The 50,841-nt window shown below is 70.5% G+C and carries 48 protein-coding genes and 2 pseudogenes (1 of these 50 running past the window's edge); 28 read left to right on the top strand and 22 right to left on the bottom strand.

Annotation, left to right across the window (positions count from 1 at the left end; genetic code table 11):
• The 6 genes and pseudogenes from ACFYZA_RS34095 to ACFYZA_RS34070 all read left to right on the top strand — a co-directional run.
• Positions 1-368: pseudogene (locus ACFYZA_RS34095) on the top strand (RNA helicase); the annotation flags it as partial.
• Positions 369-687: 319 nt separating this feature from the next.
• On the top strand, positions 688-777 hold the full coding sequence (gene kdpF / locus ACFYZA_RS34090; protein WP_063801986.1) for a K(+)-transporting ATPase subunit F: 90 nt from the start codon (positions 688-690) through the stop codon (positions 775-777).
• 8 nt (positions 778-785) lie between these two features.
• Entirely contained in the window at positions 786-2,450 is a 1,665-nt protein-coding gene (kdpA, locus tag ACFYZA_RS34085) for a potassium-transporting ATPase subunit KdpA (RefSeq protein ID WP_388494464.1), read from the top strand.
• Positions 2,447-4,615: a potassium-transporting ATPase subunit KdpB gene (gene kdpB / locus ACFYZA_RS34080; protein ID WP_388494463.1), complete on the top strand. Its 2,169-nt coding sequence runs from the start codon at positions 2,447-2,449 to the stop codon at positions 4,613-4,615. Before kdpA ends, kdpB begins: the two co-directional genes overlap by 4 nt.
• A gap of 23 nt (positions 4,616-4,638) precedes the next feature.
• The gene (locus ACFYZA_RS34075) at positions 4,639-5,313 is read left to right on the top strand and encodes a potassium-transporting ATPase subunit C (RefSeq protein WP_388494462.1); all 675 of its coding nucleotides are present in this window, start codon (positions 4,639-4,641) and stop codon (positions 5,311-5,313) included.
• 34 nt (positions 5,314-5,347) lie between these two features.
• Positions 5,348-6,031: a response regulator gene (locus ACFYZA_RS34070; RefSeq protein WP_388494461.1), complete on the top strand. Its 684-nt coding sequence runs from the start codon at positions 5,348-5,350 to the stop codon at positions 6,029-6,031.
• Between the two features lie 7 nt (positions 6,032-6,038).
• Here the strand turns inward: ACFYZA_RS34070 and ACFYZA_RS34065 are convergent, their stop codons facing one another.
• From ACFYZA_RS34065 to ACFYZA_RS34035, 7 genes are all read right to left on the bottom strand, one after another.
• Entirely contained in the window at positions 6,039-6,929 is an 891-nt protein-coding gene (locus ACFYZA_RS34065) for a LysR family transcriptional regulator (protein ID WP_382590498.1), read from the bottom strand.
• A 37-nt stretch (positions 6,930-6,966) separates the two neighbouring features.
• Positions 6,967-8,184, bottom strand: coding sequence for an MFS transporter (locus tag ACFYZA_RS34060; protein WP_388494460.1), 1,218 nt, complete (start codon positions 8,182-8,184; stop codon positions 6,967-6,969).
• Positions 8,181-9,272, bottom strand: a complete 1,092-nt coding sequence (locus ACFYZA_RS34055; protein ID WP_388494459.1) for a Gfo/Idh/MocA family oxidoreductase — start codon at positions 9,270-9,272, stop codon at positions 8,181-8,183. Before ACFYZA_RS34055 ends, ACFYZA_RS34060 begins: the two co-directional genes overlap by 4 nt.
• The gene (locus tag ACFYZA_RS34050; RefSeq protein ID WP_382590489.1) at positions 9,269-9,814 is read right to left on the bottom strand and encodes a GNAT family N-acetyltransferase; all 546 of its coding nucleotides are present in this window, start codon (positions 9,812-9,814) and stop codon (positions 9,269-9,271) included. The genes ACFYZA_RS34055 and ACFYZA_RS34050 overlap by 4 nt, the downstream gene beginning before the upstream one ends.
• Positions 9,814-11,031: a 5-aminolevulinate synthase gene (hemA, locus tag ACFYZA_RS34045; RefSeq protein ID WP_388494458.1), complete on the bottom strand. Its 1,218-nt coding sequence runs from the start codon at positions 11,029-11,031 to the stop codon at positions 9,814-9,816. Before hemA ends, ACFYZA_RS34050 begins: the two co-directional genes overlap by 1 nt.
• Before the next feature lie 360 nt (positions 11,032-11,391).
• Positions 11,392-12,279, bottom strand: a complete 888-nt coding sequence (locus ACFYZA_RS34040) for a uracil-DNA glycosylase (protein WP_388494457.1) — start codon at positions 12,277-12,279, stop codon at positions 11,392-11,394.
• A 74-nt stretch (positions 12,280-12,353) separates the two neighbouring features.
• The gene (locus ACFYZA_RS34035; RefSeq protein WP_388494456.1) at positions 12,354-13,532 is read right to left on the bottom strand and encodes a magnesium and cobalt transport protein CorA; all 1,179 of its coding nucleotides are present in this window, start codon (positions 13,530-13,532) and stop codon (positions 12,354-12,356) included.
• A gap of 301 nt (positions 13,533-13,833) precedes the next feature.
• Between ACFYZA_RS34035 and ACFYZA_RS34030 the strand changes: the two genes are divergently transcribed.
• A complete protein-coding gene (locus ACFYZA_RS34030; protein ID WP_388494455.1) occupies positions 13,834-14,985 on the top strand; it encodes a winged helix DNA-binding domain-containing protein in 1,152 nt (383 codons plus the stop codon).
• A 62-nt stretch (positions 14,986-15,047) separates the two neighbouring features.
• Here the strand turns inward: ACFYZA_RS34030 and ACFYZA_RS34025 are convergent, their stop codons facing one another.
• Together ACFYZA_RS34025 and ACFYZA_RS34020 are read right to left on the bottom strand one after the other, a co-directional pair.
• On the bottom strand, positions 15,048-15,416 hold the full coding sequence (locus ACFYZA_RS34025; protein ID WP_382590474.1) for an SAV_915 family protein: 369 nt from the start codon (positions 15,414-15,416) through the stop codon (positions 15,048-15,050).
• 333 nt (positions 15,417-15,749) lie between these two features.
• Positions 15,750-16,409 (bottom strand): LysE family translocator, encoded by a 660-nt coding sequence (locus ACFYZA_RS34020; protein WP_388494454.1) that lies wholly within the window; start codon positions 16,407-16,409, stop codon positions 15,750-15,752.
• 419 nt (positions 16,410-16,828) lie between these two features.
• On the opposite strand from ACFYZA_RS34020, the pseudogene ACFYZA_RS34015 reads away from it, so the two are divergent.
• Both ACFYZA_RS34015 and dmpI read left to right on the top strand, forming a co-directional pair.
• Positions 16,829-17,677: pseudogene (locus tag ACFYZA_RS34015) on the top strand (LysR substrate-binding domain-containing protein); the annotation flags it as partial.
• Between the two features lie 311 nt (positions 17,678-17,988).
• Positions 17,989-18,171 carry a 4-oxalocrotonate tautomerase DmpI gene (gene dmpI, locus ACFYZA_RS34010; protein ID WP_382590468.1) on the top strand — a complete coding sequence of 61 codons (183 nt, stop codon included), beginning with the start codon at positions 17,989-17,991 and terminating at the stop codon, positions 18,169-18,171.
• 143 nt (positions 18,172-18,314) lie between these two features.
• On the opposite strand, the gene ACFYZA_RS34005 is transcribed toward dmpI, so the two are convergent.
• Positions 18,315-19,064, bottom strand: coding sequence for a dienelactone hydrolase family protein (locus tag ACFYZA_RS34005; RefSeq protein ID WP_388494453.1), 750 nt, complete (start codon positions 19,062-19,064; stop codon positions 18,315-18,317).
• 260 nt (positions 19,065-19,324) lie between these two features.
• Between ACFYZA_RS34005 and ACFYZA_RS34000 the strand changes: the two genes are divergently transcribed.
• The 3 genes from ACFYZA_RS34000 to ACFYZA_RS33990 all read left to right on the top strand — a co-directional run bounded on the left by ACFYZA_RS34000 (position 19,325) and on the right by ACFYZA_RS33990 (position 23,943).
• A complete protein-coding gene (locus ACFYZA_RS34000) occupies positions 19,325-20,866 on the top strand; it encodes an AMP-binding protein (protein WP_388494452.1) in 1,542 nt (513 codons plus the stop codon).
• Positions 20,867-20,981: 115 nt separating this feature from the next.
• A complete protein-coding gene (locus tag ACFYZA_RS33995; RefSeq protein WP_382590458.1) occupies positions 20,982-22,274 on the top strand; it encodes an MFS transporter in 1,293 nt (430 codons plus the stop codon).
• 61 nt (positions 22,275-22,335) lie between these two features.
• Positions 22,336-23,943: an AMP-binding protein gene (locus tag ACFYZA_RS33990; RefSeq protein ID WP_388494470.1), complete on the top strand. Its 1,608-nt coding sequence runs from the start codon at positions 22,336-22,338 to the stop codon at positions 23,941-23,943.
• A 14-nt stretch (positions 23,944-23,957) separates the two neighbouring features.
• On the opposite strand, the gene ACFYZA_RS33985 is transcribed toward ACFYZA_RS33990, so the two are convergent.
• Entirely contained in the window at positions 23,958-24,653 is a 696-nt protein-coding gene (locus tag ACFYZA_RS33985) for a hypothetical protein (RefSeq protein ID WP_382590455.1), read from the bottom strand.
• A gap of 317 nt (positions 24,654-24,970) precedes the next feature.
• Here ACFYZA_RS33985 and gcl point away from each other — a divergent pair, with 317 nt between their 5' ends.
• Positions 24,971-26,752 (top strand): glyoxylate carboligase, encoded by a 1,782-nt coding sequence (gcl, locus tag ACFYZA_RS33980; RefSeq protein WP_382590711.1) that lies wholly within the window; start codon positions 24,971-24,973, stop codon positions 26,750-26,752.
• Positions 26,753-26,878: 126 nt separating this feature from the next.
• Here gcl and ACFYZA_RS33975 read toward each other — a convergent pair whose 3' ends face one another.
• On the bottom strand, positions 26,879-27,718 hold the full coding sequence (locus tag ACFYZA_RS33975; protein ID WP_388494451.1) for an ArsR/SmtB family transcription factor: 840 nt from the start codon (positions 27,716-27,718) through the stop codon (positions 26,879-26,881).
• A gap of 183 nt (positions 27,719-27,901) precedes the next feature.
• Here ACFYZA_RS33975 and ACFYZA_RS33970 point away from each other — a divergent pair, with 183 nt between their 5' ends.
• The gene (locus ACFYZA_RS33970) at positions 27,902-28,123 is read left to right on the top strand and encodes a hypothetical protein (RefSeq protein WP_100579962.1); all 222 of its coding nucleotides are present in this window, start codon (positions 27,902-27,904) and stop codon (positions 28,121-28,123) included.
• A 179-nt stretch (positions 28,124-28,302) separates the two neighbouring features.
• Here the strand turns inward: ACFYZA_RS33970 and ACFYZA_RS33965 are convergent, their stop codons facing one another.
• The 3 genes from ACFYZA_RS33965 to ACFYZA_RS33955 all read right to left on the bottom strand — a co-directional run bounded on the left by ACFYZA_RS33965 (position 28,303) and on the right by ACFYZA_RS33955 (position 29,690).
• Entirely contained in the window at positions 28,303-28,974 is a 672-nt protein-coding gene (locus ACFYZA_RS33965; protein ID WP_388494450.1) for an HAD family hydrolase, read from the bottom strand.
• Positions 28,975-29,019: 45 nt separating this feature from the next.
• Complete coding sequence (locus ACFYZA_RS33960) at positions 29,020-29,223, bottom strand: hypothetical protein (RefSeq protein WP_388494449.1); 204 nt, start codon at positions 29,221-29,223, stop codon at positions 29,020-29,022.
• 89 nt (positions 29,224-29,312) lie between these two features.
• A complete protein-coding gene (locus ACFYZA_RS33955; RefSeq protein WP_382590442.1) occupies positions 29,313-29,690 on the bottom strand; it encodes a MerR family transcriptional regulator in 378 nt (125 codons plus the stop codon).
• A 115-nt stretch (positions 29,691-29,805) separates the two neighbouring features.
• On the opposite strand from ACFYZA_RS33955, the gene ACFYZA_RS33950 reads away from it, so the two are divergent.
• On the top strand, positions 29,806-30,879 hold the full coding sequence (locus ACFYZA_RS33950) for an alkene reductase (RefSeq protein WP_388494448.1): 1,074 nt from the start codon (positions 29,806-29,808) through the stop codon (positions 30,877-30,879).
• Positions 30,880-31,284: 405 nt separating this feature from the next.
• Here ACFYZA_RS33950 and ACFYZA_RS33945 read toward each other — a convergent pair whose 3' ends face one another.
• From ACFYZA_RS33945 to ACFYZA_RS33935, 3 genes are all read right to left on the bottom strand, one after another.
• Entirely contained in the window at positions 31,285-32,742 is a 1,458-nt protein-coding gene (locus ACFYZA_RS33945) for a catalase (protein ID WP_388494447.1), read from the bottom strand.
• Between the two features lie 188 nt (positions 32,743-32,930).
• Positions 32,931-33,821 carry a 2-hydroxy-3-oxopropionate reductase gene (locus ACFYZA_RS33940; protein ID WP_382590433.1) on the bottom strand — a complete coding sequence of 297 codons (891 nt, stop codon included), beginning with the start codon at positions 33,819-33,821 and terminating at the stop codon, positions 32,931-32,933.
• Between the two features lie 60 nt (positions 33,822-33,881).
• The gene (locus ACFYZA_RS33935) at positions 33,882-34,715 is read right to left on the bottom strand and encodes a TIM barrel protein (RefSeq protein ID WP_382590430.1); all 834 of its coding nucleotides are present in this window, start codon (positions 34,713-34,715) and stop codon (positions 33,882-33,884) included.
• 124 nt (positions 34,716-34,839) lie between these two features.
• Here ACFYZA_RS33935 and ACFYZA_RS33930 point away from each other — a divergent pair, with 124 nt between their 5' ends.
• The 11 genes from ACFYZA_RS33930 to ACFYZA_RS33880 all read left to right on the top strand — a co-directional run bounded on the left by ACFYZA_RS33930 (position 34,840) and on the right by ACFYZA_RS33880 (position 45,002).
• Entirely contained in the window at positions 34,840-35,091 is a 252-nt protein-coding gene (locus ACFYZA_RS33930; protein ID WP_382590427.1) for a hypothetical protein, read from the top strand.
• A gap of 125 nt (positions 35,092-35,216) precedes the next feature.
• A complete protein-coding gene (locus ACFYZA_RS33925; protein WP_382590708.1) occupies positions 35,217-35,549 on the top strand; it encodes a helix-turn-helix domain-containing protein in 333 nt (110 codons plus the stop codon).
• Positions 35,550-35,718: 169 nt separating this feature from the next.
• The gene (gene uraD / locus ACFYZA_RS33920; RefSeq protein ID WP_382590424.1) at positions 35,719-36,231 is read left to right on the top strand and encodes a 2-oxo-4-hydroxy-4-carboxy-5-ureidoimidazoline decarboxylase; all 513 of its coding nucleotides are present in this window, start codon (positions 35,719-35,721) and stop codon (positions 36,229-36,231) included.
• Complete coding sequence (uraH, locus tag ACFYZA_RS33915; protein ID WP_382590420.1) at positions 36,231-36,620, top strand: hydroxyisourate hydrolase; 390 nt, start codon at positions 36,231-36,233, stop codon at positions 36,618-36,620. Before uraD ends, uraH begins: the two co-directional genes overlap by 1 nt.
• 5 nt (positions 36,621-36,625) lie before the next feature.
• Positions 36,626-37,549, top strand: coding sequence for a factor-independent urate hydroxylase (gene pucL / locus ACFYZA_RS33910; protein WP_114036149.1), 924 nt, complete (start codon positions 36,626-36,628; stop codon positions 37,547-37,549).
• Between the two features lie 67 nt (positions 37,550-37,616).
• Positions 37,617-39,017 carry a nucleobase:cation symporter-2 family protein gene (locus ACFYZA_RS33905; RefSeq protein WP_388494446.1) on the top strand — a complete coding sequence of 467 codons (1,401 nt, stop codon included), beginning with the start codon at positions 37,617-37,619 and terminating at the stop codon, positions 39,015-39,017.
• A gap of 51 nt (positions 39,018-39,068) precedes the next feature.
• Positions 39,069-40,460 carry an 8-oxoguanine deaminase gene (locus tag ACFYZA_RS33900; RefSeq protein ID WP_388494445.1) on the top strand — a complete coding sequence of 464 codons (1,392 nt, stop codon included), beginning with the start codon at positions 39,069-39,071 and terminating at the stop codon, positions 40,458-40,460.
• A 464-nt stretch (positions 40,461-40,924) separates the two neighbouring features.
• Positions 40,925-42,334 carry a nucleobase:cation symporter-2 family protein gene (locus ACFYZA_RS33895; RefSeq protein ID WP_382590411.1) on the top strand — a complete coding sequence of 470 codons (1,410 nt, stop codon included), beginning with the start codon at positions 40,925-40,927 and terminating at the stop codon, positions 42,332-42,334.
• A 225-nt stretch (positions 42,335-42,559) separates the two neighbouring features.
• The gene (locus ACFYZA_RS33890; protein WP_388494444.1) at positions 42,560-43,828 is read left to right on the top strand and encodes a PTS transporter subunit EIIC; all 1,269 of its coding nucleotides are present in this window, start codon (positions 42,560-42,562) and stop codon (positions 43,826-43,828) included.
• 2 nt (positions 43,829-43,830) lie between these two features.
• Positions 43,831-44,760 (top strand): hypothetical protein, encoded by a 930-nt coding sequence (locus ACFYZA_RS33885; RefSeq protein ID WP_382590404.1) that lies wholly within the window; start codon positions 43,831-43,833, stop codon positions 44,758-44,760.
• On the top strand, positions 44,754-45,002 hold the full coding sequence (locus ACFYZA_RS33880; protein ID WP_382590401.1) for a DeoR family transcriptional regulator: 249 nt from the start codon (positions 44,754-44,756) through the stop codon (positions 45,000-45,002). The genes ACFYZA_RS33885 and ACFYZA_RS33880 overlap by 7 nt, the downstream gene beginning before the upstream one ends.
• Positions 45,003-45,005: 3 nt before the next feature.
• Here ACFYZA_RS33880 and ACFYZA_RS33875 read toward each other — a convergent pair whose 3' ends face one another.
• Together ACFYZA_RS33875 and ACFYZA_RS33870 are read right to left on the bottom strand one after the other, a co-directional pair.
• Positions 45,006-45,482, bottom strand: coding sequence for an excalibur calcium-binding domain-containing protein (locus ACFYZA_RS33875; RefSeq protein WP_388494443.1), 477 nt, complete (start codon positions 45,480-45,482; stop codon positions 45,006-45,008).
• Positions 45,483-45,672: 190 nt separating this feature from the next.
• Positions 45,673-46,539 carry a chitosanase gene (locus tag ACFYZA_RS33870; RefSeq protein WP_382590395.1) on the bottom strand — a complete coding sequence of 289 codons (867 nt, stop codon included), beginning with the start codon at positions 46,537-46,539 and terminating at the stop codon, positions 45,673-45,675.
• A gap of 257 nt (positions 46,540-46,796) precedes the next feature.
• On the opposite strand from ACFYZA_RS33870, the gene ACFYZA_RS33865 reads away from it, so the two are divergent.
• Positions 46,797-47,642 (top strand): pentapeptide repeat-containing protein, encoded by an 846-nt coding sequence (locus tag ACFYZA_RS33865; protein WP_388494442.1) that lies wholly within the window; start codon positions 46,797-46,799, stop codon positions 47,640-47,642.
• 308 nt (positions 47,643-47,950) lie between these two features.
• Here the strand turns inward: ACFYZA_RS33865 and ACFYZA_RS33860 are convergent, their stop codons facing one another.
• Positions 47,951-48,559, bottom strand: a complete 609-nt coding sequence (locus ACFYZA_RS33860) for a TIGR03086 family metal-binding protein (protein WP_388494441.1) — start codon at positions 48,557-48,559, stop codon at positions 47,951-47,953.
• A 326-nt stretch (positions 48,560-48,885) separates the two neighbouring features.
• Here ACFYZA_RS33860 and ACFYZA_RS33855 point away from each other — a divergent pair, with 326 nt between their 5' ends.
• A complete protein-coding gene (locus ACFYZA_RS33855; protein WP_388494469.1) occupies positions 48,886-49,830 on the top strand; it encodes a fibronectin type III domain-containing protein in 945 nt (314 codons plus the stop codon).
• 17 nt (positions 49,831-49,847) lie between these two features.
• Here ACFYZA_RS33855 and ACFYZA_RS33850 read toward each other — a convergent pair whose 3' ends face one another.
• Positions 49,848-50,841, bottom strand: the 3' portion of a protein-coding gene (locus tag ACFYZA_RS33850) for an FAD-dependent monooxygenase (RefSeq protein ID WP_388494440.1). It continues 209 nt past the right edge of the window; the window shows 994 of its 1,203 coding nt (coding positions 210-1,203); its start codon lies off the right edge, out of view; it ends in the stop codon at positions 49,848-49,850.

Raw genomic sequence — 50,841 nt, 5'->3', positions numbered from 1 at the left:
TCCACCGTGGCGGCCGCACCGCCCGCGCCGGCGAGTCCGGCAGCGTCGTCACCCTCGTCACGCCCAACCAGCGCCGCGAGATGAGCCGCCTGATGATGGCCGCCGGGATCACCCCGACCATCACCCAAGTCCGTTCCGGCGAGGCGGAGTTGAGCCGCATCACCGGCGCCAAGGCGCCCTCCGGCATCCCCGTCGGCCCCGCCGCGGCCTCGGCCGAGCGCCCCAAGCAGCGCGGCCAGGCCCCCTTCCGCGGTCGCGGCACCGCCCGTGGCCAGTCCGCCGGCCGCACCGGGAACTCGCGCCGTGCCGGTGAGTCCCGCGAGCTGTCCGAGGCCCGCAAGGCGGCCCGGGTCCGCCGCGCCGCCTGATCGACCCCGGGGCGACCGGCACCGCCGGCCGCCCCGGGCCCGTATGACCAAGGGGGTCGCGCCCCCCCGCCTCACCCGCCCCTGCCCCGTCCGTGTCGTTGCCGGAGGCCAGGGGCGTATGGGACCCGTCAAGGAGTCGCGGCGGGCCGTAAGAGGGACGTCAACGGAGGCCGAACGCGCCTGATGAGGAGGTTTCCTCAGGGTGTCCGTTCATTTCGAGCCTCTCTGAGGAGTCCACGATGGCCGATCTGGCCTTCGTCGCCACCACACTCGCGGTCTTCGCGCTGGTGGCGCTCATTGCCAAGGGGGTGGCAAAGCTGTGACTGCCGAGAACATCGTCGGCCTGATCGTGGCCGTCGCCCTGCTGGGTTATCTCGTCCTCGCCCTTGTGTACCCGGAGAGGTTCTGAGTCCCGCCATGTCTCCTGTTGTTGCCGGCGTGCTCCAATTCCTGGCTCTGGCCGTGGCGTTGGGCCTGGCGTACCGTCCCCTCGGCGATTACATGGCCCGGGTCTACTCCTCCGACAGGCATCTGCGCGTCGAGAAGTGGATCTACAAGGCCATCGGCGCCAACCCGTCCACCGAGATGCGCTGGCCCGCCTATCTGCGCGGCGTCCTCGCCTTCTCCCTGGTGAGCGTCCTCTTCCTGTATCTGATGCAGCGCCTGCAGGGCTCGCTGCCCGGCTCGCTCGGCTTCGTCTCGATCCCGGCGGACCAGGCCTTCAACACGGCCGCCTCCTTCGTGGCCAACACCAACTGGCAGTCGTACTCGGGCGAGCAGGCCATGGGCCACGTCGTGCAGACGGGCGGCCTCGCGGTGCAGAACTTCGTGTCGGCGGCCGTCGGCATCGCCGTCGCCGTCGCGCTGGTACGCGGCTTCGCCCGCTCCCGTACCGGTGAACTGGGCAACTTCTGGGCCGACTTGGTGCGCGGCACCGTCCGTATCCTGCTGCCGATCTCGGTGATCGGCGCGGTCGTCCTGGTCGCCTGCGGCGCCATCCAGAACTTCTCGGGGATCCACGAGGTCGGGCAGTTCATGGGCGGCTCCCAGCAGTGGAACGGGGGAGCGGTCGCCTCGCAGGAGGCGATCAAGGAGCTGGGCACCAACGGCGGCGGCTACTTCAACGCCAACTCCGCCCACCCCTTCGAGAACCCCAACGGCTTCACCAACCTCTTCGAGATCTTCCTGATCCTGGTGATCCCGTTCGCGCTGACCCGCACGTTCGGCAGGATGGTCGGCTCCCTCAAGCAGGGCTACGCCATCCTCGCCACGATGGTGACGATCTGGTTCGGGTTCACCGCGCTGATGATGTGGACCGAGTTCCACCACGGCGGCCCCGCGTTCGACCTCGCGGGCGGCGCCATGGAGGGCAAGGAGAACCGGTTCGGAATCGGCGGGTCCTCCATCTTCGCGGTCGCCACCACCCTCACCTCGACCGGCGCGGTGGACGCCTTCCACTCCTCGCTGACCGGCTTCGGCGGCGGCATCACCATGCTGGGGATGCAGCTCGGCGAGATCGCCCCCGGCGGCACCGGCTCCGGGCTCTACGGCATGCTGATCATGGCGGTCATCGCGGTGTTCATCGCGGGCCTGATGGTGGGGCGCACCCCCGAGTACCTCGGCAAGAAGATCGGCACCCGCGAGATCAAGTTCGCCGCCTGCTACATCCTCGTCACCCCGGCCCTCGTCCTCATCTTCACGGCGATCGCGATGGCCATGCCGTCCACGCTGACCTCGATGACCAACTCGGGCGCGCACGGATTCTCCGAGGTCCTGTACGCCTACACCTCGGGCGCCAACAACAACGGCTCGGCCTTCGCCGGCCTCAACGCGAACACCCCGTGGTTCAACACCAGCATCGGACTCGCCATGCTGCTCGGCCGGTTCGTCCCCATGGTGTTCGTGCTCGCCCTCGCGGGCTCGCTCGCCGAGCAGACGCCGGTCCCGGAGACGGCGGGCACCCTGCGCACCAACAAGCCTTTGTTCACCGGCCTGTTGGTCGGCACCGTGATGATCGTCGCGGGTCTGACCTACTTCCCGGCACTGGCCCTCGGCCCCCTCGCGGAAGGCCTCGCGTCATGACCACCGACACGAAGAAGTCGCAGGAGCCCGGCTCCTTCGGCACGAAGAAGCACGAGGAGCCCGGCTCCATGTCCACCGCGACACCCACCCGCGCGCCCCACGACGACCTCCCCGGCGGGCACAAGCCCGGGGCCGGACGGGTCGGGGGCGGCATGTTCGACCCCAAGCAGCTGGTCAGGTCCTTCCCCGACGCGGTGAAGAAGCTCGACCCGCGCGTGATGGTCAAGTCCCCGGTCATGTTCGTGGTGGAGATCGGGTCCGTGCTCACCACGGTCCTCGCGATCAAGGACCCCGGCGACTGGTTCGGCTGGGCGATCGCCGCCTGGCTGTGGCTGACCACGATCTTCGCCAACCTGGCGGAAGCCGTCGCGGAGGGCCGGGGCAAGGCGCAGGCGGACACCCTGCGCAAGGCCAAGACGGACACCATCGCCCGTCGCCTGAACGGGAGTTCGCAAGAGCAGGTCCCCGGTACCGAGCTCAGGATCGGCGACCTGGTGGTCTGCGAGGCCGGTGACGTCATCCCCGGCGACGGTGATGTGGTCGAGGGGGTCGCCTCCGTCGACGAGTCGGCGATCACCGGCGAATCGGCCCCGGTCATCCGGGAGTCGGGCGGTGACCGCAGCGCGGTGACCGGCGGCACGAAGGTGCTCTCGGACCGCGTCGTCATCAAGATCACGACCAAGCCGGGCGAGACGTTCATCGACCGGATGATCAACCTGGTCGAGGGGGCGGCGCGGCAGAAGACGCCGAACGAGATCGCGCTCAACATCCTGCTCGCGTCCCTCACGATCGTCTTCCTGCTCGCGGTCGTCACCCTCCAGCCCTTCGCGATGTACGCGAAGGCCGAGCAGTCCATGATCGTGCTGGCCGCACTCCTCGTCTGTCTGATCCCGACCACCATCGGCGCGCTGCTGTCCGCGATCGGCATCGCCGGCATGGACCGCCTGGTGCAGCGCAACGTACTGGCCATGTCCGGCAGGGCGGTCGAAGCGGCCGGAGACGTGTCGACGCTGCTCCTGGACAAGACCGGCACCATCACCCTGGGCAACCGCCAGGCGTCCGAGTTCGTGCCGGTCGGCGGCACCACCGAGGCCGAGGTCGCGGACGCGGCCCAGCTCTCCTCGCTCTCCGACGAGACGCCCGAGGGCCGCTCGATCGTGGTGCTCGCGAAGGAGAAGTACGGCCTGCGCGAACGTCACCAGGGCGAGCTGACCGGCGCGGAGTGGGTGGCCTTCACCGCCCAGACCCGTATGTCGGGCGTGGACGTGGACGGACGCAAGGTGCGCAAGGGCGCGGCCGGTTCGGTGGTCGCATGGGTCAAGGAGCAGGGCGGCAGTGTCGCGGAAGACGCCCAGGCACTCACCGACCGGATTTCCCAGGCTGGTGGCACGCCGCTGCTTGTGGCTGTGGAAGACGCGGACGGCGCACGTGTCCTGGGTGTCATCCACCTCAAGGACGTCGTCAAGGAGGGCATGAGGGAGCGGTTCGACGAGCTGCGCCGCATGGGCATCAAGACGGTCATGATCACGGGTGACAACCCGCTGACCGCGAAGGCGATCGCCGAGGAGGCGGGCGTGGACGACTTCCTCGCGGAGGCCACCCCCGAGGACAAGATGGCGCTCATCAAGCGGGAGCAGGCCGGCGGCAAGCTGGTCGCGATGACCGGCGACGGCACCAACGACGCCCCGGCGCTGGCGCAGGCGGACGTGGGTGTGGCGATGAACACCGGTACGTCGGCCGCGAAGGAGGCCGGCAACATGGTCGACCTCGACTCCAACCCGACCAAGCTCATCGAGATCGTCGAGATCGGCAAGCAACTCCTCATCACCCGTGGGGCGTTGACGACCTTCTCGATCGCCAACGACGTGGCGAAGTACTTCGCGATCATCCCGGCGATGTTCGCGGTGGTCTACCCGGGCCTCGACAAGCTCAACATCATGAGCCTGCACAGCCCCGAGTCCGCGATCCTCGCCGCGGTGATCTTCAACGCGCTGATCATCATCGCCCTCGTACCGCTGGCCCTCAAGGGCGTGCGCTACAAGCCGACCAGCGCCGACAGGATGCTCCGGCGCAACCTCGGGATCTACGGGCTCGGCGGCCTGATCGCCCCGTTCATCGGCATCAAGATCATCGACCTGCTCATCTCCCTCATCCCCGGGCTGTAACCCCTCGAAAGCGTGCTGAGACCATGAACAACTCTGTTGGAAACACGGCCCGGTTGCTCGGCGCCGGCCTGCGCGCCCTGCTCGTCCTGACGGTCGTCTGCGGAGTGATCTACCCCCTGGTCGTCACCGGCGTCGCGCAGCTGGCGTTCAGCGGCAAGGCGAACGGCTCCGAGCTCAAGTCCGGTGGCCAGGTGGTCGGTTCCGCGCTCATAGGGCAGCGGTACGACCTCCCGAAGAAGGACCCGGACAACTCCGACGAGGCCGCGCTGCCGGACCTGAAGTGGTTCCAGCCGCGCCCCTCCAACGGGCTCGGCACCAACAGCGTCAATACCCGGTACAGCCTGCTGGTGTCGGGCGCGACCAACCTCTCCGGCGACAACGACAAGCTGATCCAGCAGGTCAAGGACGCCAAGGAAGCGGTCGTCAAGGACAACTCCGTCCCCGGCTACCGGGTGGACCCGGCCGATGTGCCCGCCGACGCGGTCACCTCCTCCGGCTCGGGACTCGACCCGCAGATCTCCCCGGCGTACGCGAGGATCCAGGTCCACCGGGTCGCCGAGAGGAACCACCTGGGCGTCGCGCAGGTCGAGAAGCTCGTCGCCGACAACACCGACGGCCGCGTCCTCGGCTTCATGGGCGAGCCCGGCGTCAACGTCCTCAAGCTCAACATCGCACTGAGGGAACTCATCCAGAAGTGAGCCACTTACGCGTCGTGGAAAGGGCGGCACGCCGATGACCCGGGTGCTGGTGGTGGAGGACGAACCGCAGCTCGTACGGGCGCTGGAGATCAACCTCAAGGCGCGCAAGTACGAGGTCGACTCGGCGCGGGACGGCGCCACCGCCCTCCAACTCGCCGCCGCACAGCCCCCGGACGCGGTCCTGCTCGACCTCGGGCTGCCCGACATGGACGGCATCGAGGTGATGAGACGGCTGCGGACCTGCTGCCGCGCGCCGATCCTGGTGGTCTCCGCGCGCACCACGTCCGACGAGAAGGTCCAGGCGCTCGACTCGGGCGCGGACGACTACATCACCAAGCCGTTCAGCATGGACGAACTGCTGGCCCGCCTCAGGGTGGCGACCCGCAGGGTGGGACCGGCGGCGAAGAGCGCCGACGGGGCAGTCGTCACCACGCGGACGTTCACCCTCGACCTCCTCGCGAAGAAGGCGAGGCGCGACGGCCACGACGTGCGGCTCACCCCGACGGAGTGGCACCTCCTGGAAGTCCTGATCCGCAACCGGGGCACGCTCGTCACCCAGCGCCGCCTCCTCCAGGAGGTGTGGGGCCCCACGTACCGCACCCAGAGCAACTACCTCCGCGTGTACATGGCCCAGCTGCGCCGCAAACTCGAATCCGACCCCTCGCATCCGCGCTATCTGATCACGGCGCCGGGGATGGGGTACCGGTTCGAGGCGTGAGCGGCCCTCACCCCTTGGCCGCCGCCGACCCGGCCGTCTCGTACGGCCGCTCTTCGGCCCGGCTCTGCCGCAGCGCCTGGCCGAAGGTGGCGGCGTAGGGGTGGGGGTTGCTGCGGGGGTAGGCGTAGGTCAGGACCGCGGGCGGGGCGCCGGTGAGCGGCAGGTACAGGATGTCCGGATCCGGATGCTGCGCCGCCACCGACACCGGGAGCACCCCGACACCACGCCGGCCGGCGACCGCGTGCAGGTACTCCTCGATGTTGGAGGTCTCCGCGCCGATCTCCGGGGTGGCGTCGGCCGGCCAGTCCTGCGCGCTGAGCGTGCCGCTCACGGTGTTGACGATGAGGCAGCGGCGCCCGAGGTCGCGCCAGGTGACGCGCTCGCGGACGGCCAGCGTGGAGGTCCGGGCGATCGCCGCGATGTGCGGCTCCCGCAGGATCTCGGTGGTGACCAGGCGCGGATCGCTGACGGTGCCCCACAGCAGGGCCGCGTCGACGGCGCCCTCGCGCAGCCCGGCGGTGCGGTCGTCCCGGCGTACGGTCTGCACGAGGACGAGATGGCGTTCCTCCAGCGTGGCCTGTGCCTGGCGGCCGCGCTGGAGGGGGTAGCCCCAGGCGTAGCCGAGCCGCAGCGAGGGCCGCGGCTCGGGTGGCTGGAGCGCCGACTCCAGCTGGGGCAGCAGGACTTGGAGATCGGCCCGCAGCCGGTGCCCCTCGGCGGTGAGGCGGGGGTGACGGGTGCTGCGGTCCACCAGGGCCCGGCCCAGCACCCCCTCCAGCCGCTGGATGTGCCGACTGAGCGTGGGCTGGGAGATACCGAGCCGGTCGGCGGCCCAGGTGAAGTGCTGTTCCTCGGCCAGAGTGAGGAAGCATTGCAAGTGACGCAGCCCGATATCCATGGGGTCAATATTAGCCAACTACGACCATTTGCCCAGGTCAGGGTGTTGTGGCCGCGTTCGCCGCGCGCCGGGTGGCGCCTCGTACGACGGTCAGGTGCAGGATCAGGGCGACCACGGTGAGCGCACCCGTGTAGTACGGCAGCGCGCCCGGCGCCGCGCCGAGGCTCAGCACGAGGCCGCCGAGCGCGGACCCGATGCCGCTGCCGAGATAGACCGCGGAACTGTTCAACGACACGGCCACGGTGGCCTGTTGGGGCTGGGCCGCGATGAGCTGGTGCTGCTGCGGCACCTGTACGGCCCACCCGGCCGCACCCCAGATGACGAGGGGAACGACGGCCAGGACCGCGGCGGCGTGAGCGGCGGCGGGCAGGGCGAACTGGGCGGCCACGATGAGGACCAGGATCCAGGTGACCGCGGCGAACGGGCGCCGGGTCCGGTCCACGACACGGCCGATGAGGAGGCTGCCGATGATGCCTCCCGCACCCCAGGCCCACATCGCCCAGACCGTCTGGTGGGTGTGCGCGGCGTCGAGGAGGAACTCCGCGAGGTAGGTGTAGAGGCCCAGGCTGGCGATGCCGCCGAGCAGCGAGACGGAGACGATGCCGGCGACCCGGCCGCTGGCGAGGGCGCGCACCCTCTGCCCCAGCGGCGGCGGCGGGCTGACCTCGATCTTCGGCAGCCGCACGATGCCGATCAGGGCGACCACGCCGAGCGCGGTGATCAGCCACAGCGTGCCGCGCCACCCGATGTGCGAGGCGAGGAGCATGCCGACCGGGACGCCGATCACGGTGCCGATGCTCAGCCCGCCCATGACGGTGGCGAGAGCGCGACCACGCCGTTCCGGAGTGGTGAGGCCGGCCGCCGTGGCGGCGGCTATGGGCGAGTACACCCCCGCCCCGACCCCCGCGACCGCGCGGGCGATCAGGAGGACCGGCAGCGTCGGGGCGAGAGCGGTCAGGGCGTTGCCGAGGGTGAAGACCACCAGCGCCACGCCGAGCACCACCTTCGCCGACCGCTTGGCCAGGAGGGTGGCGAACACCGGTCCGCCCAGCGCGTAGCAGAGCGTGAACACGGTGACCATCTGCCCGGCCGACGACGCCGAGACGTCCAGGTCCCGCGACACATGGGGCAGCAGGCCGGCCATGACGTAGGCGTCCACACCCAGCGCGAAGGTGCCCAGCGCGAGCAGCGGGATGAACCTGCCGCGGCCGTCCCGCGCCCGAGCGGTGCCGGACGCCGTCTGTGTGGCGCTCATCCGAGGCGCTCCAAGTCGGTTTCGGTGCTGATCTGCCGGCCGTCGGGGAAGTAGCCGACCGGTCCCGTCAACTCGGCTGTCTTCTCGATCTCGTTGAGGAGCCGCTGGAGCCGTACGGACTCCTCGATGCCGGCGAACGGCACCACGGGCTGCTGCCGGTCGTGGGCGAAGCGCACGGCGTCCGCGACGACGCGGCGCAGCCCGACGATGGTGTCGAACCCCTCGGGGACGGGGTCGTGGCGGGTGTCGACCTCGCAGAGCGTCTCCTCCCGGCCGTCGACGACCCGCCAGATCCTCAACTGGTCGGCGTCCCAGGTGGGGTTGGAGTACTCGGCGGCGGCGTAGACCAGACCGCCCTCGTGGTCCCGGAAGGTGCAGTCGATCGTGCGCTGGCGGGTGACGTTGACGAAGCTGCTGTAGCAGCTCACCACGGCGTCGCCCAGCTGGGCCGTCAGGGCCACGCTGTCGAGGACGTCGGGACCGGAGACGGAGTAGTCGGAGCAGACGCCGACGGCGTTGCGCAACTGGAGCTGGGCGCCGTCGAGGGCGAGACGCTGAACCAGGTCCAGGGAATGGATCACTTCGCTCGTGACCCCCACCGTGGGCCGGTGGTCGTTGATGCGGTTCTTGCCCCAAGTGGCATGCGCGCGAACGAGGTTGAGCCGGTGGCGGTGTACGTAGTCATGGAGGGCCGTGCTCGCCTCCGAGTACCGTCCCACCAGGTCCACGCTGAACCCGGAGACCTCGCTCAGCGCCGATGCCACGGCGTCCAGGTCGTCGTGCACGGAGGTGAGCGGCTTCTCGGCCAGGACGAAGCCCCGGTAGCCCGCCAGGCGCGTCAGGATCTCCGCGTGCGCCGAGTCGGTCACCGCGACGATGACGAGATCGGGCGAGAAGGCGTCGAGGGCGCCCTCGACCGTGGCGAAGTACGGCACGTCCTCGATGGTGCGGTGCCGGGCGTGGTACGCGATCTCGATGTCGACGCCGAGTTCGAGCGGGCCGGAGAGGCTGCGCAGCGCGCTCAGGAACCGCGTACCGGCGTAGCCCATGCCGGTGATCAGTACTTTGACGGTGTCCACAGGGGTCATGCCTTCCTGTTCGGGGTGACCGGTTGGTGGTAGAGGCCTTCGCCGGTGGGCAGCCAGCCCGCCCGGCGGTGGAAGTCCACGGCCCCGCTGGCGCTCTGCATCACGGCGACGTCCGCACCGCGCGTCAGCGCGCAGTCGAAGAGGTGGTCGATCACCGCGGTGCCGAGGCCGTGGCCCCGGTCCCGGGGATCGGTGACGAGGGACTGCATCCAGGCCACCCGGCCGCTGGGGTAGGCGGGCGAAGGGGGACGCCGGTCGATGACGGCGATGGCGCAGGCGCGGAGCCGGCCGGGGCCGGGAGCCACCGCGACACATACGTCGGGGTCGTGGGGCAGCGTCCGGGCCAGCCAGGCCCGGTAGCCGGCCCGCCAGGCGGCGCGCGCCTCGGGGGTCGCCGCGGTGTAGGGGAGCGCGGCCGCGCCGGCTCCGCCGTCCGCGCTGCTCGCGTGGTCCTCGCCGTCCAGCAAGTAGGCGCGCAGCCGCACGAGTTCGTCGATGTCGGACAGCTCCGCGTGGCGGACCGGAGCCATGGTCTCGGTCATCACACGCTCCTCCCGCCCACACCGAAGTGGGTGAAGACCTCGTCCAGGGCGCGGACCAGGTGGGCGATGTCGTCGTCGGAGTGGTTCGGCGTGACGTTGACGCGGAACCGCTCGGTGCCGGCCGGAACCGTGGGCGAGTTGATCGGCTGCAGGTAGATGCCGTGCACTTCGAGGAGCCGCGCGGCCGACTGCTTGCACAGCTCGGAGTTCCCGATCAGAACCGGCAGGACGTGTGTGGTGCTCTGCGGCATCACCTGGATCCCCGCCTGCGCCAAGGCGGCGCGCAGGAGCTCGGTCTTGCACCGCAGCGCCTCCCGCTCGGCGGTGGAGGTCTTCAGGTGCTCCACGCTGGCGTGGCAGGCCGCCACGACCGCGGGCGGGAGCGAGGTGGTGAAGATGAAGCCCGAGGCGAAGCTGCGAATGGTGTCGACCAGGGTGGCCGAACCGGTGATGTATCCGCCGATGACGCCGATCCCCTTGGCCATCGTGCCCTGGATGATGTCGACGAGGTGATCGACGTTCAGCTCGGCGGCGATCCCCGCGCCACGGGGCCCGTACATTCCGATGGCGTGTACTTCGTCCAGGTAGGTGAGCGCGTTGTACTCGTGCGCGACCTTGACGATCCGCTCGATCGGGGCGATGTCCCCGTCCATGGAGTAGACGGACTCGAAGACGATGATTTTCGGGCGGTCCAGCGGCTGCCCGGCGAGTATTTCCTCCAGGTGGTCCACATCGTTGTGGCGGAACACCTGACGCTCGGCCTTCGTGCTGCAGATTCCGTTGATGATCGAGGCGTGGTTCAACTCGTCGGAAAGCACGAGGGGATCGGGCAGCAGACGCAGCAGGCACTGGAGCGTCGCGTCGTTGGAGCTGTACCCCGTGGGGAATACGAGCGCGGCTTCTTTTCCGTGCCATTCGGCGAGCGAAGCCTCAAGGGCCGCGTAATGGGAGTGTGTTCCGCCGATATTGCGCGAACCGCCGGATCCGGCCCCGTACTCGTCGATCGCCCGGTGCATGGCCTCGACGACCTTGGGGTGCTGCGACATTCCCAGATAGTCGTTGCTGCACCACACGGTCACCTGCTGCTCGTCCCCGGCGGGTGAGCGGTATGTCGCGCTCGGGTAGGCGTTGGCCCGACGATTGATCTCCACGAACGATCTGTACTGACCGTCGCGTCTCAGCTTTTCAATTTTTTCCGACAGAAATTGCTCGTACATTGCCATCCCCCTGTAGCCAGCGTGCGCCGTTGGTCGCACGCAATCTGTAAACGAGGGAATTACATACAGCGGCCTCCCTCCCCGCAAACCGGTCGCCTGCATCTTTGATGCATCATCCGTATGGCCGCAGGTCAGGGGAGTTGACGGCCGTCCTTGAGATGCCAGTCACACCGTCGAGGATGAATTCTTTGTTACGGCGCGGGGGGCGCGGGGATGGGCGGTGCTGAGTTATTGCCGTGCGTCAACTCGACGCATGCGCAGGGGAGTTCACCAGGAATAAGAGAGCGCCCGGCCTGCCGATCGGTCCGGCGCCCGAACGCCCTCACGGCCGGAGCCGAGGTGAACTCGGCCCGAGATCCCTCACGTTCGGGGCGAGCCGCCCAAATGTGCCAGATCCGCTGCCTGTTGGAGCAGCTCGATGAGCATGGGGGAGGTCAGGCGTCCCGTGAACGTGTTGCGCTGGCTGGGGTGGTAGCAGCCGATCACATGGAGTTCGTCGTCCGTGGCCCGGCCGCGGTCCTGGCTGCGCCGCGTTTCGGGGTCGTCCGTGGCCCGGCCGCCGTCCTGGTTCCGCCGAGCCTCGGCCGGCCCTGCGTCATGCGGCTCTGCGCGTCGCAGCGTCACGACGTTGCCGTGCGCGAACCGGGGCCGGGGGCGCGGCAGTTGCCAGCCGGCGTCGGCGAGGACGGGCAGCAGCGTCTGCCAGCCGAAGGCCCCGAGTACGACGATCACGCGAGGGTTCAGCAGCGTGATCTCGGCCGCCAGCCACGGGCGGCACGTGTCCCGCTCCGCAGGCGTCGGCTTGTTCTCGGGAGGGGCGCAGTGGACGGGGGAGGTCACCCGCACCCCGTACAGCTCGAGGCCGTCGTCGGCCGAGGTGGCCGTGGGCTGAGAGGCGAGGCCCACGGCGTGCAGGGCCGCGAAGAGGAAATCGCCCGACGCGTCGCCGGTGAACATACGGCCCGTTCGGTTGCCGCCGTGCGCGGCCGGGGCGAGCCCGACCACCGCCAGCGGGGCGTCGTGCGGCCCGAACCCCGGCACCGGCCTGCCCCAGTACTCCCAGCCCTGGAAGGCCGCGCGTTTCGTCACGGCGACCTCCTCGCGCCAGGCGACCAGCCGAGGACAGGCCCGGCACCCGGTCAACCGACGGTCCAGCGCACCGAGCCCACCGCAGCGCGCCGCGTGGAACGCGGGGAAACCCCGGTCCTCGGCGGAGGCCCGGGGATCTCCGGTGCCGGTCTCGTTCATGGGGGGCACGGTACCGGTGCGGTCGCGGCCGGGGGCCGGTGCGTGGGGAGGGGGCAAAGGGTCAGGGTGTCCGCCTACAGCCAGTCGCGCTTCTTGAAGATGAAGTACAGGCTGACGCACACCACAGCCATCAGCAGGATCGCGAACGGATACCCGAGGCCCCAGCCCAGCTCGGGCATGTTCTCGAAGTTCATGCCGTAGATCGTGCCGACCAGCGTCGGGGCGAAGAGGATGGCGGCCCACGAGGAGATCTTCTTGATCTCCTCGTTCTGTTCGAAGCCCGCCTCCGCCAACGCCCGCATTTCCGCGTTCTGTTGCTGGGTCACCAGGGTCGCGTTGACCGTGAGGATGTCGGTCAGGGCCTGGCGGAAGCCGTCGACTCGTTCGCTGATGTGCGTGACGTGGTCCGCCACGTCGCGGAGGTAGCGCTGGAGTTCCTCTTCCGTGCCGTACTTCGCGAAGCCCGCCATCAAGGCGTGCAGCATGCCCACCAGGGGGCGGGTGGCGCGTTGGAACTCGACCATTTCCCGGGAGAGTTCGTAGATGCGGCGCGAGACCTCCGGGTCGCCTCGGAAGACCTCCGTCTCGATCTCGTCGATGTCGTTCTGCACGCCCGCCACGACCGGGGCGTACCCGTCCACCACCGCGTCCAGAATGGCGTAGAGGACCGCTTCCGGGCCCAGGGCCAGGAGGTCGGGGTCGTCTTCCATGCGGCGGCGGACCGCCGAGAGGTCGGGGGCCGCGCCGTGCCGGACGGTGATGACGAAGTCCCGGCCGACGAAGACATGGAGCTCGCCGAAGTCCACCTCTTCCGGAGCGTCGAGGTAGCGGGCCGCGCGCAGCACGACGAAGAGGGTGTCGCCGTAGCGTTCCAGCTTCGGGCGCTGATGGGCTTCGAGGGCGTCCTCCACCGCCAGCTCATGGAGGTCGAACTCGGCTGCCAGGGAGAGGAGTTCGGCCTCCGAGGGGCGTTGCAGGCCGATCCATGCCATGCCCTCGGGCGTCTCGCGCAGCCGGCGGAACGTCTCGGCGAGGGTGTCGTGGGAGGCGATGTGGCGGCCGTCGCGGTACAGGGCCGACTGCACGATGCTGCCGCCCTTCGCGTTCCTCTCCGGTACGCGACCGGTCGCCGGCGCCACGCTGCCCTCCGGGGGCGGTGCGGGCTCGGGGGAGGCCGGGGCGTCGGCGCTGGGCTGTCTGCGCCACGCGTGTTTCTTCGGCGGCCGCGCGGGGCGGTCCCTTCCGTCGGGCACGTTCTCACCTCCCGCTCTGCAACCAGCCCGGAGGCTGGCGAACCTCGGTCCGTATCCCCGGGGAACAGCCTCGGAATACCTTCGGAATGCCTTTGGAATGCCTTTGGAATGCTCTCGGAGCAGGATATACGGCTCAAAATGCACCGGCCCGGGGTGGCGCTCCCTCCATGTGTCTCTCCATGCGCCCCCTCGTCCTTCTCCGGTGCGGCCCAGGGCGGCTTCCTGAGGCTTCGTGCGTCTTTCCGTCCGCTTCCCGCCGAAGCGGACAGGATCTGGCCGCAAGGATCGCTACCGTGCCCGCATGGCCTCCCATACCGGCACCGGTACCGGCACTCGCACCGCGTCCCCGCCCCCGCTCTCGCGCCGCGCGCTCAACCGTGCCACCCTCCACCGTCAGCTCCTGCTGCGACGCAGCGACGCGCTCTCGGTCAAGGACGCCGTCGGCCATCTCCTCGGACTCCAGGCGCAGAACGTGAAGCCGCCCTACTTCGCCCTGTGGTCTCGGCTCGCCGGGTTCCGGCCGGAAGCGCTCTCCGAGCTGATGGAGGCGCGCGAAGTGGTGCGGATCGTCACCCTGCGGTCCACCATCCACACCCACACCGCTGACGACGCGCTCACCCTGCGCCCGCTGGTACAGGCCGCCCGGGACCGCGAGCTGAACGCGTTCCGCAAGGGACTGGCGGGGGTGGACACGGAGCGGCTCGGCGCGAGCGCACGGACGCTGGTCGAGGAGCGGCCGCACACCATGAAGGAGCTGCGCGAGGCGCTCCTGAAGGAGTGGCCGGACGCCGATCCGTTCGCGCTCTCCGTCGCAGCCCGCTGCGTGCTGCCCCTGGTCCAGGTCACTCCGCGCGGAGTGTGGGGGCGCAGCGGGCAGGTCGCGCTCACCACCGTCGAGCACTGGCTCGGCCGGGCTCCCGTTCCCGTGCCGCGACCCGACGAGACGGTGCTGCGCTACCTCGGCGCCTTCGGCCCCGCCTCGGTCAAGGACATGCAGACCTGGGCCGGGCTCACCCGGCTCGGGGCCGTCTTCGAGCGGCTGCGGCCCCGGCTCGCGGCGTTCCGGGACGAGAACGGCGTGGAACTCTTCGACCTGCCGGACGCCGCCCGGCCGGACGAGGACACCCCGGCGCCGCCTCGCTTCCTGCCCGAGTTCGACAACCTGCTGCTCTCGCACGCCGACCGCACCCGTGTCGTTCCCGCCGAGTACAAGGGGCGCGGCTGGACCGGCAACCAGGCCCACCGCACCCTTCTCGTCGACGGTTTCCTCGCCGGGCTCTGGCGGATCGAGGAGCGGAAGGGCGGCACCGCGCTGCTCACCGTGCAGGCGTTCGGCACGCTCGGGAAGCGGTCGCGGGACGAGGTGGCCGAGGAAGGGGTGCGGCTGCTCGCCGACATGACCTCGGCCGCCTCGTACGACGTACGGTTCGGGGAGTTCGTGCGCCAGGGTTGAGGTCGGGTCGTCGGTCCTTCAGCGCTCTCGCGGCCCTCAACCCCTCGGCACGTGCGTCCGAGCTAGTGGGTCAGCGCGTGGTCGTGGCTCAGTGCGTGGTCCCGGCGGGCGCACAGCGGTGGGGTCTGGCCGTGGCGCCTGCGCGGGGCCGGCGGGGCGAGCAGGGGGTCGACCGTCACCCGGTCGACGCCGAGCGGGGCCGAAAGCGCTCTCAGGGCGGGCTCGGCGAGCCGGATCCACCGCTGGTCGCGGCCAAGGACGGCTTGCAGCCGGTCCGGGCTGGTGAATCCGACGGCGGTGCGGGTGCCGAACTCGTCGCGCAGGAAACGCAGTTGGTGTCCTCCGGCAGAGCCGAGCCGAACCGGCACGTAGAGCGGCCCTGCCGGGCGGCGTTCGTCGGGGTCGGCGTCCTCGATGGTGAGGCTGTCCATGGTGTCCTCCGGTGCGGAAGTGCGGATGCCGTAAGCGTCATGCGCCCGTACGCCCGAAGTTATGCCCCCGGCACCGTGCCGGTCTCCCGCCATGACGTGGCATTGACCCCAGTGCCGCCGATTTTGACGCGCTCCTGTCGCAGGTCGGCCCGGACGGGTCGGCCGAGCGGGTGGCGCCGGCCCGGCCCGGCGATTTCATCCCACCGGGTGGCGGCCCGCAGAGCCCGGGCGGCCCAGGCCGGCGGCCTGGGGTCCACGGCACTGAGTACGGCTACTGCGTACGGCTACGGCTACGGCGTATGGCTACTGCGTACGGCCACTGCGTGCGGCCGCTCAGTCCGCCCGGCCCGTCGCCGCGACCGTCACGCCGAGCCCGATCATCGCGAATCCCCCCGCCCCACCGATCAACGAAAGGCGCCGTTCGGAGCGGGCGAACCAGCCCCGGGCGGCCGCCGCGCCGAGGCCCCACAGGGTGTCGGTGATCAGGCCGATGGTGATGGGGATCAGGCCGAGCAGCAGCATCTGGGAGGGCAGGTGCCCGGCCGTGTGGTCCACGAACTGCGGCAGCACCGCAGCGAAGAACACGATTCCCTTCGGGTTCGTGACGCCCACCAGGACGCCGTCCGCGACGGTCCGCAGATCGCCGTGGGCCGGCCGGACCACGGCCGCGACCTCGCCGATGGCCGCCACCCCGAGCCGCATGTCCTTGCGGTGCCGGTACGCCTGCACCCCGAGCAGGACGAGATAGGCGGCGCCCGCCAGCTTGACCGCCATGAACACCGACGCCGAACGCTCCACCAGCGCGCCGATGCCCAGCGCCACCGCGCACACCAGGACATACGAGCCGAGGACGTTGCCGAGGACCGTGGCGAGTGCGGTGCGCCGGCCGTGCGCGAGGGCGCGGCCGATCACGAACAGCACGCTGGGGCCCGGGATCACGATCACCAGGAGGGACATCGCGGCGAAGGCGAGGAAGCGATCGGTCGACACCATGGCCGTCATTCAACAGCACCCGTGTGCGGTGCGCCCAGGTCATGAACCGCACTCACGGACACCTCATGGAGATCGGCCCCATGGGGAGGGTGGCGGTGTAGACGCGACGCACGTAGGGGCCCCGCACATAGAGGGATCGGACATAGGTGGACTGCACGTAGGCCGACTGCTCCCGCACAGTCGCGCAGCCGCACTGCCCGCCCCGAGCACCAGTCGGCGTACGGATGGGGCCGCCCGCCCCCGAGGCCCCATGGACGGACAGACCAGGCCGCCCGTCCCCGAGGACCCATGGACGGACAGACCAGGCCGCCCGTCCCCGAGGACCCATGGACGTACAGGCGAGGCCGCCTGCCCCCGAGGGCCGGTTGGCGCGAAGACGGGGGCCACCCGTCTCCGAAGCCCCTGGATACAGTCGCCGCATGGAACTGCGGCAGCTCAGCTACTTCGTCACCGTCGCCGAGGAATTGCACTTCGGCCGGGCCGCCGAGCGGCTGCACATCGTGCAGTCGGCGGTGAGTCAGCAAGTGCGGCGGCTGGAAAGGGAGTTGGGGGCCGACCTGTTCGACCGCTCGCCGCGGCACGTGCGGCTGACCGCGGCGGGGGAGCGGTTGCTGCCCGGCGCGCGTGAGGTCCTCGCCGCCGCCGAGCGGGCCCGGGCCGCCGTCCGGGAGGGCGGCACGCTGCGCCTCGGCACCAGCGCCGGGCTCGGCGAGCACCTGGACCAGGTGCTCGGGGCGTTCGCCGGGATCGCCCCCGGCACCGGGGTCGAGCTGGTCTCCGTGCCCACGCGGGAGCGCCTGGCGCGGGTCGCCGACGGGCGGCTCGACGCCGCGTTCGTGCGCTCGCCCGAGCCCATGCCGGGCCTGCGGATCCTGCCGCTCTGGGAGGATCCGCTGCTCGTGGCCGTCCCGATGGCCCACCCGCTTGCCGCCCAGGACGAGATCGCGCTCTCGGAACTGGCCGCGCTTCCGCTGTCCCTCACGGCCCGCCGCAACAATCCGGCGCTGGTCGACCTCGTAGTGGGTGCCTGCCACGCTGCGGGCTTCGAGCCGGTGCCGGGGCCGGTCGGTGGCTCGCTCCAGAACACCCTGGCCGCCATCGGGCTCGGTTCGCTGTGGTCCGTGGTGTACGCGGCTCACGCGCGCCTGCTGCACAGCCCGCGCGTCGCCTTCCGCCCGGTGCGTGGGCCCGCTCTCGCCCTGCCCACCGGTCTCGTAGTGGGTGCCGGCCACATATCGGCCACGGTCGAGCTGTTCGTGAAGGCGTGCGCGGCCTCCACGGCGAGCGGAGTCACGGCAGCGGAAGCCATGGTGGATGAGACCACGGCGAGTGAAGCCGCGGAGAGCGGCGTTGCGGCAACTCAACCCACAGTCCGTGAAGTCGAAGCCGGCCGGGCCTCATTGGCCGGTACCGCGACCCAGGCGGCTGCCCTGCGCCCCTGACCAGCGGCGATCACCAAAACTGATCGCTGCGGTCGCGGTCTGCCTCTTGGTCGCACGGCACGGATCCGATGGACTGAGGTCACGCCGGTGAGCGACCCGGAAGGGCCGGGAAGCCGCCGCCGACACAGGAGTTGGCCATGCCCATCGTCACCATTCAGCAGGGTCCCCGCGACGTCGAGCTCAAGCGCGAGCTCGTGAAGCGGGTCACGGACGCGTTCGTCGACGCGTACAAGATCCCGGCCGAGACCGTTCAAGTGTGGATCCACGAGGTTCCCACGGACAGCTGGGGCGCGGCCGGCACGCTCACCGCCGACAAGTAGCCCGTCCTCAGCCGGACGCGGCCCTGTGGCCCTCGGCCGGACGTGGCCTTCAGTCGGACGTGGCCCTCGGCCGGACGTGCCGCCCGCCGGGAGCGCTCCCGGCGCTGCGGCACGCCGGCCCCCGAGGCCGCCGGCCGTCCAGGTCATGCCCCCAGGTCCTCCGTCACAGGCAGGCACTCGGCGAGCAGGTCGACGACGTCGCGCCAGGCGCGCTTCGCGTGCTGTGGGTGGTAGCCGACGCCGGGGACCGTGGGGTGGTCGACCGGCGGGTGGTGGAAGGCGTGCAAGGCTCCGCCATAGACCGTGAGACGCCAGTCGACGCCCGCGGCCTGCATCTCGGCGGTGAACGCGCTTCGTTGCGCGGGCGCCATGATCGGGTCCTCCGATCCGACCCCGGCCCACACCGGGCAGCCAATGCGCGCCGCCTCGCCCGGTCGGCCCGTGACCAGGCCGTTGACTGTCCCGATCGCGCGCAGGTTGACGCCGTCGCGCCCGAGTTCCAGCGCGATGGCGCCCCCGGTGCCGTATCCGACGGCGGCTGTCCGGTCGGGGTCGGTTCGCGGTTCGGTGCGCAACACGTCGAGCGCCGCGTGGCCGATGCCACGCATCCGGTCGGGGTCGGCGAGCAGCGGCATGCAACGGGCCAGCATCTCCTCGGGATCGCCCACATAGCGCCCGCCGTGGAGGTCGAAGGCGAGCGCCACATATCCCAACTCGGCGAGAGCGTCGGCCCGGCGGCGCTCGACGTCGCTGAGCCCCATGCCCTCCGGCCCGAGCAGCACCGCGGGGCGGCGGCCGACGCCGGCCGGGAGCGCGAGGTGCCCGATCATCGTCAAACCGTCGGCCGGGTACTCGACCGTACGCGTCGTAATCGTCGTCGCAGTAGTCGTCATGGGACGGGACTGTAATGATCACCGAGCCCGGTCCGGCCGCTGTTCCGCCGCCGGCGGAACAGCGCGGGTGTCCCTCTCGAATGCGGGACGGATCCGGCGCGGCTCTCCACCGGCCGCGCCGGACCGGGCAGCGCCCGGGCGGCAGGTACGACGGGCGGTGTGCGCAGGCCGATTCGGGGTTTCGGGCGCTGCGAGCGCCGTTGGGTACCAGAATCCCCACCTGACAGGTGATGCCGATCTTGGACCAGGAGTGAAGAGCGATGCGGATTCCGATGACGGTCTCGGACTTCCTCGACCGGGCAGAGCTGGGCTTCTCCGCCAGCACCGGTGTCGTCGACGAGCCGGACCAGCCGGGCCCGCCGGTGCCCGGCCTGACGTACGGGCGGCTGGCCGAGCGGGTGCGCGCCTGGCAGGCGGGATTTGACGCGCTGGGCGTAGGCGAGGGCGAGCGCGTGGCGGTGGTCAGTCACAACTCGGCGCGCATGCTGGAGCTGCTGTTCGCGGTGCCGATGAGCGGCCGGATCTGTGTGCCGGTCAACTTCCGCCTCAAGCCGGAGGAGATCGAGTACGTGGTGCGCCAGAGCGGGGCCTCGGTCCTGCTCGTCGACCCGGAGCTGGACGAGGCGCTGTCCGCCGTCCGGGCGCGCCACCGCTTCGTGCTGGGCGAGGAGACCGAGTCCGCCCTGATGCGGTTCGGCGTGGAGCCGCGCGCCTGGTCGGACCCGGACGAGGACGCGACGGCCACCATCAACTACACGTCCGGAACGACCGCCCGCCCCAAGGGAGTTCAGCTGACGCACCGCAACCTCTGGGTCAACGGGCTGACGTTCGGACTGCACACCCGGGCCTGGGAGGGCGATGTCTATCTGCACACCCTGCCGATGTTCCACTGCAACGGCTGGGGCATGCCGTACGTGATGGCGGGGCTCGGCGTGAAGCAGGTTGTGCTGCGCAAGGTCGACGGCACCGAGATCCTGCGGCGGGTCGAGGAGCACGGGGTCACCCTGATGTGCGGGGCGCCCGCCGTGTGGAACATGGTTCTGGACGCGGCCGCGTCGTGGCGGGGCGAGATCCCGGGCCGCGACCGGGTCCGCGTCGTCTGCGCCGGGGCGCCGCCGCCGAGCCGGACGATCCAGCGCCTGGACGAGGAACTGGGCTGGGAGTTCACCCAGATCTACGGTCTGACCGAGACGTCCCCGCTGCTCACCGTGAACCGCACCCGGGCCGCCGATGCCGGGCTGCCCGCCGAGGAGCGGGCCCGCAGGCTGTCGCGGGCCGGTGTGCCCGCGCTCGGCGTGCGGCTGAAGGTGTCGGACTCCGGCGAGGTGCTCGCCCGCTCCAACGTGGTGCTCGACGGCTACTGGGAGAAGCCCGAGGAGACGGAGGCGGCCCTGGGGGACGGCTGGTTCCACACCGGTGACGGCGGCACGATCGACGAGAGCGACGGCACCCTGACGATCTCGGACCGCAAGAAGGACGTCATCATCACGGGCGGCGAGAACGTCTCCTCGATCGAGGTGGAGGACACGATCTTCAGCCACCCGGCGGTCGCCGAGGTCGCCGTGATCGGGGTGCCGCACGACAAGTGGGGCGAGACGATCAAGGCGCTCGTCGTCCTGACGGAGGGCGCGGAGGTGACGGAGGCCGACCTCATCGCCTACTGCAAGGACCACCTGGCCCGCTACAAGGCGCCGACCTCGGTCGAGTTCCGCGAGGCCATCCCGCGTACCGCCACCGGCAAGATCCAGAAGTTCAAGCTCCGCGAGCCGTACTGGTCAGGACTCGACCGCGAGGTCAACTGACGCCTGCGGCGGGACAGTTGGGGAGTGGGGTGGCCGGCGTCACGCCTCGGGGTGGTCGAGGTCACACCCACTCCCTTTGACCTTCACATTGGTGTGAGGGTTCGAGCATGCACCCATGCCCATCACCAAGAGGTTCCTCACCAAGAGGCCAACTGCCGCCGATAGCAGCCCAGTTGTCGCCCACGCCGTAGCCGGCGGCCGCGACGACGGGAAGCTGCCCCTGCTCGCGCTCCTCGCGCTGACCACGGCGGTCCTCATCACGAGCCTGACCGAGACCCTGCCCGCCGGACTGCTGCCCGCGATGAGCGCGGACCTGCGTGTCAGTGAGTCCGTGACCGGACAGACGATCACGGTCTACGCCATTGGAACGGCGCTCACCGCGATCCCGCTCACCGCCGCGACCGCCGCCTGGCCGCGCAAGCGGCTGCTCCTGGTGTCGATGGCCGGCTTCGCCGTGGCCAACACGGTGACCGCGCTCTCGGGGAACTATCCGCTCACCATGGCGGCCCGGTTCGTCGCCGGGGTCGCGGCGGGCCTCGCCTGGGCCCTCCTGGCGGGATACGCGCGCCGCATGGCCCCCGCGCATCTCGAAGGCAGGGCCATCGCGATCGCCATGGCCGGCATCCCGGTCGCGCTGTCGCTCGGCGTCCCGGCCGGCACCTTCCTCGGCAAGGCCGTCAACTGGCAGGTGGCCTTCCTGGCGATGACCGGCCTGACCCTGGTCCTGCTCGGCTGGATCGGCGCGGTCGTGCCGGACAGGGCCGGCCAGGAGCGGGGCGCCCGGGCTCCGATGGCCGCGGCCCTGAAGGTGCCCGGGGTCCCGCCGGTCCTGTTCGTCACGCTGGTCTTCGTCCTGGCCCACACCGTGCTCTACACGTTCATCGCGACCTTCCTCGACGGGCTCGGCCTGGGCGGTTCCACCGATCTCGTGCTCCTGGTGTTCGGCGCGGCCTCGCTGGTGAGCATCGGGGTGGTCGGCGCGGGGATCAACCGCGGGCTGCGCGCGCTGACCCTCGCGAGCACCCTCCTGGTCGCCGTCGCGGCCGCCACCCTCGCCGTGCTCTCCGACAGCACTGCCATGGTCTACGTCGCGGTCACCCTGTGGGGCCTCGGCTGGGGCGGCGTCCCGACACTTCTGCAGACCGCGGTGGGTGACGCGGGCGGCGACCACGCGGAGGCCGCGCAGGCCATGCTCGTCACGCTCTGGAACGTGGCGATGGCCGGGGGCGGCGTCGTCGGCGGCATCCTCCTGAGCCTCCTCGGCCCGGCCGCGTTTCCCTGGAGCGTCCTGGTCCTGCTCGCGCCCGTGCTGCTCGTGGTGCAGGCCGCCCGCGTACACGGGTTCCCGGCCCGGCGCGGGAGTGCCGCCCGAGCGAACGGATTCGATCTTCCCAGCGCGCAACGCTAGGCAGGTCAGGGGCGGTCGGGGCATGCTGGGGGCCACGGTCGAGGAAGTGAGGCGCGCTGCGATGGTGACGGACTCGTACGCCCACGGGGTGAGCGGTACGGCCCTGCTGGGCGACACGATCGGCGGCAACCTGGACCGCGCGGTCCGGGCGTACGGGGAGCGCGAGGCGCTGGTCGACGTCGGGTCGGGCCGGCGCTGGACGTACGCCCAATTCGGCGCGGACGTGGACCAGTTGGCGTCCGCGCTGCTCGCCTCCGGGGTCGCCAAGGGGGACCGGGTCGGCATCTGGGCGGTGAACTGCCCCGAGTGGGTCCTGGTCCAGTACGCGACCGCGCGGATCGGCGCGGTGATGGTGAACATCAACCCGGCCTACCGCGTACACGAGTTGGAGTACGTCCTGCGCCAGGCCGGGGTCTCGGTGCTGTTCGCCTCGCTGGCCCACAAGTCGAGCGACTACCGGGCGATGGTCGAGCAAGTGCGGCCCCAATGCCCCGAGTTGGGAAGAGTCGTCTTCATCGGCGCCCCGGGGTGGGACCGGCTGATGGCCGAGGGGGCCGGGCGGCCGGGTGCCGAGCTCGTCGCCCGTCAGGCGGAGCTGTCCTGCGACGACGCGGTCAACATCCAGTACACCTCGGGCACCACGGGCTTCCCGAAGGGGGCCACGCTCTCCCATCACAACATCCTCAACAACGGTTATTTCGTAGGGCAGTTGCTCGCCTACACCGAGGCCGACCGGATCTGTGTGCCGGTCCCCTTCTACCACTGCTTCGGCATGGTGATGGGCAATCTGGCGGCCACCTCGCACGGCGCCTGCATCGTGATCCCGGCACCCTCCTTCGATCCGGCGGCCACCTTGCGGGCCGTGCAGGAGGAGCGCTGCACATCGCTGTACGGGGTGCCGACGATGTTCATCGCCGAGCTGAACCTGCCCGGCTTCGCCTCGTACGACCTCACCTCGCTGCGCACCGGAATCATGGCGGGCTCGCCGTGCCCGGCGGAGGTGATGAAGCGGGTGGTCGCCGAGATGCACATGGCCGAGGTGTCCATCTGCTACGGCATGACCGAAACGTCCCCGGTCTCCACCCAGACCCGTACCGACGACGACCTGGAGCGGCGCACCGGCACGGTCGGCCGGGTCATGCCGCACGTCGAGGTGAAGGTCGTCGACCCGGCGAGCGGCGTCACCGTGCCGCGCGGCGAGGCGGGCGAGCTGTGCACCCGTGGCTACAGCGTGATGCTGGGCTACTGGGACGAGCCGGAGCGGACCGCCGAGACGATCGACGCGGGCCGCTGGATGCACACGGGCGACCTCGCGGTCATGCGCGAGGACGGCTACGTCGAGATCGTCGGCCGCATCAAGGACATGATCATCCGGGGTGGCGAGAACGTGTACCCGAGGGAGATCGAGGAGTTCCTGTACCGGCACCCCAAGATCGCCGACGTACAGGTGGTGGGCATCCCGGACGAGCGGTACGGCGAGGAGATCCTGGCCTGTGTCATCCCGCGCGACCCGGCGGACCCGCCCACCCTGGACGAGGTGGCCGCGTACTGCCGCGAGCGGCTCGCGCACTACAAGATCCCCCGCCGTCTGCGCATCCTCGACGCCTTCCCCATGACCGTCAGCGGCAAGGTCCGCAAGGTGGAGCTGCGGGAGGGCTACGGGGCCTGAGCGCGCTGCCGGCCCTAGGTGCCCGCCGCGACCAGGTCGCGGGCCGCGCCGTTCACCGGCTGTGGCGTGCCCGTGAGGTCCAGGACGAAGAGCGGGACGTGCAGCTCGTCGGCGCGCCGGCGGGCCTCGGGCGCGTATCCGGCGAGCGAGAAGTGGACGCTGCGCGCCGAGGTGGTCATGGCGTGCAGCCACAGGCACTCGACGGCCTTGAGTGACGCGGGCCGGGTCGTCGGGTCCACCTGCGCCACCAGGCCCCGCCCGCGCAGGTCGATGCCGGAGGCCGGGGGCGGCTCGGCGTGCAGGATGTCGTCGAAGCCGAGCCAGGTCAGATAGAGCCCGGCCGCGGTCACCGCGTCGCGTGCCGTACGGATCGTGAGCGGCCGGAACGCCGTACGGGCCGGCGGGCCCACGGGTCTCTCGGCCGCCGTCGGCACGGGCGGCGCCGTCACGGGCCGTACCGGCACCCTCAGGACCACCCCGCAGGAGCAGCCGAGCTCGGGCTGCGGCCACTGGCTCTGGCGCCCGCAGGCCCGGCACCGCACGGTGACCCAGGTGTCCGTCCAGGTGCGGTGGGTGATCGGCGAGGGCGCGGCGCCGCGCTGGATGGGGGGCGCGAGCGGCGCCCCGCAGGCGCAGGGGTAGGCGGGCGGCACATAGACGTGATCGCGCCGACAGGTGGGGCAGCGCACCGGCACGCCGTCACCGTTCATCGGCCCCCACCTCCTGATGACACGGCCCCGCGCGAGGCCGCCGCACGGGTTGACCGTGCGTTCCGCGCTCCACGCCGGACGGGGTCCCCGGTGGCTCTTCCGGGGGCTCCGCCGTCCATGGTCCATCAACCGCGTCCGCCGCGTGGCCGATTCGCGCATCCCGGTCCTCCCTTGACGCGCTGGCGAAGCCGTCCTACATTGCTTCCACATAGCAGAATGAAACTTCCGCATTACGGAATTCGGTTTGAAGGCGGCGCGGCCAGGCGGCGCGCCCGAGCCGATTTCGCCGGCCGAAGCAGGAGCACCCCATGCCTCGTATGACCGCTGCCCGAGCGGCAGTTGAGATCCTCAAGCTCGAAGGCGTCAGCCACGCCTTCGGCGTGCCGGGCGCGGCGATCAACCCCTTCTACCGGGCGCTCAAGGAGGGCGGTGGCATCGACCACACGCTCGCCCGCCACGTCGAAGGCGCCTCCCACATGGCGGAGGGATACACGCGCGCCAACCCGGGCAACATCGGTGTCTGCATCGGCACGTCGGGCCCCGCGGGCACCGACATGATCACCGGCCTGTACTCCGCGACCGGCGACTCGATCCCGATCCTCTGCATCACCGGCCAGGCCCCGGTCGCGGTGATCCACAAGGAGGACTTCCAGGCGGTCGACATCGCCTCGATCGCGGCGCCGGTCACCAAGGCCGCGACGACCGTCCTGGAGGCCGCCCAGGTCCCCGGCGTCTTCCAGCAGGCCTTCCACCTGATGCGCTCCGGCCGTCCCGGCCCGGTCCTCATCGACCTGCCGATCGACGTCCAGCTCACCGAGATCGACTTCGACCCGGAGACCTACCAGCCGCTGCCGGTCTACAAGCCGACCGCGAGCCGGGCCCAGATCGAGAAGGCCATCACCTTCCTCCTGGAGTCCGAGCGCCCGCTGATCGTCGCCGGCGGCGGCATCATCAACGCGGACGCCTCCGACCTCCTGGTCGAGTTCGCCGAGATCACCAACACCCCGGTCATCCCCACCCTCATGGGCTGGGGCGCCATCGCGGACGACCACGAGCTGAACGCCGGCATGGTGGGTCTGCAGACCTCGCACCGCTACGGCAACGCGACGTTCCTGGAGTCGGACTTCGTCCTGGGCATCGGCAACCGCTGGGCCAACCGCCACACCGGTTACAAGCTCGACGTCTACACCCAGGGCCGCAAGTTCGTCCACGTCGACATCGAGCCCACCCAGATCGGCAAGATCTTCGCGCCGGACTACGGCATCGCCTCCGACGCCAAGGCCGCCCTGGAGCTCTTCGTCGAGGTCGCCAAGGAGCTGAAGGCCGCCGGCAAGCTGCCCGACCGCTCGGCGTGGGTCGCCTCCCACCTGGAGCGCAAGTCGACGCTGCAGCGCCGCACGCACTTCGACAACGTGCCGATGAAGCCGCAGCGGGTCTACGAGGAGATGAACAAGGCCTTCGGCCCGGAGACGCGCTACGTCACCACCATCGGCCTCTCGCAGATCGCCGGCGCGCAGATGCTGCACGTCTACAAGCCGCGCAACTGGATCAACTGCGGCCAGGCCGGCCCGCTCGGCTGGACCATCCCGGCCGCGCTCGGCGCCGCGACCGCCGACCCGGAGGTCCCCGTCGTCGCCCTGTCCGGCGACTACGACTTCCAGTTCATGCTGGAGGAGCTGGCGGTCGGCGCGCAGCACAAGATCCCGTACGTCCACGTCCTCGTGAACAACGCCTACCTGGGTCTGATCCGTCAGGCGCAGATCGGCCTGGACATCAACTTCCAGGTCAACCTGGAGTTCGAGAACATCAACTCCCCGGAGCTGGGCGTCTACGGCGTCGACCACGTCAAGGTCGTCGAGGGCCTGGGCTGCAAGGCCATCCGGGTCACCGAGCCGGACCAGCTGCTGCCCGCGTTCGAGGAGGCCAAGAAGCTGGCCGCCGAGTTCCGCGTCCCGGTCGTCGTCGAGGCGATCCTGGAGCGGATCACGAACATCTCGATGAGCCGCACCAACGACATCAGCGACATCAGCGAGTTCGAGGAGCTGGCCACCGAGCCGGGCCACGCCCCGACGGCGATCCGCCCCCTCACGGCTTCCTGAGCCCCGGCTCCCGCGGTCACGGCCGCCGCGCCGGGACTCGGGAGCCCAGGCTCACCGAGCCGCTCGAACGGTCCGGCCCCCGTTCCCCCGCACTGGGGAGCGGGGGCCGGACGTGTGCCCGGCCGCTCATCCCTGTTCGCGCTCGATCAGCGTCTTGAGCGTGGAGAGGATCATCACCCAGCCGCCGCTGACCCCCTTGAGCATCTCGCTGTCCGTGCTCTCGAAGCCGTCGTGCGTGATGGTCAGCTTCACCCCGAGGGAGGCCGGATCGGCGGGCTGGATGTCGAACGCCACCTGGGACTGCTCGGTGCGCGCACGCTCGAACTCCTCGTCGCTGTCGAAGAGCTGACGGTGCATCGGAAGAATCCGGTGCCAGGTGTACGCCAGCTTGCGGCCCGGCACCGCCTCGATCACCGCCTGGCCGAGATCCTCGTACGCCCCCTCCGGGCCCATCTTCCACAGCACCGGAGAGCCCACCCGCCAGTCGGACTTGGGCCCCCAGCCGCCGAAGTACCGCTGCGCGAAATCGGCGTCGGTCAGGGCCTCGTAGAGCCGCTGCGGGGTGGTCTCGATGTAGATCTCGTAGACGAACTCGGGCTTCTCCACGGGGAGTTCCTCCTTCAGGTTCCGCTTCCACCGGGCGGGCGGATCCAGTCCGCCGCGCTCGTACTTGCCGATCCACCGGTCGGACAGTTCCTGGATCGGCGCCGCGTCCAGGTAGTGCAGCTTCTCCCGGCGGCTGCGCACCGAGGTGACAAGGCGCGCCGCCTCAAGGACCGCGAGGTGCTTGCTCACCGCCTGCCGCGACATGGCGAGCCCCGCGCACAGCTCCCGGAGCGTCTGCCCGTTCCGCGTCCTGAGCCGGTCGAGCAGGAGCCTCCTGCTGGCGTCGGCGAGCGCCCTGAAGACGTCGTCCGCGCGCACCTCCGGAGGGCGGTCGGCGGGTGTCCAGCGGGTGTCCGGCACGCTTCGGGCCGCCGGCGGACGGATGCCTCGAAATCCACGCTGGCAACCACCGGGTTGCGTGTCAATTCGTGACGATTTTCGCACCGGGATGCGTGTCGGTGCATGGAGATACCGGATCGATTCCCCATCGTCACCCGGCGGGCCTGCCCTTCGGGCCGTTTCGCGGCGCATACTGGGGTGACGATGACGAAGCCATCCGCGCCCCGGCGCCACCTGCCCACCAGCCCCTTCAAAGCCCCGGATGCTCCGGCGGCCAAGCACTTCGTCCTAGGAGACCGGGTCACACATGACCAGTTCGGCCTGGGCACCATCATCGGGGTCGAGGACGGCGTCGCGATGCTCGTCGACTTCGGCTCCCGCCAGGCCCGAATCGTGAGTCCGTATACCCGCATGGACAAGCTCTAGACCTCGCCCCCAGGGCAGATCCCCGGGCCGGACCGTACGCGCGGTCCGGCCCGGGGGCGTGTCCGCACCCGCCGGAACCCGTACGCGGGCTGCCCTTCCGGGTGAACCTCGCGCGAGGCTCCCGCAGGGGCGTACGGGGAGCCGCCGCGCGCCCCTCGGGGCCCACGAGCGCCCGCTGCCTAGGCGCCGGGGGAGTGGGCGCCCGACGTCTCCTCGGCGACGATGGACGCCAGCTGGGTGAGGGAGTCGATCCGCCAGTCCGCGGCCGCCACGACCTCCGGGTCGTCTGCCCACCAGTGACCCCACGGCCCGCGCCGCAGATGGGCGACGCGCAGCCCGGCCGCCTTGGCCGGGAAGACGTCGTTCACGGGGTGGTCCCCGACGTACACGGTCTCGTGCGGAGCCGACCCGGCGACCTCCAACACCCTTTCGTAGAAGCCCGGTTGGGGCTTGTCGACGCCCCATTCGTCCGAGGTCGCCACCAGGTCCGCGGGCAGGTCGAGGCCCCGCAGGAGCTCGCCGGCCCGGACGGTCTGGTTCCCGGCGACGATGACGCGGATGCCGAGCTTGCGCAGCCCGCCCAGGGCGGGCCGCACGTCCTCGTACAGGTCGGTCTCGTCGAGGTGTTCACCCCGCCCCGCGGTCTCCCGGGCCAGGTGGGCCTGGCGCACGTCCATCCCGGGTTTGAGCATGCGCAGGGCGTCCGCCGAATCGCGGCCCTGGGTGACGACCGCGCCGACCAGCGCGGCGAGGGTGTGCCGGGGGACGCCGATCCAGTCGGCCCAGGACGCCCAGTAGCGGTCGTCGCGCACCAGTGTTTCGCCTATGTCGAGGACGATGGTCTCAATCATCGTGGCGATCCTAGGCGGTCGGGCGGACATATCGGGCCGACGCCACTACAAGGCGGACTGGAATGCGGAAGCGGACGGCACGGTGTCGACGGTCAGGGTGACGCGGCGCAGGGCGGCGGGGGCCCGCCCGGCGTGCTGGGCGGCGGCCCGGGCGGCGAGGCCCCTGCGGCGGCCGGCCGGAACGGCGGCGAGAACGGGCTGGGTCTCGACGGCGGGCAGGGCGGCGGCGGACACGAGTTTCGTGGTCATGCCTCATTGTGCATGGCGCCGCACTGTGCTGCGGGCCGTTTGATGAGGGCTCAACTGTGCTGTACGGGAGGCCTGTTGGGGCGCAGGGGTCAGCCGGCCGCGGTGACGCGCACTTGGTCGCGGTAGGCGCGGGCCGAGGCCATCACGGCGTCGAGGGTGTCCCTCGTGTGGAGGAGTTCGGCGATGTGGGCGGAGAGGCGATCGCGCTCCAGGGCCATGCGGTCGAGCGCGGCGTCGGAGGTCTTGCCGCTGGGGGAGTCGACACAGGGCAGGAGTTCGAGGATGGTGCGGCTGGACAGGCCCGCGGCGTAGAGGCGTTGGACGAGGAGGACCCGTTCGACGTCGGCCTCGCGGTAGTGCCGCTGCCCGGCGGCACTGCGCGCGCTGCGGAGCAGGCCCTGCTCCTCGTAGTAGCGCAGGGACCGGACGCTGACTCCGGCACGTGACGCGAGTTCTCCGATGCGCATCGAGCCCTCCGATTGTGTTCTGCGTCACAGACCATTGCCCCTGACGTCAGTGTCAGCTTTTAGCGTAGCGGACGTGCCCGAGTGCGGGCGGCGCGACACATTGAGGAGTCCCGACATGACGACGCTTTTCACCGGCCACCGGCTCGGCGGCCTCACGCTGCCCAACCGGGTGGTCATGGCTCCGATGACCCGGGTCCGGGCCGCGGCCGGCGGGCTGGCGACGCCTTCGATGGCGGCCTACTACGCCCAGCGGGCCACCGCCGGGCTGATCGTGAGCGAGGGGGTGCAGCCGAGCCTGATCGGGCAGTCCAACCCGGGCACGCCGGGGCTGTACACCGATGCGCAGGCCGAGTCGTGGCGCCCGGTGACCGCCGCCGTGCACGCCAACGGCGGCAGGATCTTCGCCCAGCTCATGCACGGCGGCCGGGTCTCGCACCCCGACACCACGGGGCTGCGGCCGGTCGGCCCCTCCGCCGTGGCGGCCGTGGGTGAGGTGTTCACCCCGACCGGGCCCCAACCGGCTCCGGTTCCGCGGGCGTTGGAGACGGCCGAGGTGCCCGAACACGTGCGGTCCTACGCCGAGGCCGCCCGTCGTGCCGTCGACGCGGGCTTCGACGGGGTGGAACTGCACGGCGCCAACGGCTACTTGATCTCGCAGTTCCTCTCCTCCAACGCCAACCTGCGCACGGACCGATACGGAGGCCCGGTCTCCCACCGGATCAGGTTCGCCGTCGAAGCCGTCACCGCCACCGCCGAGGCGATCGGTGCCGACAGGACGGGCATCCGGCTCTCACCGGGCGCCAGCTTCTGGGGAGTCGAGGAGAGCGACGTCCGCGAGCTCTACACCGCGCTGCTGGCCGAGCTGGCCCCTCTCGGGCTCGCCTACATCCACGTGGAGGCGACGGCCGACGAGGAAACGCTCCTCGCCCTGCGGCGCGCGTGGCCGGGCACCCTCGTCATGAATCCCGTGCTGCCGATGGGCCCGAAGCAGGCCGGCAAGGACGACGCCGACCACTGGCTCGCCCAGGGCGCCGACCTCATCAGCTTCGGCCGCGCCTTCATCTCCAACCCCGACCTCGTGGAGCGGCTGCGCACCGGACTTCCGCTCGCCCCGGTCGACGAGGCCACGTACTACCAGGGCGGCGACCGGGGTTACTTGACCTACGCGTCCCACCAGTACACGACATGAGCCCTGCCAAAGATCAAGGCCCCACCCGTACCAACCGGGTGAGGCCTTGATCATCGGACGCTCGGTTCGGGACCGTAAACCGAACCCAGCGTCCTGGCTGTGGAGTTGTAACCGCCCGGCGGAACGAGGCTGGCGCGACAGGACGTTCGCACCGCCGGGCGGGGTTCGCGGGGGAGGTTCTGGGATCGCGGCGGCGGCGATTGGCGTGCGTGCCGGGTCCCTTCCTTCAGGTCAGGAAGGGGGACGCACACGCCTTGACCACCGCACTGGCATCGCCGTACCGCCGCGATCCTCAGGTTGTCCATATCCGCCGACCACCCCTCATCCGGGTCGGCGGATCGGACTGTGCAAAGAATCTGACCTCCCGTCAAATTCCTTGCACGGTCTGGAGGTTGAACCGGCCGACTAGTCCTCGCGCAGGGCGCGGACGGCCTCCTCGACGCGCTTGCCGTACTCGGCGTCCGCGGCGTGGAAGTGGGCCAGGTTCTTCTCGATGACGTCGTCGCGGGAGACCTGCGACAGGCCACCGGCGATGTTCGCGATCAGGCGCGCCTTCTCCTCGTCCGACATCAGGCGGTACAGCTCGCCGGCCTGGAAGAAGTCGTCGTCCTTCACGTGGGCCGGGGCGGCGTGCGTGCCCGTGTAGCCGTGGATGGCCAGCGGGGCCGACAGGGCGGCGTCCGTCTGGGCCGGGCCCGAGTACGAGTTGGGCTCGTAGTTCTTGTCGGTGCGGCGGCCGTTGCGGGTCGCCATCAGGCCGTCGCGGCCGTAGTTGTCGACCTCGGCCGCCTTCGCGGAGTTGACCGGCAGCTGGGTGTGGTTGACGCCGAGGCGGTAGCGGTGCGCGTCCGCGTAGGCGAACAGGCGGCCCTGGAGCATCTTGTCGGGCGACGGGCCGATGCCCGGGACGAAGTTGTTCGGGGAGAAGGCCGACTGCTCGACCTCCTGGAACACGTTGTCCGGGTTGCGGTCGAGGACCAGGCGGCCCACGCGCTGCAGCGGGTAGTCGCTGTGCGGCCACACCTTGGTGAGGTCGAACGGGTTGAAGCGGTAGTCCGCGGCCTCGGCGGCGGGCATGATCTGGACGTACAGCGTCCAGGACGGGTTCACGCCGCGCTCGATGGCCTGCAGCAGGTCCGTCTGGTGGCTGTTCGCGTCCTTGCCGACCTGCTCGGCGGCCTGGTCGGAGGAGAGGCTGCGGACGCCCTGGTTCGTCTTGAAGTGGTACTTGACGAAGAAGGCCTCGCCCTGCGCGTTCGTCCACTGGTAGGTGTGCGAGCCGTAGCCGTTCATGTGACGGTACGAGGCCGGGATGCCGCGGTCGCCCATGAGCCAGGTGACCTGGTGGGTGGCCTCGGGGGCGTGCGCCCAGAAGTCCCAGACGTTGTCCGGCTCCTGCTTGCCCGTGAAGGGGTCGCGCTTCTGGGAGTGGATGAAGTCGGGGAACTTGATCGGGTCCTTGATGAAGAACACCGGGGTGTTGTTGCCGACGAGGTCGTAGTTGCCCTCTTCGGTGTAGAACTTCAGCGCGAAGCCGCGCGGGTCGCGGACCGCGTCCGCGCCGCCGAGCGAGTCGGCCACGGTGGAGAAGCGGATGAACGTCTCCGTGCGCTTGCCCACCTCGCCGAGGAAGTCGGCCTTCGTGAAGCCGGTGACGTCGTCGGTCACCTCGAAGTAGCCGTACGCGCCGGAGCCGCGGGCGTGCACCACACGCTCCGGGATGCGCTCACGGTTGAAGCGCGCGAGCTTCTCCAGGAGGTGCTGGTCCTGGAGCAGGATGGGGCCACCGACGCCGGCGGTGGCGGAGTTCTGGTTGTCGGCGACGGGGGCGCCGGACTCGGTCGTAAGCACGCGCTTCGACATCGTGACCTTCCGTACTGGAGCTGCACCGCTGACTGTTCCGCGGTTCCGTGAGCGTAAATTCGCCCGGAACAGAACGTCAACAGTTTGTTGAAAATGAAGTGTGAGCTTCCGGGCGGCAGCGGCGCCTGGGCGCGACAGGACAGGTGTCAGCGCCGCCGCCGCCCGGAAATCTAAGGGACCCGGAAGGGTCAGACCTGCGAGCCCGAGAGGCGCTCGACAGCACGGAGGAGGGCGGAGTGGTCCAGGCCGCCGTCGCCCTGGGCGCGCAGCGAGGCGACCAGCTGGGCCACGACCGCGCCGACCGGAAGGGCCGCGCCCACGTTGCGGGCGGCGTCGGTGACGATGCCCATGTCCTTGTGGTGCAGGTCGATCCGGAAGCCGGGCTTGAAGTCCCGGTTCAGGAAGTTGTCCTTCTTGCGGGTCAGCACGGTCGAGCCGGCCAGACCGCCGTTGAGGACGTCCAGGGCGGCGGTGAGGTTCACGCCGGACTTCTCGAGGAAGACGACGGCCTCGGCGCAGGCCTGGATGTTGACCGCGACGATGAGCTGGTTGGCGGCCTTCACCGTCTGGCCGGAGCCGTGCGGACCGCACAGGACGATGGTCTTGCCGAGGGCTTCGAGGATCGGCAGCGCCTCGTCGAAGTCGGCCTGCTCGCCACCCACCATGATCGACAGGACGGCCTCGATGGCGCCGGCCTCGCCGCCGGAGACGGGGGCGTCCAGGACGCGGATGCCCTTCTCCGCCGCGTTCTTGGCCAGGTCGACCGAGGTCTGCGGGGTGATCGACGACATGTCGACGATCAGCGCGCCCTGCCTGGCGTTGGCCAGGATGCCGTCCTCACCGTACGCGATGGCCTCCACCTGCGGGGACGCCGGAACCATCGTGATGATCACGTCGGCGTCCTTGACCGCCTCGGCGATCGAGCCGGCCGCGGTGCCGCCGGCCGCCGCGAGGCGGTCCAGCTTGTCCTGCTCCAGGGTGAAGCCGGTGACCGAGTAGCCGGCCTTGATCAGGTTCTCGGACATGGGGGAGCCCATGATGCCGAGGCCGACCCATGCGATCTTGGGGAGGTTGCTCATGAGGGTGCTGCCTTCCTAAAAGCTTTAATGCGTCGAGAAGTTGAGGCCCGGCGGGCGGCCTCAGCGGGCCGCGCGGGCCTCGGCGGGGAGCCACTCGAAGGACGCGGCGGCGTCGGCGGCCTTGTACTCCAGGCCCACCCAGCCGTCGTAGCCGGCCTTCTTGAGCTGGTCGAGCAGCTCTTCCAGGGGCAGCGAGCCGGTGCCCGGCGCGCCACGGCCCGGGTTGTCGGCGATCTGCACGTGGCCGGTCTTGTCGGCGTACGCCTCGATGACCTCGGCGACGTTCTCGCCGTTCATCGACAGGTGGTAGATGTCGAGGAGGAACTTGGCGTTGCCCAGACCCGTCGCGGCGTTGACCTTGTCCACGACCTCGATCGCGGACGGGGCGCTCACCAGCGGGTAGAGCGGGGACTCCGGCTTGTTCAGGGTCTCGACCAGGAGGATCGCGCCGACCCGGTCGGCCGCGCGGGCCGCCAGGACGAGGTTCTCCAGGGCGAGGGCGTCCTGCACCTGCGGGTCCGCGCCTTCGACGCGGTTGCCGTAGAGCGCGTTGAGCGCCTTGCAGCCGACCGAGGCGGCGAAGTCGGCCGCCACCTCGATGTTGGCGCGGAAGCGGTCCGACTCCTCGCCGGGAACCGACAGCGCGCCGCGGTCCGGGCCCGGCAGGGCGCCGGCGTAGAAGTTGAGTCCCACCAGCTGGGTGCCGGCGTCGTCGAGCGCCTTCTTGAGGGCGTCGAGCTCGGCCTGGTCGGGGGTGGGGGTCTCGATCCAGGGCCACCACAGCTCGACCGCCGTGAAGCCCGCCGCGGCCGCGGCCGCGGGACGCTCCAGGAGCGGGAGTTCCGTGAAGAGGATCGAGAGGTTCACATCGAAGCGCTGGTCCGTGTATCCCATGAGGGGTGTGCGCTCCTTCCGTATTGCGGAAGTTGTTTTCTGCTTGATGGAAGGTTGCAGCGGGACGGGCGAGGTTGTCAAGGGGGCCTCCCGGATTTCGTCCCGCTCGCAGTAGGTTGAGCGCGTGCGATTGAGAGTGGAGTTCACGACCGAGCCCTTCGATCTCGACGAGGCGCCGCCGCATGCCGTGGTCGCCCGCGATGTGATCCAGGCGGCCCGGCTCGACGCGATCGACGTCGGCCCCTTCGGCAACACCGCGGAAGGCGGCGCCGACGAGGTGCTGACCGCGGTGGACGAGCTGCTGCGCAGCGCGCTCGCGGCCGGCGCCACCCGGGTCTCGCTCCAGGTCAATGTGATCGGGGAGGACGAGAAGTGACCGAACCCACCGCTCCCGCCGCGCCGACCGAGCCCCCTCGGGCCGCCGCCCCGGCCGGGCCTCCCCGCGTCGCCGACCCCGCCGAGCACCCGCTGCTCCAGGCGGTCAAGCCGCTCGTCGACGCGATGGGCGCCGAGATGCTGGCGCCGGAGCACGCGGACCCCGACGACGTGGTGCTCGCCTGGGAGGGCGAGGACGTGGTGGCGGTGCGGCTGCCGCAGCTCTCCGACTCCCTGGACCACATCCTGGCCGCCATGGAGCGCCGGCACGGCATGCCGCTCGCCTCCCTCGACCGCAAGGCCAAGCAGTCGGCCGTACGGACCCTGGAGGCGCGTGGTGCCTTCTCCGTGCGGCACGGCGTGGAGACGGTCGCCTCGGCCCTCGGGGTCAGCCGTTTCACCGTGTACAACTACCTGAACAGGGATCTGAACAGGGAAAACACCGCCAAGGGCGACTGAGCGAGCACGCTCGGTGCCCGCTTCGGCACCCCTCGAACGCAACGAACCGCCGTCCGGACACCGGGCGGCGGTTTTTGTAACCCCAAGTTTTCAACAAAGTGTTGACGGGATGTTTCGGAGGGCGTTAGCTATCCGCAGCCCGTTCAGCACCAAGGCCACGGAGGCCGCCGTGACTTCGACTTCGACGCCGGGCCTCGCTCGGTTCAACACCTCACAGGACAGTGCGGCCCTGGCCGCGCTCCACGAGGTGTGCGCCAGTTCGGCGTGGGGGAGCAAGCTGCTCGCCCAGCGCCCGTACGCCACCGCGGAGGACCTCTTCATCGCCAGTGACGCCGCTCTGGCCGAGCTGGGTGTGGAGGACCTGGAAGAGGCGATGGCCGGGCACCCGCCGATCGGCCGGCCGAAGCCCGGTGACCCCACCTCCGCACGTGAACAGCGCGGAATGGCCGGGGCCTCCGAGGCCCTCAAGGCCGAGCTGCTCGAACTGAACCTGGACTACCAGGAGAAGTTCGGTCATGTCTTCCTGATCTGCGCGACCGGTGCCACCGGCGAGCAGATGCGCGATGCGGTAAAGACCCGGATCGGCAACACCGCCGAGGAGGAGCGCGAGATCGTGCGCACCGAACTCGGGAAGATCAACCGAATCCGGCTGACCCGTCTCGTAGAAGAGGACAAGGACTGATGAGCACCGCGACCACCGCCTCGGTGTCCACGCACATCCTGGACACCAGCATCGGACGCCCCGCCGAGGGCGTCGCCATCTCGCTCGCGGCCCGCTCGGGCTCCGACGCCGAGTGGACCGCGCTCGGCGGTTCCGCGACCGACGCGGACGGGCGCTGCAAGGACCTGCCGGCCCTGCCGGAAGGCACCACCCACGTGCGACTCGACTTCGAGGTCGAGCAGTACTTCAACAAGAAGCAAGCCGAGGCGCAGCAGGACGCCCCCCGCGTAAGGGACAGCGGTGCGTTCTTCCCGGAGGTGGCGATCACTTTCGCCGTCACCCCGGGCGAGCACTATCACGTACCGCTGCTGCTCAACCCGTTCGGCTACTCCGTTTACCGAGGGAGCTAGCAGACATGCCCACGATTCTCGGCCAGAACCAGTACGGCAAAGCAGAGAACCGCGTCGTCAAGATCACGCGGGACGGCGACACGCACCACATCAAGGACCTGAACGTCTCGGTCGCCCTGTCCGGCGACATGGAGGACGTGCACTACTCCGGCTCGAACGCCAACGTGCTTCCGACGGACACCACCAAGAACACGGTGTACGCGTTCGCCAAGGAGTACGGCATAGAGTCCGCCGAGCAGTTCGGCATCCACCTCGCGCGGCACTTCGTGACCTCGCAGGAGCCGATCAAGGTCGCGCGCATCCGCATCGAGGAGTACTCGTGGGAGCGCATCGAGACCTCCGAGGCCAACTCGAAGTTCATCGGCTCCGACGACGTCAAGCACTCCTTCGTCCGCAAGGGCCAGGAGACCCGGGTCACCCAGATCACCTACGACGGTGAGAAGTGGGAGGTCATCTCGGGCCTCAAGGACCTGGTCGTGATGAACTCGACGAACTCCGAGTTCTGGGGTTACGTCAAGGACAAGTACACGACGCTCCAGGAGGCGTACGACCGCATCCTGGCCACCCAGGTCTCCGCCCGCTGGCGCTTCAACTGGAGCGACGACGAGCAGAAGGCGCCCAACTGGGAGAAGTCCTACGAGCAGGTGCGCAAGCACATGCTGCAGGCCTTCGCCGAGACGTACTCCCTCTCGCTCCAGCAGACCCTGTACCAGATGGGTTCGCGCATCATCAACAACCGGTCCGAGATCGACGAGGTTCGATTCTCGCTGCCGAACAAGCACCACTTCCTGGTGGACCTCGAGCCGTTCGGGCTCAAGAACGACAACGAGGTCTACTTCGCGGCCGACCGTCCGTACGGTCTGATCGAGGCGACCGTCCTGCGCGACGGCGTCGAGCCGCAGATCCCGGTCGACATGACCAACCTCTGACGCGGCACTGAGCCGGCCCCCGTCCGCCCGCAGTCGGGCGGGGGCCGGCCAGACCGGAGGGAATCTCATGGCACAGCCTGCAATGGGGCCGGCACCAGCCGACGGCCCATGTCCCACCCCACCTGAAGGTGCCGTGCACCCGGTGGATGAAAAGCTTCCTGCCTCGCGGCTCGTCCCCGCCGCGCTCCAGCACATCGCCGCCATGTACGCGGGCGTCGTCACCCCTCCGCTCATCATCGGCCAGGCCGTCGGCCTGGACACCGCGGGACAGACCCGTCTGATCGCGGCCAGCCTGCTCATAGCCGGGCTCGCCACCGTCCTGCAGACCATCGGTCTCGCGAACTTCGCCGGAAACCGGCTCCCGTTCGTCAACGCCGCCTCCTCGGCCGGCATCGCGCCCATGCTCGCGATCGCCGAGACCAGCGCCAAAGGCCACCAACTCCCCGCCATCTACGGCGCGGTGATGGTCGCCGGAGTCTTCTGCCTCCTGGTCGGCCCCTTCTTCGGCCGGCTGCTGCGCTTCTTCCCGCCGCTGGTGACCGGTGTCGTGATCACGCTCATCGGCGTCACGCTGATGCCCGTACCCGTCTCCTGGGCCCAGGGCGGCGACAAGACCGCCGCCGACTTCGGGTCCATGAAGAACCTGGCGCTCGCCGCCTTCACGCTCGTCGTGATCCTGCTCTTCCAGCGCTTCGGCCGCGGTTTCCTGCGCCAAGTCGCCTTGCTGCTAGGCCTGTTGATCGGCACACTCGCCGCCATCCCGTTCGGCATGGCCGACTTCGCGGCGATGAAGTCCGCGCCCGTCGCCGCCCTGCCGACGCCCTTCTCCTTCGGCGCCCCCGAGTTCCACCCGGCGGCCGTCCTCTCGCTGTGCATCGTGATGCTGGTCCTGATGACCGAGTCCAGCGCCGGCATGCTCGCCATCGGCGAGATCTGCGAGCGCCGCACCGACGGGCGCACCATCGCCCGGGGCCTGCGCACCGACGGCATCGCCACGCTGCTCGGACCCGTCTTCGGCGGCTTCCCCACCAGCGCGTTCGCCCAGAACGTGGGCGTGGTCTCGCTGACTCGCGTACGCAGCAGGTACGTTGTCGCCGTCGCGGGCTGCGCCCTGCTCGTGCTCGGCGCCTTCCCGGTGCTCGGCGCGGTCGTCTCCCTGGTCCCGATGCCCGTCCTCGGCGGCGCCGGAATCGTCCTGTTCGGCTCGATCGCGGTGAGCGGCATCCGTACCCTCTCCGAGGCCGGGCTCGACGACAGCTCCAACATCATCCTGGTGGCCGTCGCGCTCGGGGCGGGCATCATCCCGCTCGCCGCGCCCACCTTCTACGCCGGATTCCCCGCCTGGGCACAGACCGTGCTCGGGTCCGGAATCAGCGCGGGAGCGCTCACCGCGGTCCTGCTCAACCTTTTCTTCCACCATCTCGGCACCCGGAGCCGCGTCGCGGTCCCGGCACTCAAATCCTCGTAGGGTCCTGCCGTGCCCAAGTCACAGCCGCCACTGATCGAAGAAGGAAGCACCATGGCACCTTCGGCAGCCCCCCAGCGCATCGTCATCGAGAACTGTGCGATCGCCACCGTGGACGCGAATGACACCGAGTACGCCTCCGGCTACCTGGTCGTCGCCGACAACAAGATCGAGTCGATCGGAGCCGGCCAGGCCCCGAAGGGCCTGGAAAACGTGGTCCGCCGCATCGACGGCACCGGCCACCTGGTCACCCCCGGCCTGGTCAACACGCACCACCACTTCTACCAGTGGATCACGCGTGGTCTGGCCACCGACCACAACCTCTTCAACTGGCTGGTCGCCCTCTACCCGACGTGGGCGCGCATCGACGAGCAGATGGGCCGCGTCGCCGCCCAGGGTTCGCTCGCGATGATGGCGCGCGGCGGTGTCACCACCGCGATGGACCACCACTACGTCTACCCGCTGAACTCCGGCGACCTGTCCGGCGCGATCATCGGCGCGGCCTCCGAGATGGGCGTGCGCTTCACCCTGGCCCGAGGCTCCATGGACCGCAGCGAGAAGGACGGCGGCCTGCCGCCGGACTTCGCCGTCGAGACCCTCGACGGCGCGCTCGCCGCGACCGCCGAGACCGTCGACCGCTTCCACGACGCCTCCTTCGGCTCGATGACCCAGGTCGCCGTCGCCCCCTGCTCGCCCTTCTCGGTCTCCACCGAACTCATGAAGCAGGGCGCCGAGTTGGCCCGCGCCAAGGGCGTACGGCTGCACACCCACGGCTCGGAGACCGTGGAGGAGGAGCAGTTCTGCAAGGAGCTGTTCGGCATGGGCCCGACCGACTACTTCGAGTCGACCGGCTGGCTCGGCAGCGACGTGTGGATGGCGCACTGCGTCCACATGAACGACTCCGACATCGCCGCCTTCGCCCGCACCGGCACCGGCGTCGCCCACTGCCCGTCCTCCAACGCGCGCCTCGCCGCCGGCATCGCCCGCGTCCCGGACATGCTGAAGGCCGGCGTCCCGGTCGGCCTGGGCGTGGACGGCACCGCCTCCAACGAGTCGGGCGAGCTGCACACCGAGCTGCGCAACGCGCTCCTCATCAACCGTCTCAACGCCCAGCACCGCGAGGCCGCGCTCAACGCCCGCCAGGCCCTGCGCCTGGGCACCTACGGCGGCGCCCAGGTGCTCGGCCGCGCCGACCAGATCGGCTCCCTCGAAGCGGGCAAGCTCGCCGACTTCGTGCTGTGGAAGCTGGACACCCTCGCCCACGCGTCCATCGCCGACCCGGTCACCGCGCTCGTCTTCGGCGCGGCGGCCCCGGTCACCGCCTCGTTCGTGAACGGCAAGCAGATCGTCGAGAACAGCCGTCTCACCACGGTCGACGAGGACGCCATCGCCGTCGCGACCCGTGAAGAGGCCCAGCGCCTCGCCCGGATCGCCGCGCAGGCCTGACCCCAAGGAGTCCGGCCGAGGGGGACGGCCCTCGGCCGGTCGCCGTGGACCCGAGCGGGGTCCATGGCAGCTGGACCGGGGGGTGCGTACTACAAGGACGTACGCACCCCCCGGAACGGTGAAATGTGCCAACCACCGCACAAGCACCGCGAGTTGACGCGAGCAGCGTCTGCCGCACCAGCCGTACCGGATGCGCGACCCGCGCTCTGTCCGTACCGTCCGGCACCATCGACGGCGACCGCCGCCGGCACCGAGAACCGTCCGGCGACCGGCAACGCCCGTGCCACCCGCACCCGTTCGGTTCCATCCCCAACCGTCCGGCGCCACCCCGTACCACCCGACAGCCGAGCCGTGCTGTCCGTACTGCCTCGCACCACCTGTTCACGCTGCTCAACGCACCACAACGCACCACCTCCAAGACACCCGCGTCCACCGCCGACGTGTAACCGACCGGAGGAACCGCCGTGGCCGCACAGCCCAGGTTTCGCAACTTCGCAGTCAGCCCCGCCCAGACCGGCGAGAAGCACCCGGTCGATGAGACGCTCCCCCCGCTGAAAATGTTCACCAGCGGCCTCCAGCACGTGGCCGCGATGTACGCGGGTGTGGTGGCCCCGCCCATGATCGTCGGCCCCGCTGTGGGGCTCGACACCAAGGAGACCGCCTTCCTGGTCGCCGCGAGCCTGTTCACCGCGGGTCTCGCCACGCTCCTCCAGACCCTCGGGATCTGGAAGATCGGCGCCAAGTTGCCCTTCGTGAACGGTGTTTCGTTCGCCGGGGTCAGCCCGATGATCGCCATCGGCAAGGAACACGGCACCAACGCCATCCCCGTCATCCTCGGCGGGATCATCGTCGCCGGACTGCTCGGCTTCCTGGCCGCGCCCTACTTCGGCAAGCTCGTCCGCTTCTTCCCGCCGGTCGTCACCGGCACCGTGATCACCCTGATAGGCGTCTCGCTGCTGCCCGTCGCCTTCAACTGGGCGTCCGGGGGCAATGAGAAGGCCTCCGACTACGGTTCGCTGTCCAACCTCGCGCTCGCCGCGATCACCCTGGTCATCGTGCTCGCGCTGCGCAGACTGCTGCACGGGTTCATGCAGCAGATCGCGATCCTGCTCGGTCTGGTGGCCGGCTCGCTCATCGCCATCCCGATGGGCAAGACCAGCCTGGACGCCATCAAGAACGCGGACGTCATCGGCTTCCCGACGCCGTTCCACTTCGGCGCCCCGCAGTTCGACGTCGCCGCCATCGTCTCGATGTGCATCGTGATGCTGGTCTGTATGACGGAGTCCACCGCCGACATGCTGGCCCTCGGAAAGATCGTCGAGCGTCCGGCCGACCAGAAGACCATCGCCGCCGGGCTGCGCGCCGACACCCTCGGATCCGTGCTCAGCACCCTCTTCAACGGCTTCATGGCCAGCGCCTTCGCCCAGAACATCGGGCTCGTCGCGATGACCAAGGTGCGCAGCCGGTTCGTCGTCGCGACGGGCGGCCTCATCCTCGTCGTGATCGGCCTGTCTCCGGTCGCGGCCTCGGTGATCTCCCTCGTTCCCCTGCCGGTGCTCGGCGGCGCGGGCATCGTCCTGTTCGGCTCGGTCGCCGCGAGCGGCATCCAGACCCTGTCGACCGCGGCCCTGGAGAAGGGGGAGAACGCGCTGATCGTGGCCGCCGCCGTCGGCATCGGCCTGATACCGATCGCCAAGCCGGACTTCTACCACGCCTTCCCCGACCAGGTCCTCGTCGTCCTCGACTCCGGAATATCCACCGGCTGTGTCGTGGCCATCGTCCTCAACCTGGCCTTCAACCACTTCGGCAAGCAGCGTCAGGAGACGGAGGTCGAGGCGCTCCAGGCGGCCGAACCGGAGGTCGCCCTACACTGACCGGCGCCTCGCGCCACCGCTCATCCCTTCGGCCCGGCAGGCCACGGGACCCCTCGGGACCTGTGGCACCACCTGCCGGGCCGATGGTCGTCCGTAGGCCGCTCAGCAGCTGTCTTCGCTGGTCACGGTGTTAGAACGGAAGGGCCGCAGCTCCCTCATGGGGTCGCGGCCCGTTTGGATGTTGCGCCCCCTGCCATGGCAACACCCTGTCCATGGAGGAAGCAGATGAGTACGGCCGCACCGACGGACGCGACCGAGAAGAAGAAAAAGACCGCCGGGGTGATGGCCGTCCTGCAGCGCATCGGCCGCAGCCTGATGCTGCCGGTGGCCGTGATGCCCGCGGCGGCCCTCCTGGTACGCCTCGGCAACACCGACATGCTCGGCAGGGAGTCCTTCCCGACCGTCGTGACCAAGATCGCCGGATACATGTCCGCGGGCGGCGGCGCGATCATCAGCAACATCGCGCTGCTCTTCTGCGTCGGCATCGCGATCGGCTTCGCCAAGAAGGCGGACGGCTCCACGGGTCTTGCCGCCGTCGCCGGATACCTCGTGTTCCAGAAGGTGCTCGCCACCTTCACCGACAGCAACCTCCCGAAGGTCGCGGCGGTCGTCGACGGCAAGATCGTCATGAACGACGCACCCGTCGACGCCGGTGTGCTCGGCGGCGTCGTGATGGGCATCGTGGTCGCCCTGCTCTACCAGAAGTTCCACCGGACCAAGTTGCCCGACTGGGCGGGCTTCTTCGGCGGCCGCCGCCTCGTGCCGATCCTTTCCTCCTTCGCGGGCCTGGTCATCGGCATCGTCTTCGGTCTGATCTGGCCGGTCCTCGGCGCCGGACTGCACCACTTCGGCGAGTGGCTGGTCGGCTCGGGCGCGGTCGGCGCCGGCATCTTCGGCGTCGCCAACCGCGGACTCATCCCGGTCGGCATGCACCACCTCCTGAACTCCTTCCCGTGGTGGCAGGCGGGCGACTACCAGGGTGCCCACGGCGACATCCCCCGCTTCCTGGCGGGCGACCCGACCGCGGGCCAGTTCATGACGGGCTTCTTCCCGATCATGATGTTCGCCCTCCCGGCGGCCTGCCTCGCGATCACCCACTGCGCCCGTCCCGAGCGCCGCAAGGTCGTCGGCGGCATGATGTTCTCCCTCGCGCTCACCGCCTTCATCACTGGCATCACCGAGCCGATCGAGTTCAGCTTCATGTTCATCGCCCCGGTCCTGTACGCGATCCACGCCGTGCTCACCGGAGTCTCCATGGCACTGACCTGGGCCCTCGGCATGAAGGACGGCTTCGGGTTCTCGGCCGGCGCGATCGACTTCTTCCTCAACATCGGCATCGCGCAGAAACCCTGGCTGCTCGCCCTGGTCGGCCTCTGCTTCGCGGGCCTCTACTACGTGGTCTTCCGCTTCGCGATCACCAGGTTCAACCTTCCGACGCCGGGCCGTGAATCCGACGAAGAGCTCGCCGAACTCCTGAAGGCGGAGGCCAAGTAGCCATGACGCACAAGCCAGTTGAGCACACCACCCGCATCCTCGACCTCGACCGGGAGGGCCTCGCCGCACTGCGCGGGCGGGAGCTCACCGCCGCCGTGGCGGCCGCCGAGGGCCGCACGATGGTCGCCGAGGTCTTCGCCGAACGGGCCGCGCTGATCCCGGGTCAGGACGGCAGAGGCGTCCACAACATGGAGCTCGTCGCCGCCTTCGGCGCCGATCTCGTCGTCCTGAACCTCATCGAACGGGCCTGGGACGGAAGCCGGCTGACACTGCCGGGCCTCGGCACCTTCACCTCGATCGGCGACCTCGCGGCCCACATCGGCCGGCCCGTCGCCGTCAACCTCGAACCCGGCGACGTGCCGGAGATCCGGCGGGCGAAGCCCGAGTACGCCAAGCGGCTCGTCGACATGGGCGCGGCCATGCTGTGCCTCACCGCGAACCCCGGCACCGGCGGCTCCTACGACGGCCTCGCCCGGGTGACTGAGCAACTGCGCAAGGGACTTGGCGACGACGTGGCCCTGTGGAGCGGCAAGATGCACCACGCCGGGCACCCCGAGCGGGTCACCCCCGCCCGTCTGACCTCGCTCGTCGAGGCGGGCGCCGACGGGGTCGTCCTGCCGCTGCCCGGCACCATGCCCGGCGTCACCAAGGAGCTGGCCGCCGAGGCGGTCGCGGCCGTGCAGGACGCGGGCGCCGTGGTGATGGGCGCGATCGGCACCAGCCAGGAGGGCTCGCACACCAACGTCGTGCCCCAACTCGCCCTCAACGCGAAGGAGATAGGGGTCGACGCCCACCACTTCGGGGACTCCTTCATCCCCGGCATGTGCGACCCGGAGCTGCTCTACTCCTACTCGGTGGCGGTCCGCGGCCGGCGCCACACCTGGAACCGGATGGCGCTCGGCGGCCGCGGCCGCAGGTGCTCGGCGTGCTGACCGCCGACGTCCGCCGGGCCCGTATCGCGCGGTGGGTCGAGTACAAGGGCCATGTCTCGGTCGCCGAGCTGATCCGGGAGATGCGGGTGAGCCGGATGACGGTCTACCGCGATCTGGCGCTGCTCGAAGCGGAAGGGCGGCTGCACCGCGTGCGCAGCGGCGCGACCGCCTTCCCCAGCGCCCAGTTCACGGACGGCGCGGACTGGATGACCTGGCGGCTCACCCAGCAGCGCGCGGCCTGAGGTTCAGCGCTCGCAGGCGATGCCGTCGCCGTCCCGGTCCAGATGGGAGTCGTAGCCGGGGTCGCCGCGGTGCAGCGGGGTGACCCCGGCGGCCCGGGCGGCGGTGCAGTTCTTGTAGTACACGGAGCTCCCGCCGCCCTTGTTCCCGCCGCCGTCCATCGGCGGGGGCACGACCGGGGCCGTCATCTTGGGCTTGGGCGGGGGCTTGGGCGCGGCGGGCTTCTTCGCGGCCGGCGGGGCGGGCGTCGGGCTGTGCGCCGGCGCCGGGGTGGCGCTCTGGCTGGGGGTGGCCGACGGTGACGGGGTGTCCGACGGAGACGGGGAGGGCGTCGGCGACTGCGTGGCGGTCGCGGCCGGGCTGCTGGCCGAGGGCTTCGCCGGCCCCGCCGCGTCGTCCTGGCAGCCGCTTGTGGTGAGGGCGAGCGCACCGAGCAGGCCGGAAACGAGCAGAGTGCGAACGGCTGGTCTTGATATGCGCATGCGGCGGCTCTCTCGGACGAACGATGCTCTTGTGAGGATCTGGTGAAGGAGAGAATACGGGCCGCAAAGGTTGCGTAAAGCGAGTTTCGTCAACTCGGCCGAATTCGGCCACCGGAGGGACGGGGGCTCGTGCGCGAGCGGCGGTCACGGCAGCCGCTCGCTGCCGTAACCGCCGCTCGTGTGGGGGGAGTTAACCGATGTGGTACGGGTCGCCGTACACCTTCCAGTCGAGCGGGGTGTTCAGGTTGAGGTTGCCCTTCTTTAGGAACACGCGCTGCTCGGTGTCGACGCGGCTGGTGTCGCTGTGCGCCTCCTCCTGCTTCATCGCCCAGACCCGGGCGTCCAGGAAGGCGTTGAGGTACGTCGTCTCGTTGCCGCCCTGGGCCGGGGTCTTGGCCTTGGCGAGCGCGCGCTTGCGGATGGAGCTGAAGCTGGTCGGATCGCTGCCGTCGCCGTGCATCACGATGGCGTCGTAGTAGATGAACTGGCCGAGCGTGCCGACCCCGTCCGACTTGCCGCGGCTGACGGCCGGGTCGAAGTACACCCGGTCCCGCTCGTCGTTCTGGGCCTGCTTGAAGTCCGTCTCCGAGGCCGCGGTCTTCCAGTCCTTGGTGAAGCCCGGGTCGAGCCCCTTGTGCGAGTCGCTCCCGTTGACCTTCTCCAGGGCCGGCAGGTACTTCTCCAGGACGTTGCCGGGGTTGCGGGCCGAGTAGAGCTTGACCAGGTCGAGCATGTCACCGGTGCCGGAGCAGAACCCGATGATGCCGGCGGTGTAGCCCCGGCCGTCCTTGATGTCCTCGATGTACTTGTACTGCGCCTTCCAGTCCAGCGAGGAGTTCTCCGCGCTGGAGACGAGCTGCATGGCTATGTCCTTCTTCGCCGGGTCGTCGAGCCCGGTCGCGGCGGCATTGATCACCGACGCATTGTCCGCCGTCGGGGCGGCCGGGTTCTCCGCGGCGTACGCCGTGACCGGGACCGCGAGGAGTGCGGTGCCGAGCAGGGCGCGTACGGCGATCTTGGTACGACGTGCGGTGACCTTGCGGTGGGGGGTGTGCACCTGGACCTCCAGAGGGAAGTTCGTCGCTCCGCTGTTCTGTTAGGAAACTTTCCTACCATTAGCGGGAAGTGACCGTACACCCCTGCGGCACAAGGAAGTTGAGGAGTGGGGAGCCCGCGTCCGCGGCCGTGTGCGGCGGGGCGGGCGCCCATGGGGGGCACGCCTCCCAGGCGTCCCGCACCGGAGCGAGGGCGCGATTACACTGACGGGTCGCCGTCGCCGCAGGTCGGTGCGTCAGCCAGAAGGAGTCCCGCACGTTGTCCGAGAACCACGAGGCAGCCGTCCCGTCCCCGGGTGCGACCCGCCTCACCCTCGTCTCCGACTGCGGCAGATGCTTCGGCCTGTGCTGTGTCTCCCTCGCCTACTCGGCGTCCGCCGACTTCGCGATCGACAAGCCGGCCGGCAGGCCCTGCCCCAACCTCCAGCAGGACTTCCGCTGCGGAATCCACCGGGAGCTGCGGGGCCGGGGCTTCCAGGGCTGCACGGTGTACGACTGCTTCGGGGCCGGTCAGAAGGTCTCGCAGGAGACGTTCCAGGGCCGCGACTGGCGGGCGGCGCCGGAGACGGCCGCCTCGATGTTCGAGGTCTTCCCGGTGATGCGCCAGCTCCACGAGCTGCTCTGGTACGTCACCGAAGCGCTCGCCCTGGCGAAGGCGCGGCCCGTCCACGCGGAGCTGAGCGCGGCACTACAGGAGACCGAGGCCCTCACGGCGCTCGACCCGCAGGCCCTGGCGGACCTCGACGTGCCGGGCCACCGCGACAAGGTCAACCAACTCCTGCTGCGGGCAAGCGAGTTGGCCAGGGCCGGGTATCCGGGCAAGAAGAAGGACCGCCGGGGCGCGGACCTCATGGGTGCCCGGCTCAAGGGCGCCGACCTGCGCGGGGCGAACCTGCGGGGCGCCTTCCTGATCGCCGCGGATCTGCGCGGCGCCGATCTGCGCCTGGCCGACCTGATCGGCGCGGACTTCCGCGACGCGCGGCTGTCCGGCGCCGATCTGACCGAAGCGCTCTTCCTGACCCAGGCCCAGCTGAACGCGGCGAAGGGCGACGCGACGACCCGGCTTCCGCCGTCGCTGGTGCGCCCGACGCACTGGGCGGGCTAGGGTCCGTCCGGCGGATCTGGTCGCCGTCGGCGGGCTTCGGCTTTACGGTGCTGGTGAGCGGGGGTGGGGGGCCCCCCCCCCCGGGGGGGCCCCCCCCCCCCCCCCCCCCCCAAACCCCCCCCCCCCCCCCCCCCCGGCCCCCCCCGGCCGGTGGGGCCCCCTCCCCCGGGGGGGGCATTGGGCCCGCCCGCGGTATGGGGCCCCCGGCGGGGGCCTCGGGATTTCCGGGGGGGGGGGGGGGGGGGGGGCCCCCCCGCGGGGGGCCCCCCCCCACCCCCGCACCCCGGACGAGATCCGCCGGACAGGCCCTAGGCGGTCCAGGCCGGGTCGCGGCCGCTCATGCCGATCAGGCGGTCCACCATCGGGGCCTCGTCGGGGACGTCGACGGCGGGGCCGAACGCGGTGCCACGGGCGGCGGGATCGTCCTTCGACGGGGCGAGGAAGGCGTAGGAGACCTCCAGGTCGTCCGGGGCCGACCGGAATTCCTGACCGGTGGCCCGCGCCACGTCCCAGCCGTGCACGACCAGCTCGTCGAGGCCGACGCGGCCCGTGACGGTGGCCGGCAGGGTGAGGCCGCCCACCTGCGTCATGCCCTCCCAGGCCGCCGGATCCCGCCAGGCCGCGGCCATCGCGGCGAGGCTCTCGGGCAGTGACGTGCGCCAGTCCGTGGGCAGTTCGGGCGGCGCCACGGTGCCGGGAGGGGTCTCGGTGGTCGGGCCCGACTTCTTGTGCGCGGCATCCTGGAAGGCGACGCTGAGCCCGAGGACGTGCGAGAGGAGATCCCGCACGGCGTACTCGGGGCAGGGCGTCGGGCCCGCGAGGTGCTCGTCGCGCACGCCGTCGAGCAGACGGGTCAGCTCGGCCGCCGCAGGGCCGAGGTCGGGCAGGGGTGCCGGGTCGTTCGGTTGGCTGCTCATGCAGGGGAGACCGCGCGGGCGCCCGGAACTCATCGGGGGCCGCTGCCCTGGTGCGGCGAGTCCGGCGCGGGCAGGGGTCCTCGCTCCGGAGCCCCCTTCGCGGGGCAGCCTCGTCGGCCCCGTGAAGGGGGCGCCGCCCGCGAACCTTGGTGCGCACTCTTGCCGTGTTCGCGTCACCGTGTCATACAGGTCTGGACCTTTTCCGTGGGACGGAGGGCCCCGCCGTGCGCCGAGGAGCAAGCCGCCGAACCGGCGGTCGAACCAGCCGCCGGGCCACGCGCTGGGCCGGACGCCGGCCCGGCCGTCGGTCAGCGGGAGGCGTCGGGCTGGTCGTCGTCGCGCTGCTCCTGCTCGGCGCGTGCGGCGGTGGGGGCGACAAGGACGGTGCGAGCCCGTCCGTGCCCGGCGCGGTCACCGCGCAGGCGAGCAGCGCCACCTCGGTCCACGTCATGTGGCAGCCGTCCACCGACAACAAGGCCGTCACCGGGTACGAGATCCTGCGCGACGGAACGACGGCCAAGGCGGTCCCCGCCGACCGCAGCATGATCGACGTCGACGGGCTCACCGCCTCGACCGCGTACCGCTTCACCGTGCGGGCCCTGGACGCCGCCGGGAACCGTTCGGCCCCCAGCGCCCCCGCCTCCGTCACCACGCCCGCCGCGACCCCGGACGACAAGCGGCCGCCGACCGCCCCGGCGCGCTTGACGGGCCGCGCGGACGGCGCCGGCGCCGCCACCCTGACCTGGGGCCGGGCCTCGGACGACGTGGGGGTGACCGCGTACGACGTCTATCAGGAGGGCGCCCGGATCCACAGCGTCGGCGGGGCTGTGACCACGGCACGGCTGACCGGGCTGCGCCCGGGAACCGTCTACACCTTCACCGTGCGCGCCCGCGACGCGGCCGACAACTCCTCGCCGGACAGCGGCGCCGTCGACGTCACCACCGCCTCCGCGCCCGGGGCGCCCCCGAGCACCGCGCCCACCGGCCTGCGGGCGGTCACCGCGCGGGCCGCGTCGGGGAGCGGTGCTGAGGTCACCCTGCACTGGGTGCCGCCGCACACCGGCGGGGACATCGGCGCCTACCAGCTCTTCCTCAACGGCGCCCCGACCACCACGATCGTGCCCGGCACCCCCTCGCCCGAAGGCCTCAGCTCGTACACCTTCACCGTCACCGACCCGCCCGGCACCCGCTACAGCGTGAAGATTCGGGCCAGGCTGCCGGACGGCAAGTGGGGTGACTTCTCGGCCCAGCCGGCCGTGGTCGTCCCGTGAACCGTCGCCGTCCGGGGTCAGGCGAGCTTCCGGCCGCCGAACCCCCTTGTCCCGTCCGCCAGTTGCCACCACCGCTCCAGGCCCGCCTGATCCATCGTGCTCCAGTCGGGGCACCGCTCCACCATCGCCAGGCCCAGACCGCGGCCGACTTCGACCATGCCGCTGCCGACCTCGGCGCGCCCGGCGTCGTAGGCGGCCAGCGCGTCGGACCGGCCGGCGGCCGAGGTCAGGGCGGACTCCAGGGCGGTGGCGTCCTGGAGCGCCTTCACCGCGCCGCCGCCGGTGTGCGGCCGGGCCACCGTGGCCGCGTCCCCGACCAGCGCGAGGCGGTCGGTGGCGTAGCGGGGCGCGGTGAAGTCGTACATCGGCTGCACGAAGAGGTCGCCGGGTGCGGTCAGGTGCATCAACTGGCCCCAGAAGGGCGGTAGTTCAGTGTCCGCGACTGCCAGGGCGTGGGCGCGCAGGGCGTCGGTCAGGGTGCCGGGCGGAAGGCTGGTGGGGGAGTCGAGCGGGAGTCCGTGGCCGGCGGGCGGCGCGGCGTACAGCACCCAGTTGACGCGGTGGCCGCCCCGGCCGTCCGGGATGCGGTAGATGACCGCGTGGCCGCCCGGGAAGACGGCGAACACGCAGTCGTCGACCGGCCAGCGGCCGGCGTCGGGCAGCCGCTCGACGGGGAACGCGCCGCGCCAGGCGAGATAGCCCGCGTAGGCCGGCCCCACCTCGGGGCAGACGGCCGCGCGCACCGTCGAGCGGTAGCCGTCGGCGCCCACGACGAGGTCGAACCGGTCCGATTCGCCGTCGCAAGTCATCAACTCGACGCCCCTATCCGTCAGTTCGAGGCGGTCGACCGGCGCCGCCGTCCGGAAGTCCACCGACTCCGGTACGCCTGCGCGCAGTTCGCTCCAGAGCGGGCCCCAGTTGTAGGTGCGGAAGGGGAACGGCAGCTCGCCGATCATTCGGCCCATCGGGGCCGAGCCGTCGCGAACGTACCAGCGTCGCCTGGTCAGTTGG

Origin of the sequence: Streptomyces sp. NPDC001828 (genome assembly GCF_042892175.1) — a bacterium.
In the GTDB taxonomy this organism is placed as follows: Bacteria; Actinomycetota; Actinomycetes; order Streptomycetales; family Streptomycetaceae; genus Streptomyces.
Note: the sequence above shows the minus strand (reverse complement) of the source record. Positions and strands in the feature narration are given on the sequence as shown.

Bases quoted from the DNA above. Each gene is read 5' to 3' on its own strand.
- ACFYZA_RS33950 (WP_388494448.1), top strand. From the start codon at position 29,806: ATGACGACGCTTTTCACCGGCCACCGGCTCGGCGGCCTCACGCTGCCC.
- kdpB (WP_388494463.1), top strand. From the start codon at position 2,447: ATGACCACCGACACGAAGAAGTCGCAGGAGCCCGGCTCCTTCGGCACG.
- ACFYZA_RS33955 (WP_382590442.1), bottom strand. From the start codon at position 29,690: ATGCGCATCGGAGAACTCGCGTCACGTGCCGGAGTCAGCGTCCGGTCC.
- ACFYZA_RS33960 (WP_388494449.1), bottom strand. From the start codon at position 29,223: ATGACCACGAAACTCGTGTCCGCCGCCGCCCTGCCCGCCGTCGAGACC.
- ACFYZA_RS33965 (WP_388494450.1), bottom strand. From the start codon at position 28,974: ATGATTGAGACCATCGTCCTCGACATAGGCGAAACACTGGTGCGCGAC.
- ACFYZA_RS34060 (WP_388494460.1), bottom strand. From the start codon at position 8,184: ATGAGCGCCACACAGACGGCGTCCGGCACCGCTCGGGCGCGGGACGGC.
- ACFYZA_RS34050 (WP_382590489.1), bottom strand. From the start codon at position 9,814: ATGACCGAGACCATGGCTCCGGTCCGCCACGCGGAGCTGTCCGACATC.
- ACFYZA_RS34055 (WP_388494459.1), bottom strand. From the start codon at position 9,272: ATGACCCCTGTGGACACCGTCAAAGTACTGATCACCGGCATGGGCTAC.
- ACFYZA_RS34020 (WP_388494454.1), bottom strand. From the start codon at position 16,409: ATGGTGTCGACCGATCGCTTCCTCGCCTTCGCCGCGATGTCCCTCCTG.
- ACFYZA_RS33905 (WP_388494446.1), top strand. From the start codon at position 37,617: ATGGCACAGCCTGCAATGGGGCCGGCACCAGCCGACGGCCCATGTCCC.
- pucL (WP_114036149.1), top strand. From the start codon at position 36,626: ATGCCCACGATTCTCGGCCAGAACCAGTACGGCAAAGCAGAGAACCGC.
- ACFYZA_RS33860 (WP_388494441.1), bottom strand. From the start codon at position 48,559: ATGAGCAGCCAACCGAACGACCCGGCACCCCTGCCCGACCTCGGCCCT.
- ACFYZA_RS33985 (WP_382590455.1), bottom strand. From the start codon at position 24,653: ATGAACGGTGACGGCGTGCCGGTGCGCTGCCCCACCTGTCGGCGCGAT.
- ACFYZA_RS34005 (WP_388494453.1), bottom strand. From the start codon at position 19,064: ATGACGACTACTGCGACGACGATTACGACGCGTACGGTCGAGTACCCG.
- ACFYZA_RS33890 (WP_388494444.1), top strand. From the start codon at position 42,560: ATGAGTACGGCCGCACCGACGGACGCGACCGAGAAGAAGAAAAAGACC.
- ACFYZA_RS34030 (WP_388494455.1), top strand. From the start codon at position 13,834: ATGGCCTCCCATACCGGCACCGGTACCGGCACTCGCACCGCGTCCCCG.
- dmpI (WP_382590468.1), top strand. From the start codon at position 17,989: ATGCCCATCGTCACCATTCAGCAGGGTCCCCGCGACGTCGAGCTCAAG.
- ACFYZA_RS33875 (WP_388494443.1), bottom strand. From the start codon at position 45,482: ATGCGCATATCAAGACCAGCCGTTCGCACTCTGCTCGTTTCCGGCCTG.
- uraH (WP_382590420.1), top strand. From the start codon at position 36,231: ATGAGCACCGCGACCACCGCCTCGGTGTCCACGCACATCCTGGACACC.
- ACFYZA_RS33945 (WP_388494447.1), bottom strand. From the start codon at position 32,742: ATGTCGAAGCGCGTGCTTACGACCGAGTCCGGCGCCCCCGTCGCCGAC.
- ACFYZA_RS34025 (WP_382590474.1), bottom strand. From the start codon at position 15,416: ATGGACAGCCTCACCATCGAGGACGCCGACCCCGACGAACGCCGCCCG.
- ACFYZA_RS33885 (WP_382590404.1), top strand. From the start codon at position 43,831: ATGACGCACAAGCCAGTTGAGCACACCACCCGCATCCTCGACCTCGAC.
- hemA (WP_388494458.1), bottom strand. From the start codon at position 11,031: ATGTACGAGCAATTTCTGTCGGAAAAAATTGAAAAGCTGAGACGCGAC.
- ACFYZA_RS33925 (WP_382590708.1), top strand. From the start codon at position 35,217: ATGGGCGCCGAGATGCTGGCGCCGGAGCACGCGGACCCCGACGACGTG.
- ACFYZA_RS33995 (WP_382590458.1), top strand. From the start codon at position 20,982: ATGCCCATCACCAAGAGGTTCCTCACCAAGAGGCCAACTGCCGCCGAT.
- ACFYZA_RS33935 (WP_382590430.1), bottom strand. From the start codon at position 34,715: ATGGGATACACGGACCAGCGCTTCGATGTGAACCTCTCGATCCTCTTC.
- ACFYZA_RS34075 (WP_388494462.1), top strand. From the start codon at position 4,639: ATGAACAACTCTGTTGGAAACACGGCCCGGTTGCTCGGCGCCGGCCTG.
- gcl (WP_382590711.1), top strand. From the start codon at position 24,971: ATGACCGCTGCCCGAGCGGCAGTTGAGATCCTCAAGCTCGAAGGCGTC.
- ACFYZA_RS34000 (WP_388494452.1), top strand. From the start codon at position 19,325: ATGCGGATTCCGATGACGGTCTCGGACTTCCTCGACCGGGCAGAGCTG.
- ACFYZA_RS33990 (WP_388494470.1), top strand. From the start codon at position 22,336: ATGGTGACGGACTCGTACGCCCACGGGGTGAGCGGTACGGCCCTGCTG.
- ACFYZA_RS34040 (WP_388494457.1), bottom strand. From the start codon at position 12,279: ATGAACGAGACCGGCACCGGAGATCCCCGGGCCTCCGCCGAGGACCGG.
- ACFYZA_RS33900 (WP_388494445.1), top strand. From the start codon at position 39,069: ATGGCACCTTCGGCAGCCCCCCAGCGCATCGTCATCGAGAACTGTGCG.
- kdpA (WP_388494464.1), top strand. From the start codon at position 786: ATGTCTCCTGTTGTTGCCGGCGTGCTCCAATTCCTGGCTCTGGCCGTG.
- ACFYZA_RS33970 (WP_100579962.1), top strand. From the start codon at position 27,902: ATGACGAAGCCATCCGCGCCCCGGCGCCACCTGCCCACCAGCCCCTTC.
- ACFYZA_RS33940 (WP_382590433.1), bottom strand. From the start codon at position 33,821: ATGAGCAACCTCCCCAAGATCGCATGGGTCGGCCTCGGCATCATGGGC.
- ACFYZA_RS34070 (WP_388494461.1), top strand. From the start codon at position 5,348: ATGACCCGGGTGCTGGTGGTGGAGGACGAACCGCAGCTCGTACGGGCG.
- ACFYZA_RS34065 (WP_382590498.1), bottom strand. From the start codon at position 6,929: ATGGATATCGGGCTGCGTCACTTGCAATGCTTCCTCACTCTGGCCGAG.